Origin of the sequence: Myxococcus sp. XM-1-1-1, assembly GCF_020037095.1 — a bacterium.
GTDB classification, from domain to species: domain Bacteria; phylum Myxococcota; class Myxococcia; order Myxococcales; family Myxococcaceae; genus Myxococcus; species Myxococcus fulvus.
Map to the genome: position 1 here is coordinate 57,672 of NZ_JAIQDH010000024.1, position 55,786 is coordinate 113,457.

54 protein-coding genes and 1 pseudogene (2 of these 55 only partly in view) are annotated in these 55,786 nt (G+C 71.0%); 30 read left to right on the forward strand and 25 right to left on the reverse strand.

The genetic code is table 11. The features are described 5' to 3' along the window. Positions 1-182 carry the 5' end (the start) of an exopolysaccharide repeat unit polymerase gene (gene wzy / locus K8640_RS34420; protein WP_223750951.1) on the reverse strand. The gene continues 1,411 nt to the left of window position 1, outside the view, so 182 of the gene's 1,593 nt are visible here — the first part of the coding sequence; its start codon is at positions 180-182; its stop codon lies off the left edge, out of view. 54 nt (positions 183-236) lie between these two features. Between wzy and epsH the strand changes: the two genes are divergently transcribed. Beyond that, positions 237-1,544 carry an exopolysaccharide biosynthesis glycosyltransferase EpsH gene (gene epsH / locus K8640_RS34425; protein WP_223750952.1) on the forward strand — a complete coding sequence of 436 codons (1,308 nt, stop codon included), beginning with the start codon at positions 237-239 and terminating at the stop codon, positions 1,542-1,544. 48 nt (positions 1,545-1,592) lie between these two features. Here the strand turns inward: epsH and K8640_RS34430 are convergent, their stop codons facing one another. From K8640_RS34430 to glp, 14 genes and pseudogenes are all read right to left on the reverse strand, one after another. Continuing rightward, a complete protein-coding gene (locus K8640_RS34430) occupies positions 1,593-1,967 on the reverse strand; it encodes a carboxypeptidase-like regulatory domain-containing protein (RefSeq protein WP_223750953.1) in 375 nt (124 codons plus the stop codon). A gap of 168 nt (positions 1,968-2,135) precedes the next feature. Beyond that, a complete protein-coding gene (locus tag K8640_RS34435; protein ID WP_223750954.1) occupies positions 2,136-2,699 on the reverse strand; it encodes a hypothetical protein in 564 nt (187 codons plus the stop codon). Positions 2,700-2,869: 170 nt separating this feature from the next. After that, the gene (locus K8640_RS34440) at positions 2,870-4,966 is read right to left on the reverse strand and encodes a von Willebrand factor type A domain-containing protein (RefSeq protein ID WP_223750955.1); all 2,097 of its coding nucleotides are present in this window, start codon (positions 4,964-4,966) and stop codon (positions 2,870-2,872) included. A gap of 129 nt (positions 4,967-5,095) precedes the next feature. Continuing rightward, entirely contained in the window at positions 5,096-6,304 is a 1,209-nt protein-coding gene (epsU, locus tag K8640_RS34445; protein ID WP_223750956.1) for an exopolysaccharide biosynthesis GT2 family glycosyltransferase EpsU, read from the reverse strand. 24 nt (positions 6,305-6,328) lie between these two features. Next, the gene (gene epsV, locus K8640_RS34450; RefSeq protein ID WP_223750957.1) at positions 6,329-7,852 is read right to left on the reverse strand and encodes a PCP family exopolysaccharide biosynthesis protein EpsV; all 1,524 of its coding nucleotides are present in this window, start codon (positions 7,850-7,852) and stop codon (positions 6,329-6,331) included. Then, positions 7,849-8,253, reverse strand: a complete 405-nt coding sequence (gene epsW, locus K8640_RS34455) for an exopolysaccharide biosynthesis response regulator EpsW (RefSeq protein WP_141329058.1) — start codon at positions 8,251-8,253, stop codon at positions 7,849-7,851. Before epsW ends, epsV begins: the two co-directional genes overlap by 4 nt. A 30-nt stretch (positions 8,254-8,283) precedes the next feature. Beyond that, on the reverse strand, positions 8,284-8,460 hold the full coding sequence (locus tag K8640_RS34460) for a hypothetical protein (RefSeq protein WP_170300513.1): 177 nt from the start codon (positions 8,458-8,460) through the stop codon (positions 8,284-8,286). A 15-nt stretch (positions 8,461-8,475) separates the two neighbouring features. Then, entirely contained in the window at positions 8,476-9,708 is a 1,233-nt protein-coding gene (gene epsX, locus K8640_RS34465) for an exopolysaccharide export protein EpsX (protein ID WP_141329057.1), read from the reverse strand. A gap of 3 nt (positions 9,709-9,711) precedes the next feature. Next, positions 9,712-10,341 carry an exopolysaccharide export protein EpsY gene (gene epsY, locus K8640_RS34470; protein WP_223750958.1) on the reverse strand — a complete coding sequence of 210 codons (630 nt, stop codon included), beginning with the start codon at positions 10,339-10,341 and terminating at the stop codon, positions 9,712-9,714. 9 nt (positions 10,342-10,350) lie between these two features. After that, positions 10,351-11,901: an exopolysaccharide biosynthesis flippase gene (gene wzx / locus K8640_RS34475; RefSeq protein ID WP_223750959.1), complete on the reverse strand. Its 1,551-nt coding sequence runs from the start codon at positions 11,899-11,901 to the stop codon at positions 10,351-10,353. A 110-nt stretch (positions 11,902-12,011) separates the two neighbouring features. Further along, positions 12,012-13,505: an exopolysaccharide biosynthesis polyisoprenyl-phosphate hexose-1-phosphate transferase EpsZ gene (epsZ, locus tag K8640_RS34480; protein WP_141329052.1), complete on the reverse strand. Its 1,494-nt coding sequence runs from the start codon at positions 13,503-13,505 to the stop codon at positions 12,012-12,014. 339 nt (positions 13,506-13,844) lie between these two features. After that, complete coding sequence (locus K8640_RS43330; RefSeq protein ID WP_370640429.1) at positions 13,845-14,714, reverse strand: formate dehydrogenase accessory sulfurtransferase FdhD; 870 nt, start codon at positions 14,712-14,714, stop codon at positions 13,845-13,847. A 114-nt stretch (positions 14,715-14,828) separates the two neighbouring features. Further along, positions 14,829-15,227, reverse strand: a pseudogene (mobB, locus tag K8640_RS43335) (molybdopterin-guanine dinucleotide biosynthesis protein B); the annotation flags it as partial. 97 nt (positions 15,228-15,324) lie between these two features. Then, the gene (glp, locus tag K8640_RS34490) at positions 15,325-16,587 is read right to left on the reverse strand and encodes a gephyrin-like molybdotransferase Glp (protein ID WP_223750961.1); all 1,263 of its coding nucleotides are present in this window, start codon (positions 16,585-16,587) and stop codon (positions 15,325-15,327) included. Between the two features lie 631 nt (positions 16,588-17,218). On the opposite strand from glp, the gene K8640_RS34495 reads away from it, so the two are divergent. Then, positions 17,219-17,836 (forward strand): molybdenum cofactor guanylyltransferase, encoded by a 618-nt coding sequence (locus K8640_RS34495; RefSeq protein WP_223750962.1) that lies wholly within the window; start codon positions 17,219-17,221, stop codon positions 17,834-17,836. A gap of 8 nt (positions 17,837-17,844) precedes the next feature. Here K8640_RS34495 and K8640_RS34500 read toward each other — a convergent pair whose 3' ends face one another. Further along, the gene (locus tag K8640_RS34500; protein WP_223750963.1) at positions 17,845-19,008 is read right to left on the reverse strand and encodes a hypothetical protein; all 1,164 of its coding nucleotides are present in this window, start codon (positions 19,006-19,008) and stop codon (positions 17,845-17,847) included. After that, entirely contained in the window at positions 19,005-19,409 is a 405-nt protein-coding gene (locus K8640_RS34505) for a hypothetical protein (protein WP_223750964.1), read from the reverse strand. The genes K8640_RS34500 and K8640_RS34505 overlap by 4 nt, the downstream gene beginning before the upstream one ends. A gap of 194 nt (positions 19,410-19,603) precedes the next feature. Between K8640_RS34505 and K8640_RS34510 the strand changes: the two genes are divergently transcribed. Both K8640_RS34510 and K8640_RS34515 read left to right on the forward strand, forming a co-directional pair. Next, positions 19,604-19,933: a DUF3817 domain-containing protein gene (locus K8640_RS34510; protein WP_046717183.1), complete on the forward strand. Its 330-nt coding sequence runs from the start codon at positions 19,604-19,606 to the stop codon at positions 19,931-19,933. Between the two features lie 158 nt (positions 19,934-20,091). Further along, a complete protein-coding gene (locus K8640_RS34515) occupies positions 20,092-20,706 on the forward strand; it encodes a TIGR02265 family protein (RefSeq protein ID WP_223750965.1) in 615 nt (204 codons plus the stop codon). Position 20,707: 1 nt separating this feature from the next. Here K8640_RS34515 and amrB read toward each other — a convergent pair whose 3' ends face one another. Next, entirely contained in the window at positions 20,708-21,496 is a 789-nt protein-coding gene (amrB, locus tag K8640_RS34520; protein WP_223750966.1) for an AmmeMemoRadiSam system protein B, read from the reverse strand. Positions 21,497-22,086: 590 nt separating this feature from the next. Between amrB and K8640_RS34525 the strand changes: the two genes are divergently transcribed. Continuing rightward, on the forward strand, positions 22,087-22,650 hold the full coding sequence (locus K8640_RS34525) for a hypothetical protein (protein ID WP_223750967.1): 564 nt from the start codon (positions 22,087-22,089) through the stop codon (positions 22,648-22,650). Positions 22,651-22,725: 75 nt separating this feature from the next. On the opposite strand, the gene K8640_RS34530 is transcribed toward K8640_RS34525, so the two are convergent. From K8640_RS34530 to K8640_RS34545, 4 genes are all read right to left on the reverse strand, one after another. Next, positions 22,726-23,541, reverse strand: a complete 816-nt coding sequence (locus K8640_RS34530) for a hypothetical protein (protein WP_223750968.1) — start codon at positions 23,539-23,541, stop codon at positions 22,726-22,728. A gap of 172 nt (positions 23,542-23,713) precedes the next feature. Continuing rightward, positions 23,714-24,652 carry a proline dehydrogenase family protein gene (locus tag K8640_RS34535; RefSeq protein WP_223750969.1) on the reverse strand — a complete coding sequence of 313 codons (939 nt, stop codon included), beginning with the start codon at positions 24,650-24,652 and terminating at the stop codon, positions 23,714-23,716. Continuing rightward, entirely contained in the window at positions 24,649-25,548 is a 900-nt protein-coding gene (locus K8640_RS34540) for an alpha/beta fold hydrolase (RefSeq protein ID WP_223750970.1), read from the reverse strand. Before K8640_RS34540 ends, K8640_RS34535 begins: the two co-directional genes overlap by 4 nt. After that, positions 25,541-26,263, reverse strand: a complete 723-nt coding sequence (locus K8640_RS34545; RefSeq protein ID WP_223750971.1) for a lysophospholipid acyltransferase family protein — start codon at positions 26,261-26,263, stop codon at positions 25,541-25,543. Before K8640_RS34545 ends, K8640_RS34540 begins: the two co-directional genes overlap by 8 nt. A 322-nt stretch (positions 26,264-26,585) precedes the next feature. On the opposite strand from K8640_RS34545, the gene K8640_RS34550 reads away from it, so the two are divergent. From K8640_RS34550 to K8640_RS34605, 12 genes are all read left to right on the forward strand, one after another. Then, positions 26,586-27,083, forward strand: coding sequence for a hemerythrin domain-containing protein (locus K8640_RS34550; RefSeq protein ID WP_223750972.1), 498 nt, complete (start codon positions 26,586-26,588; stop codon positions 27,081-27,083). Between the two features lie 193 nt (positions 27,084-27,276). Next, on the forward strand, positions 27,277-27,807 hold the full coding sequence (locus K8640_RS34555; RefSeq protein WP_223750973.1) for a cell wall protein: 531 nt from the start codon (positions 27,277-27,279) through the stop codon (positions 27,805-27,807). Positions 27,808-27,940: 133 nt separating this feature from the next. Continuing rightward, the gene (locus K8640_RS34560) at positions 27,941-28,825 is read left to right on the forward strand and encodes a tryptophan 2,3-dioxygenase (RefSeq protein WP_223750974.1); all 885 of its coding nucleotides are present in this window, start codon (positions 27,941-27,943) and stop codon (positions 28,823-28,825) included. A 255-nt stretch (positions 28,826-29,080) separates the two neighbouring features. Continuing rightward, positions 29,081-30,202 carry a hypothetical protein gene (locus tag K8640_RS42975; RefSeq protein WP_267698582.1) on the forward strand — a complete coding sequence of 374 codons (1,122 nt, stop codon included), beginning with the start codon at positions 29,081-29,083 and terminating at the stop codon, positions 30,200-30,202. A gap of 145 nt (positions 30,203-30,347) precedes the next feature. Next, positions 30,348-33,179: a GAF domain-containing protein gene (locus K8640_RS34570; protein WP_223750975.1), complete on the forward strand. Its 2,832-nt coding sequence runs from the start codon at positions 30,348-30,350 to the stop codon at positions 33,177-33,179. Positions 33,180-33,329: 150 nt separating this feature from the next. Further along, positions 33,330-34,790: an adenylate/guanylate cyclase domain-containing protein gene (locus tag K8640_RS34575; RefSeq protein ID WP_267698580.1), complete on the forward strand. Its 1,461-nt coding sequence runs from the start codon at positions 33,330-33,332 to the stop codon at positions 34,788-34,790. A gap of 61 nt (positions 34,791-34,851) precedes the next feature. Then, the gene (locus tag K8640_RS34580) at positions 34,852-35,268 is read left to right on the forward strand and encodes a type II secretion system protein GspG (protein WP_223750976.1); all 417 of its coding nucleotides are present in this window, start codon (positions 34,852-34,854) and stop codon (positions 35,266-35,268) included. 154 nt (positions 35,269-35,422) lie between these two features. After that, on the forward strand, positions 35,423-36,769 hold the full coding sequence (locus K8640_RS34585) for a universal stress protein (protein WP_223750977.1): 1,347 nt from the start codon (positions 35,423-35,425) through the stop codon (positions 36,767-36,769). Positions 36,770-36,924: 155 nt separating this feature from the next. Next, positions 36,925-37,512: a Fis family transcriptional regulator gene (locus K8640_RS34590; RefSeq protein ID WP_141333031.1), complete on the forward strand. Its 588-nt coding sequence runs from the start codon at positions 36,925-36,927 to the stop codon at positions 37,510-37,512. A gap of 89 nt (positions 37,513-37,601) precedes the next feature. Further along, positions 37,602-38,138 (forward strand): O-acetyl-ADP-ribose deacetylase, encoded by a 537-nt coding sequence (locus K8640_RS34595; RefSeq protein ID WP_223750978.1) that lies wholly within the window; start codon positions 37,602-37,604, stop codon positions 38,136-38,138. A 55-nt stretch (positions 38,139-38,193) separates the two neighbouring features. After that, positions 38,194-38,673: a hypothetical protein gene (locus K8640_RS34600; RefSeq protein WP_141332586.1), complete on the forward strand. Its 480-nt coding sequence runs from the start codon at positions 38,194-38,196 to the stop codon at positions 38,671-38,673. A 143-nt stretch (positions 38,674-38,816) separates the two neighbouring features. Next, positions 38,817-39,272: a hypothetical protein gene (locus K8640_RS34605; protein WP_194869542.1), complete on the forward strand. Its 456-nt coding sequence runs from the start codon at positions 38,817-38,819 to the stop codon at positions 39,270-39,272. Between the two features lie 681 nt (positions 39,273-39,953). Here the strand turns inward: K8640_RS34605 and K8640_RS34610 are convergent. Beyond that, positions 39,954-40,613, reverse strand: a complete 660-nt coding sequence (locus tag K8640_RS34610) for an SCO family protein (protein WP_223750979.1) — start codon at positions 40,611-40,613, stop codon at positions 39,954-39,956. 492 nt (positions 40,614-41,105) lie between these two features. Between K8640_RS34610 and K8640_RS34615 the strand changes: the two genes are divergently transcribed. From K8640_RS34615 to K8640_RS34635, 5 genes are read left to right on the forward strand one after another with little or no spacing between them, the layout of a single operon-like run. Then, a complete protein-coding gene (locus tag K8640_RS34615) occupies positions 41,106-41,369 on the forward strand; it encodes a hypothetical protein (protein ID WP_223750980.1) in 264 nt (87 codons plus the stop codon). Continuing rightward, positions 41,366-42,169, forward strand: a complete 804-nt coding sequence (locus K8640_RS34620) for a cytochrome c oxidase subunit II (RefSeq protein ID WP_223750981.1) — start codon at positions 41,366-41,368, stop codon at positions 42,167-42,169. The genes K8640_RS34615 and K8640_RS34620 overlap by 4 nt, the downstream gene beginning before the upstream one ends. Continuing rightward, positions 42,166-43,887, forward strand: coding sequence for a cbb3-type cytochrome c oxidase subunit I (locus K8640_RS34625; RefSeq protein ID WP_223750982.1), 1,722 nt, complete (start codon positions 42,166-42,168; stop codon positions 43,885-43,887). Before K8640_RS34620 ends, K8640_RS34625 begins: the two co-directional genes overlap by 4 nt. Next, on the forward strand, positions 43,884-44,435 hold the full coding sequence (locus tag K8640_RS34630; RefSeq protein ID WP_223750983.1) for a cytochrome c oxidase subunit 3: 552 nt from the start codon (positions 43,884-43,886) through the stop codon (positions 44,433-44,435). Before K8640_RS34625 ends, K8640_RS34630 begins: the two co-directional genes overlap by 4 nt. After that, on the forward strand, positions 44,432-45,412 hold the full coding sequence (locus K8640_RS34635; protein ID WP_223750984.1) for a cytochrome c: 981 nt from the start codon (positions 44,432-44,434) through the stop codon (positions 45,410-45,412). Before K8640_RS34630 ends, K8640_RS34635 begins: the two co-directional genes overlap by 4 nt. A gap of 53 nt (positions 45,413-45,465) precedes the next feature. Here K8640_RS34635 and K8640_RS34640 read toward each other — a convergent pair whose 3' ends face one another. After that, a complete protein-coding gene (locus K8640_RS34640) occupies positions 45,466-45,861 on the reverse strand; it encodes a hypothetical protein (RefSeq protein WP_141332592.1) in 396 nt (131 codons plus the stop codon). A gap of 337 nt (positions 45,862-46,198) precedes the next feature. Between K8640_RS34640 and K8640_RS34645 the strand changes: the two genes are divergently transcribed. From K8640_RS34645 to K8640_RS34655, 3 genes are all read left to right on the forward strand, one after another. Further along, positions 46,199-47,827 carry an ATP-binding protein gene (locus K8640_RS34645; RefSeq protein ID WP_223750985.1) on the forward strand — a complete coding sequence of 543 codons (1,629 nt, stop codon included), beginning with the start codon at positions 46,199-46,201 and terminating at the stop codon, positions 47,825-47,827. Between the two features lie 157 nt (positions 47,828-47,984). Further along, positions 47,985-49,433: a hypothetical protein gene (locus K8640_RS34650; RefSeq protein WP_223750986.1), complete on the forward strand. Its 1,449-nt coding sequence runs from the start codon at positions 47,985-47,987 to the stop codon at positions 49,431-49,433. 136 nt (positions 49,434-49,569) lie between these two features. Next, on the forward strand, positions 49,570-49,995 hold the full coding sequence (locus tag K8640_RS34655) for a nuclear transport factor 2 family protein (protein ID WP_223750987.1): 426 nt from the start codon (positions 49,570-49,572) through the stop codon (positions 49,993-49,995). 13 nt (positions 49,996-50,008) lie between these two features. Here the strand turns inward: K8640_RS34655 and K8640_RS34660 are convergent, their stop codons facing one another. After that, positions 50,009-51,853 (reverse strand): GAF domain-containing protein, encoded by a 1,845-nt coding sequence (locus tag K8640_RS34660; RefSeq protein ID WP_223750988.1) that lies wholly within the window; start codon positions 51,851-51,853, stop codon positions 50,009-50,011. A 493-nt stretch (positions 51,854-52,346) separates the two neighbouring features. Here K8640_RS34660 and K8640_RS34665 point away from each other — a divergent pair, with 493 nt between their 5' ends. The 5 genes from K8640_RS34665 to K8640_RS34685 form a co-directional block, all read left to right on the forward strand. Beyond that, entirely contained in the window at positions 52,347-53,006 is a 660-nt protein-coding gene (locus tag K8640_RS34665) for a hypothetical protein (RefSeq protein WP_223750989.1), read from the forward strand. 62 nt (positions 53,007-53,068) lie between these two features. After that, positions 53,069-53,647, forward strand: a complete 579-nt coding sequence (locus K8640_RS34670; protein WP_223750990.1) for a YceI family protein — start codon at positions 53,069-53,071, stop codon at positions 53,645-53,647. Continuing rightward, positions 53,644-54,450 (forward strand): Rieske (2Fe-2S) protein, encoded by an 807-nt coding sequence (locus K8640_RS34675; RefSeq protein ID WP_223750991.1) that lies wholly within the window; start codon positions 53,644-53,646, stop codon positions 54,448-54,450. Before K8640_RS34670 ends, K8640_RS34675 begins: the two co-directional genes overlap by 4 nt. Before the next feature lie 179 nt (positions 54,451-54,629). After that, positions 54,630-55,487, forward strand: coding sequence for a hypothetical protein (locus K8640_RS34680; protein ID WP_223750992.1), 858 nt, complete (start codon positions 54,630-54,632; stop codon positions 55,485-55,487). Next, on the forward strand, positions 55,484-55,786 hold the 5' portion of the coding sequence (locus K8640_RS34685) for a kelch repeat-containing protein (RefSeq protein WP_223750993.1). Its footprint extends 1,026 nt past the window's final position; 303 of the gene's 1,329 nt are visible here — the first part of the coding sequence; it begins with the start codon at positions 55,484-55,486; the stop codon falls past the right edge of the window. Before K8640_RS34680 ends, K8640_RS34685 begins: the two co-directional genes overlap by 4 nt.

Here is a 55,786-nt window from a genome sequence, read left to right on the forward strand (position 1 = left end):
GTGACGATCATCACCGGGTAGCGGATGGGGACCTTGACCACCAGCCACAGCACGGCCACGAGCAGCACTGGGGCCAAAGCGACCACAGGGTGCAGGAGGGCCCCTCCCACGGTGGCGAGCACCAGGAAGCCAAGCAGCGCCACGAAGCGCAGGTAGGAGGGCCGGTCCGGGGCGTACGTCACGACGGAGGGGAGGCTACATCTGGCGGGCCGGTTGGGATAGATGAAGCCTCACGTATGCCTGCTCCCAGACCACGCGTCCTCCTGATTGCCGAGCTGTGCAACCCCGACTGGGTGAGTGTCCCGCTGGAAGGCTGGTCGCTCTACCGCGCGCTGACCGAGGTCGCCGACGTGCACCTGGTCACGCAGGTGCGCAACCGGGAGAACATCCTGAAGCAGGGGGTGCAGGAGGGCTCGCAGTTCACGGCGTTGGATTCGACGCCGGTGGAGAAGCCGCTCGACAAGGTGGGCGAGCTGTTGCGGGGCAAGGCGGGCGTGGGCTGGACGACGGCGACGGCGTTGAGCGTGCTGCCGTACTACTACTTCGAGGAGGTGCTGTGGCAGCGCTTCGGCGCGCGCATCAAGGCCCGGGAGTTCGACCTGGTGCATCGCTACACGCCCATCAGCCCGACGACGCCGAGCACGCTGGCGCGGCGCTGCAAGGCGGCGGGGGTGCCGTTCGTGATGGGGCCGCTCAATGGCGGGTTGCCGTGGCCCAAGGGGTTTGGTGGCGCGCGGCGGCGGGAGAAGGAGTGGCTGAGCTACGTGCGGGACGCGTACAAGCTGATGCCCTTCTACAAGTCCACGCGGGAGAACGCGTCGGCCATCATCACGGGCTCGCGGGCGACGCGGGGCCAGGTGGCGCCGGAGTGGCAGGGGAAGACGGTGTACGTGCCGGAGAACGCCATCGACACGCGGCGCTTCGGGACGGCGAAGTCGGAGGGGCCGGTGGAGCTGCCCTTGAGGGTGGCCTTCGTGGGGCGCTTCGTGCCGTACAAGGGCATGGCGATGTTGATGGAGGCGGCGGCGCCGCTCATCCGTGAGGGCAAGGTGGTGCTGGAGTACATCGGCGACGGGCAGGAGATGCCGAACCTCAAGGCGCAGGCGGCCAGGGAGGGCATCGAGTCCGGGGTGACGTTCGCCGGGTGGGTGAAGCACCAGGAGCTGCAGGGGCGGCTGGCGAAGAACCACGTGTTCGGGTTCCCGAGCGTGCGCGAGTTCGGCGGGGCGGTGGTGTGCGAGGCGATGGCGCTGGGGCTGGTGCCCATCGTCATGGACTACGGCGGTCCTGGGGAGATTGTGAGCCCGGCGACGGGGTTCGCGGTGCCCATCGGGACGCCGGAGGAGATTGTGGCGCGGGTGCGCGGGGTGCTGACGAAGCTGGTCGAGGACCCGTCGGTGATTCGACCCATGGGGGAGCGGGCGCGGGAGCGCATCTTCAAGCACTTCACGTGGAAGGCGAAGGCGGAGCAGGTGCTGGAGGTGTACCGCTGGGTGCTGGGCGAGCGTGGGCAGCCCGACTGGGGCATGCCGCTGGCGGACTGAGCCCGTGTCACTCAGGGCCTGGACGTCCATGTCCAGGCCGCGGGGGCTTCAATCCTGGGTGCCGCTCGGGCGCAGTGCCACCCGGGAGCGGATGGCGCGGTTGGCTCGCAGCAGGATGTCCGCGCGGGACGAGGGTGCGTAGTCCGGGTGCTCGAACCGCAGCGTGTACGTCCCCGCGGGGAGCAAGGGCAGCCGATAGCGTCCCGCCGGGTCCGTCCAGGTCACATGGGCCCCCGTGTGGCCCGATGCGCTGGCGCTGACCTTCACCCTCACGAGCGGCTCGCGACTGTCTCCGTCGATGACGATGCCCAGCAGCACTCCCGGCGGTGGCGCGTACTCGCGGCTCTCCGCTCGGGCCAGGACAGGCACCGTGACGATGAGCACCAACATGCACAGCAGGTAGGGCACGAAGTGCGTCAGCACGGAGGCGGCCTCGGTGTGGCTCGGGGAGAGGGGCCATTCTCCCGGCTCGGGCTGACGCGAACCGCATGCGCGGCTCCGCGCTCCATCACCGTTCCGGCATGGCGCTCTCCATCGTGGTGACGTGGGCCGCCGAGTGAGCTTCGTGGTCCTTCGAGTCGGGAGCTCGGCTCACCGACTCACGACGCGTGCCTCGGGCTCGTGGGTGTGGTGCCCTTCCGAGGCTTCGAGGACGACCTGCTCGGGAGTCCCCGGGGCCAGCTCCGCGAGGGACCGGAAGCGCCGCAAGCGGAGCTTGGGCTCCGCGGTGTCACGCCGCGCAGAGGCTCCGCTCAGCGCGTCTTCCAGGGCCGACGTCTCCCTCGTGGCTCCGGACGCCTCGTGCGACTCCATTGCCGCGGGGCGCACGGCGATGCGCTCCAGGAACTCCTGGTCCACCCGCACGCCCGGGGTCATCGAGCCCACGTCCACCGTCGGGCCGCCCGTCTCGAGGCGCAACGTCTCGACAGGCCAGGCGCTTCGCCCCGCGTCGAGCGTGACGACCGGCCGGCTGGGCTTGCGAATCACCTGCGACCGGGGCGGAGCCTCCTCCTCGACCGTGGCACACGGTGCCTCCATTGCCTGGGTCGAAGCCGGGGCCTGTGCCTCGACGCTCGGGCCGGCCTCCTGTGCCCCGGCGGCCGGAGAGAGCATCCACACGAGTCCACACAGCACACCGCGAAGGAAGGGCGTCACGTGCTCGACTCCAAGGCCTCGGGAGAACGAACCCCATCATCCGGGACCACGACGGCAGAATCTCCCACGCAGCTCCCTGGGTTCATCATGGCTCGGTCATGATGCGAGGCCGTGGGCATGATGGAGATACGACCCAAGGCGTCATTTCGGGTCGAACGGGAGGGGCCTCCTCAGGAACCCGTGGGCGGCCGGTCGAAGTCCATGGTCCTCAGGGGGGCGAAGGCCTCGAATGGATCCACTCTCCGGTCCAGGCCCCCGGCCCGGCGGATGAGGTCACCCAGCTCGCGGACGTCCTCGCGCGCCTTCAGCTCCGGGCCCACCTCGCTCCACAGCTCCAGGAGCGAGTCGTAGGTCAGCGGCCGCGTCCAGTACGAGCCCCGGAGCTTCTCGGCGAAGGCGGAGGCCACGTAGGCCAGTCGGGTGGACGCGCCAGCCTGGGCGTAGCTCGGGCGCAGGGTGGCTCGGGGCAACGGGGTCGCCAGCTCCTTCGATGTGCCGCCCTCGGGCGACTTGTAGCGGATGCGCAGCGTGCCCAGTGCCCGGGCGTTCTCGAGAGGCTTCACTTCGTAGAGCGCGGTGACGGAGTGGCCCGCGCCCACCTCACCCGCGTCCACGCGGTCATCGCGGAACTGCTCGGCCGTCAGCGCGCGGTTCTCGTACCCGAGCAGCCGGTAGAGGGAGACCGCCTTCGGGTCGAACTCCACCTGGAGTTTCACGTCCTTGGCCACCACCTGGAGCGTGCCAGTGAGGTTCTTCACGAAGACGCGGTGGGCTTCCTTCAGTTCGTCCACGTAGGCGTAGTTCCCCTCGCCGACGTGGGACAGCCGCTCCATCAGCACGTCGTTGTAGTTGCCCATGCCGAAGCCCACGGTGGACAGGGTGATGCCCCGGGCCGCGAGCGACTTCACCTTCTCCCAGATGCCATCCGCGTCGGAGATGCCCACGTTGGCCACGCCATCCGAGCAGAGGATGACGCGGTTGATGCCGCCCTCGAGCAGGTGTTCGACGGCGATGCGATAGCCCAGCTCCAGCCCCGCCTGGGCGTTGGTGGAGCCCTCGGTGTGGAGCCCGTCGATGGCGTCCATCAGTCGTGACGCGTGGAGCGCGCTCGTGGGCGGGAGCACCTGCCGGGCCCGTGAGCCGTACACGACGAGCGACACGAGGTCGCGCTCATCCAGTTCCGCTACCAGCATGCGCAGGGACTGCTTCACCAGCTCCAGCCGGTTCTCCATGGCCATGGACCCGGACACGTCGATGACGAAGACGAGGTGGCTGGGCTTGCGTTCGGCGCGGGAGACCTCGCGCGCCTTCACGCCGATGCGCAGCACCTGGTAGCCCTTGCGCACGGGCGAGGGGAAGCCCTGCACATGGACGGCGAAGGGCGCGCTCTTCGCGCTCGCGTAGCCGTAGTCGAAGCTGTTGACGAACTCCTCCACGCGCACGGCGCGCGCGTCCGGCATGGCGCCGCGCTTCAGGTAGCTGCGCGTGAGTGTGTACGAGGCCGTGTCCGTGTCGACGGAGAACGTGGAGAAGCGCTCCTCCTCCGTGTTGACGGTGGGGTTCACCCCGTACCCCTTGAAGTACATGTCGGAGTAGCGCGAGCGGGTCATCGGCTCGCCGTGGTGGGGCTGGGTGGGCGCCTGGTGCGAGGGAGCGGGGTGGAGTCGCAGCGTCATCGACATGCTGGGCATGGCGGGGGCGACGTCGTGCTGGGGTGGAGGGCTCGCGGCGGCGAGCTGTTCGTTGATGGAGACGCCGTACTGGTCGTTCTCGGGCCCAGGGGCCAGCTCCGCCAGTGCTTCGAAGGAGCGCGACGGTTCAGGAGGCCGAGCCTTGTCGATGCGCTTGATGAACTCCTGGTCGACGTTGACGCCCGTGGTGGTGGAGCCCGGGCCGAGGGTCGGCGGTGTACTGATGATGGGCACGATGAGCGCGTCATCGGCGAGCATCTCGACCTTGATGCGGAGGGTGCGGTCGAGCCTCAGTTGCACGTCCCCGCGTTCGTAGCGCTGGTAATGCTCCCGCTCGTACCGGACGGTGTAGACGCCCGGAGGGAGCTGAGGGATGCGGTACTCGCCCTTAACATCGGTGACGGCGGTCCGTTCACCCACGAGACTGGGCGACGTCGCGGTGATGACCACGTCGGGAATGGGCTGTCGGCTCTTCACGTCGATGACGGTGCCGATGATGTTGCTGTTCTGGGCGAGCGCCAGCGGGGCCAGCAGCACCAGCAGCCCGCCTAGCAGTCGTGAAAGGACAGCGTTCATGAGGTCCACCTCGGTGCATCGAGAGGTGGCCATCATCCAGAGGGAGCGGGCCTCGCATCGCACGCGAGGCTCCAGTCTCCATCATGGTTTCAGCACGGGCCTCGTGAGGCCCGGTCCTTCGTCAACGACTCAGCGCCGCTCGGCCTCGCGCTCGGTGCGCACCCACTCGCCGCGCTTCTCCGCGCCAGGGCCGCGCAACATCAACCCCACCTTCCACACCACGTACACAGGCGCCCAGGCCAGGTCCAACAGCCCGCGCGGCCCCACGCCGGACACCCACCATCCGCGCAGCACATACGCGCCCAGGCTCATCAGCGCGAACCCCGCCACCGCCGAGGCCCACACCGCCGTCCCACCCGACAGCCACACCAACACCGACGCCGCCACCGCGCTGCCCACCGCGGCCAGCACCAACTGACTCAGCGGCGGCACCAGCACGTCCATCGACAAGTCCAACAGCAACCCGCTGCGCTGCTTCAGCGCATCGCTCAAGAGCGGCCACCCGTGCAGCTTGCGCATCTGCGCGCGCCCACCCTCCCAGCGCTGACGCTGCGAGCGGCTCTGCTTCTCCGCCGAGACCATCTCGCCCTGCACCTCCGCCTCCCAGGCGTAGTGCACGCGGTGCCCCTTGCGGCCCAGCCGGATGCCGTACTCCAGGTCCTCCACCACGCTGAACGCGTCGTGCGGCACCTCGCGCAGCACCGCGTGCGTGAAGCACATCCCGTTGCCACGCAGGCCGCAGGACACCCCCAGCGCCTCGCGCCCCAGCGAGCGCACCTTGTGGAACATGCCCAGCGCAATCGTCATCAGCCGCGTGCGCCACGACGCCGTCGGGTTCATCACCCCGTAGTGCGCCTGCACCGCGTGCGCCCCGTCCTCCAACCTGCGCCCGTACGCATGCAGCAGGTTCGGCGACACCACCGTGTCCGCGTCCACCACGACGACGGCGTCCGCGAAGCCGTCCTGCTGGCTGAACTCGAACGCATGCGCCAGCGCGTACCCCTTGCCGCGCTTCTGCGTGTCATGCCGCTCCAGCACCGTCGCGCCCGCCTCGCGCGCCTTCTGCGCCGTCGCATCCGAGCAGTTGTCCGCGATGACCAGGATGCGCCGCAGCGACGCCGGGTAGTCCACCGCGGACAGGTTCGCCACCGTCCGCGCGATTCCCAGCTCCTCGTTGTGCGACGGAATCACCACGTCGAACTTGCGCGTGGGCGCGGGCGGCACCGGCGCCGCGCGTCGCCACGACAGCACCGTCAGGAGCAGCAGATAGCCGCACGCCACCGCCACCGGCAGCAGCGCCACGCACAGCGCCAGGTCCACCCAGGTCCACACCGTCACGACTGTCTCCCCCGAGCACGCGCCCTAGCGCCGCTCCAGCTCCGCCAGCACCGGGAGCTTCAGGATTCGCTCCACCTGCCACTTCTCCAGGATGCGCCGACGGATGATGTCCAGCGCCACCGCCGCGAAGATGCCCATCGCGATGCCACCCACCACACCCGCCGCCAGGATGAGCTGCACCTTCGGCTTCGACGGCTTCTCCGGGAACGTCGGCGGCGACAGCACGCTGAAGCGGTGCTTCATCGACGCGCGCGAAATCTCCAGCTCCGTCTTCGCCTGGTCCAGCCGCCGCATCTTCTCCTGGTGCCGCATCACCAGCATCCGCACCCGGTCCGCCGCCACCGACACCTCCGGGTTGTCCGCTGTCGCGGGCCCACCAAACGCCGCCGCGCCCAGCAGCGGCCCGCCCGTGGTCCCCTGCTCCAGCTCCCCCGGGTCCCCGCCGTTGCGGATGTACTCGTTGATGAGCTCGTTCAACTCCGAGCGCAGCGCCACCAGCTGCGGCGAGTCCTCCTGGAGCGCGACGATGCGCTGCTCCAGGTCCGTGATGAGCGGGTGCTGCGGCGAGTAGATGACGCGCTGCTCGGCCAGCTGGTTGCGCAGCTCCGTCAGCCGCCGCGCGCGGAACTCCTCCACGTCCGAGATGGCCCGACGCTTGGTCTGCACCATGAACCGCATCTGCGCGAGCAGGTGGTTCGTGTTGATGCCCAGCCCACCCGCCGCCTGCGCCGCCGCGCCGCCCCGGCCCTTGTTCTGCTTGGCCTCCTCGCGCTTGCGCTTGGCCTCCACGCGCTTCACCGTGGCGTCCAGCGACGCGATGGCCTGCTTGATGCCCTCGGCCTCGTCCACCACCTGCTTGTCCAGGATGGTGATGGCCTCCGCCACCGCGCCCATCTCCGCCTGCTGCCGCATCTCCAGGAAGTTCTTCTGCGCCGCCTCGACGATGTTGAGCGCCAGCTGCGGGTCGCTCCAGTCCACGCCGATGGTCACCGTGCCCGTGCCGCCCTCCACCATCACCAGCATGGACTGCTCCAGCATGGCGCTGAGCGCGTCCGCCTTGTCCTCGTCGGACATGGGCGGCGGCGGCTTGCGGAGCAGCTTCTCCTTCAGCTTGCTCATGGGCGAGCGCTGCAGCTCCCAGTACTCCACCAGCTTCGCGTCCCGCACCACGGCCTTCAGGTTGTCGGCCTTCATCACCATCTCCCACGCCGCGCGCGTGGGCTGGTCCGCGTCCACCGGAATGGAGCGGCCCGGGTTCGCCAGCGAGGCGATGATGAAGTTGCGCTGCGTGAGCATCCGCGTCTCGACGTGGTACTTGCGCGGCATGATCTTGGTCACGCCCGCCGCCAGGCCGGACACCGCGGCCATCACCACCAACGCCAGGAACCAATGCCTGAGCACCGCGTTCTTCAAATAGAAGACCGCGTCGATGGCGAAGCCCCAGTCGATGAGGTCCGACGGTGCGTTCGTCTCCACCCGCTCGGGCGTGTACGCCGGAGCAGCGGGGGCGGCCCGGGGGCCCCGAGGCCCGAGGGCCGGCGCCGTCACGAGGTCCTCCTCACGGGCGCGTTCTTGAGCAGGTGCTTCACCCGCTTGGAGAACTCCTCCTGCGTGAAGGGCTTGCCCAGGTAGCTGTTGGCGCCCGCCTCCTCGGCGTGGGCCTTGTCCTCGGGCAAATCCCGCGCGCTCACCACCAGCACCGGCACGTCCGTCATGCCCGGGTTCTTGCGGATGTGCTCACACAAGTCGTAGCCGGAGATGTCCGGCAGCGTCAGGTCCAGGCACACCAGGTCCGGACGCTCCGCGCTCGCCAGGTGCTTGAGCGCCGCCTGCCCGTTGGGCAGCTCCACCACCTGCTTGAATCCCATGGCACGCAGGTAATCGCCCAGCATCTTCCGGAAGAAGGGCGCGTCCTCCACCAGGAGGACCGTGTGCATTTGGGGCTCCATTGCGTCGTCAGCCTTTCTTCTCAGTCGCGCTCAGTGGAAGCCGAGCCGTGGCACCCAGACGATGACGCCGTAGGTGTATGCCGCGTTGAAGAGGATCACCCACAGGATGGCCTTCTTCAGTCCTCGCGACGGATTCGGGTCCCTCGCCGCCTTCGCGGGAAGGGCAATCGTGAGGATGAGGACGGACATCAGGATGAGCTTCGCCATGGCCTTCGCTTTGGCTCAGAGGATACCAGTTTGCCGCAGCGACAGGCCCAGCACCGCCGCCCATTGGAACCGGGCCGCCGGCAACTCGGGCGAGCGGCTCCACGTCCCCCGGGTATCCGCGTCCACCGACATCCAGGTGTTGAGAATCCAGGACGCCGTCACCCCGCCGGACACCAACCTGTCACCCGTGGCCCCGCCCACCGCGAAGGCCGTCCCCGCCGTGGTGCCCACGCGAACCCGGGGCCCCAGCGCCCACGTCCCCGTCGCGGTGAGGTCCGCGCGCGGATAGACGCGCGCCGTCAGCCGGTCCGTGAAGGGGGAGACGCGCACGCCCAGCCGCCCGTCGAAGTCCGCCGTGCGCGAGGGGATGCGGTGCCCCACCGCGAGCGTGAGGTTGGGCAGCACTTCCGTGCGAGGTGCCGGGTCCGGCTCGACTCCGCCGGCCGCTGTCACGGTGTGGACAATGCTCGCGCCCACGCCGGCCTCCAGGCCCGTGCGGCGAGTCATGCGGCCCGTCCAGCTCTCCGTCAGCGTCACCACGGTGTTGTTGGCCCCGGTGGAGAAGCGCGCGTAGGTGGCGGCGGCCGAGGTGGTGATGGCGCTGAGCGGGGACAGCGCGTGGCTCAGGGACACGTCCAGGCGCGGGCCGTACTGCAGGGGTACGGCTTCACGCGCGGGGCCGTCCAGGCCGCCGCTCACGGTGAAGCCCGTGGTGCCGGACAGCTGCCAGCGCCGCCCCAGCCAGCCCGTCTCGCCGGTGAGCGACGTGGCGGAGGAGAGGAAGTGGACGGTGTCCGCCTCGGGTAGGGGCTGCAGCGGACCTCCGCCCTGCGGCGGCCGGATGGGGCCGTCCGGGTCGATGGGGTCCGGGTCCAGCGAGGGCAGCGCGTCGAGCGTGAGCAGGTTCACGCTGCCCAGCACCAGCTCCTCGCTCAGCCGGAACGACAGGCCCCGCTCGGGGCGCCAGAGCGCGGCGAAGCGGCCGATGTGCTGAATCTCGGTGCGCGCCCTGGCCGTCACCTCGCGCAGGCTGATGCGCGGCGCGTAGTCCAACTGGAGCGACGTGTTCCCCTCGCGCCGCTCCAGGCCCAGAATCGGCGTGAAGTCCGTGTCAGCGGCGAGGGTGGGCGCGTCCTCGGCGGGGTCCTCGTTGGAGCGCACGCGCGAGTCCACCCGCACCGACGCGGTGTAGGAGACGGAGGCCCCACAGACCTCCAGCCACATCGCGGTGAGCGCCGCCCCCAGCACCGCTCACTCCACCACCACCACGTCACCGGGGCGCAGGCGGAACGACGGCGCGCGCCCCTCGGCGTGGATGAGGTCCTGGTAGCGGAAGCGGATGCGCACGGGCGCCTGCCCGTCGTCCTGGCGCATGACGAAGATGCGGTCCTTGTGCGCGTACTCGGTGAAGCCGCCCGCGCCGGCCAGGGCCTGCAGCAGGCTGGCCCCCACATCGATTTCCAGCGGACCGATGCGGTTGACCTCGCCCACCATGGTCACCTTGATGGGGCGCGGCATCTCCAGCGCCACCGTGACGACGGGGTGGTTGATGTAGTCCTTCAGCCGCGTCTGGATCTGCTGCGACAGCATGGCGGGGCTGTGGCCCGCGGCCTCCACGTCGTCCAGGAACAGCAGGCTGATGCGCCCGTCGTCGCGCACGCGCGCCTGCGTGGTGAGCGACTCCTGGTTCCACACGCGGATGTTGAGCAGATCGCCGGCGGCGATGCGGTAGCTGGCGTCCAGCGGGGGCGGCTTCTCCTGGTACTCGTCCACCCAGGTGTACTTGCCGAGCCCCGTGCAGCCGGAGGCCACGAGCACCAGCCCCGCGGTGGCGAGCACGCGCGAGGCCGGGCGGAGCAGGGAGCGGAGCGGGGAGGTCATGGGGCTCCTTCAGGGCGCGGGGGCGACGGCCACGACGGCCGGCTCCGGTTCGGGGTTGCCTCGGCGGCGCGCCAGCTTCACCACCGCGAGCACCTCGCCCGGCTTCACCGCGCCGAGCGCCAGCACCCCCACGACGTACAGCGAGGCCTCGACGATGAGCCGCGGCCAGTCGGACAGCGGCGCGAGCACCGTGCGGTCCAGCGCGACGATGGCCACGCACACCACCGCCGTCTTCGCCACGCGCACCAGCAGCCGCCGGTCCACCGCGGAGCGGCCCATGCGGCCGAGCATGATGATGGTGATGACCACCTCCATCAGCAGCAGCGAAATCGCCGTGCCCGCCGCGCCGCCGCCGTCGCCGTACTTCGCGTACAGCCAGGGCACGAGCAGCAGGTTGAGCAGCGGGTTGAGCAGCAGGCTGCCGAAGATGCTGGTGCCCGTCACCCACCACTCGCGGTTCGTCATGGTGAGCCACGCGCCGCACGTCATCGTCACGAACGCGAGCACGAACAGCGGCGACTGCAGGCGCAGCAGGTTGACCGCCAGCGAGTAGTCGCGGCCCAGGAGGCCAATCCACAAGGGCGCGCCCATCACGATGAGCATCATCATGGGCACCGTCACAGCGAGCGTCCCCTCGAGCGCGCGGCGGGCGATGATGCTGACCTCCTCCTCCGAGCGCGCGGCGGCGCGCGACATGAGCGGCAGGAGCACCCAGCCCATGACGGGGTTCAGCGCGAAGGTGACGTTGGAGATGCTCCACGCGGCGGAGTACCAGCCCACCTCCTCGTGGCTGCCGAGCATCCCCAGAATCATGATGTCCAGCCGTCCGTTGGTGGCGAGCGCCGCGGCGGTGAGGAAGTAGGGCAGGCCCGCCTTGCACACCTTCCACGTGGCGGGGAAGTCCACGCGGAACACCAGGCCCATGTGCACGCGCGCCAGGTACCAGCCGATGCCCAGCTTGATGGCCTCCGATGCGACGACGGGCACCGCGAGCCACGGCAAGGGCAGCCCCAGCACCCCCACCGCGAGCAGGCCGCCGCCCCACACCACCTTGGTGACGACGTTGGAGATGGACAGCCCCGCGACCTTGCCCTTGGCGTGCAGCAGCGCCGCCATGGACGCGTTGCACATGACGAGCAGCTGCGCGACGCCGAACACGTACACCAGCGCGCGCATCTCCGGCGGGTCCTCGCGCCACGCCATCACGAGCGACAGCGCGCCCATCAGCACGACGGTGAGGATGAGCCGCAGCAGCATGGAGGCGCCGAAGAAGTCGCTGGCGTGCTCCGGCCTGCGCGACACCTCCTTGCGGATGTACATCTCCAGGCCCAGGTTCGTGGCGATGAAGAAGATGGCGGAGAAGCTGTCCGCCCAGTTGAAGCGCCCGAAGGCCTCCGGCGACAGGTAGTGCGTCAGCAGCGGACGGATGCCGAAGGCGATGGCGTACGTCACCAGCAGCGAGCCGCCGAGCTGCAGGCCGTTGCGCACCGCGCCCATCGCCTCGTGGGAGCGCTCATGCTCCTGGGCGTTCTGCTGAGAGGATTCGCTGTGGGTAGTCACGGTGGGGAGTCGGGCGCTCCCGGCGTCGGCCGGACGGCCCGGGTGCATAGAAGACGAGCGGGGGCGGCACGTCAATGCCACCCCCGCGGGAAGTCAGGTCGCCTGGAGGCCTAGCTGGCCCCGCGACCCGTGATGACCACCGGCACCGTCTGCAGCAGCAGGCGCAGGTCGCTCGTCAGCGTCCAGTGGTCGATGTACTGCATGTCCAGGTACATCCACTCCTCGAAGGAAATCTGGTTGCGGCCGGAGACCTGCCAGATGCACGTCAGGCCCGGGCGCACCGACAGCCGGCGGCGCTGCCACGTCTCGTACTTGGCCACCTCGCTGGGCACCGGCGGCCGAGGGCCGACGATGCTCATCTCCCCGCGCAGCACGTTGATGAACTGGGGCAGCTCGTCGATGGAGAACTTGCGGATGAAGCGGCCGATGCCCGTGATTCGCGGGTCGTTCTTCATCTTGAAGACCGGGCCCGACTGCTCGTTGAGCGCGGCCAGCTTCTCCTTGAGCTCCTCCGCGTTCACCACCATGGAGCGGAACTTGAGCATGTAGAACGGCTTGCCGTTCTGCCCGACGCGGTACTGCTTGAAGAAGATGGGCCCCTTCGACGTGAGCTTCACCATCAGCGCCACGAAGCCCAGGAGCGGCAGCAGCATCCACAGCGCCACCGCGGACACGCAGATGTCGAACAGGCGCTTCATCGCCATCTGGTGCGGCTTGGGGCTCACCGCCGCGAAGTGCAGGAAGCCGTCCGCCACGGCGCGGCTGTCGACGGGGCGCGCGCGGTCCAGGCGGAAGGTGTGCGCCGGCAGCGCGAAGGGCACGCCGAAGCGCTCGGCCAGCTTGATGGCGGCCTGCATCGCCTCGCCCTGCTTGAGCGTGTTGCCCGCGATGTAGACCTCGTCCACCGCCGTGTTGCGCAGGATGTGCTCCAGGTCATCCACCGTGCCGAGCACCTTCGAGGGCAGCTCGCCGATGGAGCCCGTGTCGTCGTGGAAGCGCACGTAGCCCAGAATCTGCCGACGGCCGCGGCGCGTCAGGTCCTCGCCGGAGTAGCGGCCCATGGCCCCCGTGCCGACGATGAGCACCGCGTCCATGGGGCGCTCCTGCGCCGCCACCGGACGGAAGACGAACAGGCGCAGCAAGAGCGCCACGGGCCAGAACAGGATGAGCAGGGGCGCCAGGCCCGGGACCTTCAGGGTCTCCGGCAGGGCCAGGTTCGCCACCGCGAGCACCGTCACCACGGCGAGCGTCGTCACCGACACCAGCGCGACGTGGTCCAGCCGGCTGCGCTCGGCGAAGCGCGAGTCGTACAGGCACAGGGCCGTGCCGGTGATGATCCACACCACCAGCGACGCCAGCACGACGGCGGGCAAGAGCCACCCGGGCTCCGCCCGCAGCTGGCCGTCCATCCACGCGGAGGCCGTCAGGACCACCGTCATCAGGACCAGGTCCACCGTCAGGTTCAACTTCGCCGCGAAGCCAGGCGCCAGCTTCGGCCCCGGAACCTGCTCTTCCGCCGCGACGACCCCCACGTTGCCCTGAGCGGATGCCGACCCAGGAGCACCGACCGCCGCACCAGTACTTGCGCTGCTCATCGTGTCCACCCCCCTCTACCTGCTCGACCGAGTGTTCAGTCCAGATAGAGGCTGCCGTTGAGGCTGAAAATCTTCAAGTCGGAAAGAACTGCTTTTTGCCATGCTTGTGCGGTGCGTTGCAACCCCCCGCACCGTGAGTAAGACGTGACATGGTGTGAAATCTTTGGATCATCCGACTCTCGTCGCATCTCACGGGGTCCCAGCGAACACCGGGAGTGCTCCCTTCGCTTCCCCGCTGCGAAGGAGCCGTGCGGGATACTGCATCTACGGTGCCGGTCTGACGTGAAGGGGTACGGGCGTGGAGGGGGGGCTGGATGCATGCGAGACGTGCGCCGGGAATTCATGGGTTTATGCGCCCGCCAGGCGTTCCGCGTGGGAGTGGACGTTGAAGCGGCCGTCCCGCACGAACGTGGCCAGCGTCACGCCGGAACGCAGGGCCAGGTCCACGGCCAGGGTGGTGGCCGCGGAAACGCCCGCGACGACGGGGATTCGGGCGCGGACGGCCTTCTGGATGATTTCGAAGCTGACGCGTCCGCTCACGGCGAGGAGCGCGGGCTGACGCGTCAAATCGGCGGGGCGCGCGAGATTTGCGCGGAGTGTGCCCGCCAGGACGAGCGCGCCGACGACCTTGTCCACGGCGTTGTGTCGGCCCACGTCCTCGAAGGCGGCGAGCAGGCGCCCCTCGGTGTCGAGCGCGGCGGCGGCGTGGACGCCTCCGGTGCGGGCGAAGTTGCGTTGCACGTCGCGCAGGCGCTCGGTGGCGCGGGCCACGGCGAAGGGGGAGAGCACGGGGCCTGGCGGCAGGGGCGTGCAGCCGGTGAGCAGGTCCTCGACGCTGCGCCTCCCGCACACTCCACATGCTGAGGTGGTGAGAGTTCCGCGACGGGTGGCGCGCAGGGGCTCCGGGTCGAGGAAGACGCCTGGGGCGGGCGTGACTTCGAGCACGTTTCCCCAGCCTTCCTCTCCGGGCCGTCCGCAGTGGGCGAGGGTGCCCAGGTCCTCGGCGCCCCGGATGAGGCCCTCGGCGAGGAGGAAGCCCACGGCGAGCTCCCGGTCGTGTCCGGGGGTGCGCATGGTGGTGACGAGTGATTCGCCATTCACGCGAAGCTCGAGCGGCTCTTCGACGGCGAGGGCGTCGTTCTCGGTGGGCTGGAAGGTGGCGCCGCTCCAGCGACGCACGGGCTTGGAGGCGACGCCGCGCGCGTCGGCGGGAGCCAGGGGGGCGGGGCGGGGCGGGCGCAGGTGCTCGAGCACCGCGTCTGCGATGGCGCCGAGGTCCTCGGGGGAGAGGACTCGTGGGCTGGTGGGACTCGGGGGGGGCGAGTCGGTGATGAGCGCGAAGACCTCGGGCCGTGACGGAGCCAGGGGCGGGCCGAGTCCCTCGCGCCAGACCTCGAGCTTGGGCAGGGGGCCGTCCTTCCAGCCCTCGACGAGGGCGAGGTCCAGGCGTCCGACGAGGCGGGAGAGGAGCGTGGGCAGGCTGTCCGCGGGGGCCGGGTCGTGGGTGAGCTGGACGCCCTCGGGGGTGGCGAAGCCGGTGAGCACGGCGCCAGCCTGCTGGAAGCGCGCGGTGTCACTGCCGGGGCGGTGGAGCGGGTGCGCGTCGGAGGAGTGCTTCACGGCGGCGACGCGCAGGCCGCGCGAGGCGAGCTCCGGGAGCAGGCGCGCGAGGAGCGTCGTCTTCCCGGCGCCGGACCAGCCGATGATGCTCACCGCGGGGACTCGGCTCATGGGTGGAGCCCCGCAGCCGTGGCGTCGACCTGGGTGGGGCGGATGCGGCGCGCGAGGTCGTCCTCGGCGACGTGGATGCGCATGGTGGGGACGCGGCTCATGTGGGCTGTCCCCCGGTGGGGGCGTCGACGGCGACATGTGTCGGACGGTCGAACAGCTCCACCTCGACCACGTCTCCCTCGGCGAAGTCGGCCTGGCCTGGAGGCAGGACGGCCCAACCATCCGCCTGGACGTTCTGGAGAATCTGTCCGGCGCCCTGGGGGCGCAGCACCGCGCGGGCGCCCGTGTCGTCGTGTTCGAGCAGGGCGGTGATGAGGTACGTGAGGCCCGCCTGCTTGTGGCGCGGCTCGGACAGGCGCGCGCGGACACGGCGGCGCAGCTCGAGGACTCCCTGGTGCCGGAGCAGCAGGGGCCGCGCGAGCTGGTCGAACGCGACGCTCGCCGCGCCCGGGTTGCCCGGCAGCACGACGACGGCGGTGGTGCCCAACCTCGCCACGGCCACGGGCTTGCCCGGCTTGAGCGCCACGCCGTCCACGAGAAAGCGCGCGCCCAGGCGCGTGAGCACCCGCTTGACGTGGTCCTTGTCTCCCACCGAGGCCCCACCGGTGGTGATGAGCACATCGACCTGTGGCGCGAGGTGCTCGATGGACTCGCGCAGCGCCTGCTCGTCATCACGGGCGCGGGAGAGGTGGCGCACGTCCGCGCCGGCCTCGCGAGCGAGCGCCGCTATCAGAATCAAGTTGCTCTCGTATACCTGATGCGAGAGCGCGGGCTGGCCCGGGCGGATGAGTTCGTCCCCCGTCGCGAGCACCGCCACACGAGGCGCGGACCTCACGCGCACGTGGGTCTCCCCCTGGGATGCGAGGACCCCGAGCGCCGATGCGCTCAAGCGCTGACCCGCGCTGAACAGGAGCGTGCCCGCGAGCACCTCTTCGCCCGTGCGGCGGATGTCATGGCCCGGAGGGACGGTGATGAAGAGGTCCACGTGGCGACCGTCCTCCGTCGCGCGCGCGGCTTCTTGTCGGATGACGGCATCCGCGCCGGAGGGAATCGGCGCGCCGGTGAAGACGCGGGCCGCCTCTCCGGGCTGGAGCGCGCGCGAGGGCAGGGCGCCCGCGTAGACGGTGTCGACGACCCGGAGTCGAGCAGGGCGGTCCCGGTTGGCGCCGCGGGTCTCCTCGGCGCGCACGGCCCAGCCATCCATCGCGGAGTTGTCGCAGCCGGGGAGCGAGCGCACCGCGCGGACGTCCTCGGCGAGGAAGCGGCCGTGGGCGTCGAGCAGCAGCACGGACTCGGGAGCCGTCGGTGAGAGGGCTTCGAGCGCGGCCTGCCGGGCGGTGTGAAGGGACGTGAGCGGCATCGACGCGGCGCAGACTACGTCGAGGGAGCGGCGCCTTGTCCATCGTACCCCGTGACGGTTGCCCGCCTGCCGGACACGACGTGGGCCGGTGCGTCATCCGGAGGGCGTTGGCTGGTGGGTGACCGCCAGGGGACTGGCCGTGGCGTCCGGAGGGTGGTTCGGGCGATGCCTCGACGCGAGGCCAGGCGTGGAAGACCACGACACCGGCGGATGCGAAGTTCATCGGACGGAGTGCTGGGCAGGAAGAGACTCACCAGGCACCTGACTCAAAAGAAGTAGCGAGGGTCGCCCGGTGCGCTTGTCGGGAGGCCCTGCGGACCACGATGGATGGACACCTCGCCGGGCGCGGGGGCCAGCGGTCGGGTTGCGGATCCTGTCTGGCGGGTGGCTCCACGGGGTGTTGGGTGAGGGATTTCCGAGGGACGCGCCCGGTGCGCTTGTCGGGAGGCCTTGCAGGCCACGATGGTCGGCCTCCCGACGGCACGATGAGCAGCGCAGACGTGTCCCGGAGATGGCCTGCGTCATGGTCCGAAGGTGGAAGCGCGGGACCTGTCCGCGACAGGCCCCCGGCGTATGTCATGCTCCAGCCGCGCGGGCCCCACGGTCCTCCGCCGGACACGCGCCCTTCTTCATGGCCCCCCGCCCTGGCACCGAGTTCCCGGACGTGACGCTCGCCATCATCGCGGGCGGTCAGGGGCGTCGCTTGTCGGGCGTGCCCAAGGGACTGCTGGAGGTCGAGGGGCGCACCGTGCTGTCACGGCAGCTCGCGCTGTCCCCCCACTTCGGCGACGTGCTCCTGGTGGCGAACGCCCCCGCTCCCTACGCGGCATATGCCCTGCGCACGGTGGCGGACCCGATCCCGGACAAGGGCGCTCCAGGGGGTGTGCACGCGGCGCTGACGGCGTCGCGCACGCGCTGGGTCGTCACCGTGGCGTGCGACATGCCCTTCGTGTCGCTGGAGGCGCTGCGGGTGCTGCTCGCCGCGCGCGGCGAGGACGTGGACGCGGTGTGCTTCGAGGCCGAGGGACGGATGGAGCCGCTCCTCGCCGTGTATCGCGCCGAGCTGGCGCCCCACTGGAGGCCCCTGCTCCTGGAGGACCCGTCCTTGCGACGGCTGCTCTCGCGCTTCCGCTCCCGGGTCCTGCCCGAGAGCGCACTGCGCGCGGTGGACCCCACGCTGCGCTCCCTGGTGAACGTCAACACCCCCGAGGACCTCGCGCGGCACGGTGTCTCGCTGCCGCCACGGTGAGCCACGGTTCACCTCGGCGTCGGCACGGACTGGAGCAGCGTGGGCAGCTCCGCCAGGTCGAGCACGAGGCTGGGGCGAATCTGTCCGAGCGCATCGGACATGTCCTCGCCTTGCCCCTGCACGCCCAGGCCCACCGTGAAGTTGTCGCCCAGGCGCACCCGCGTGCTCGCCACCACGCTGGCCCGCCTCGACTCCGTGCCCCCCAGCTTCAGCAGGGACTGGGTCGCCTCCAGCTTGAGCTGGAAGCGCGGCGACGCGACGCCGAACGACAGGCCGACGTCCACCCACTTCTCCATCGACAGCTCCGGCCGCGCGCGCTCCTGCAGCACGCGGACCTGCAGGGCCACCTCCAGGTTCGCGTCCGCGTCGCTCAACAACTCCAACGTGGCCGCGCCGAACCCGCGCTGGATGGCGACCCCATCCCCGTCTTGCGACTCGAGCCCCGGCGTCACCCAGCGTCCCCCCGCCGAGAGGAACAGCGCGCTGGACGACGCGCGCGACTCCTTCGTGCACGCGGGGAGCCCCTGCCGGATTCGCGCGATGCCCGCCTGCCGCGTGGCCTCCATCGCGACCCGGTACTCGGCGTCCGCCTTCCTGAAGTCCTCCGCGCTGTCGTAGTCCCCGGGCAGGGGCTTGTCGGGGAACTCGTACAGGGTCGGGTCCGCCAGCACGTTGGCGATGCACTGGCTGTAGCGCGCGCCGTAGATGCTGCGCTCTCCGAGCACGTCCATGGACACACCCGCCATCACCGTGGCGAAGCGGCCCTTCTGGGGCGCCGCGTCCGGAAACGGCGTGTCCTGTCCGATGCCCAGCGTGATGGCCGTGTCCTGGAGCAGCCGCGTGACGAGCGACGAATTGCGGGAGGCGACGGCCTCCGAGTAGAGCCGCTCGAAGCCCTCGGTGAGCAGGTAGGGATTGAACTGCAGCGCGAACGAGGCCTGGGTTCCATTCAGCACCGCGCCCACGCCGCGCAGGCTCGCCACCAGGGCCGTGGGGTTCGCCGGGTGCACCAGCTCTCCCGCCGTGGCGACATCCAACCCCGCGGCCGCCTCCGAGCCGCCGCGCAGGATGCTCGGGAAGTCCAGCTCCACCGTGTTCGGCTTCGGCGGTGTGGCCTGGGCACTCGCGACCCCCGCGCAGAGCGCCGTGAGCAGCGCGAGCGCCGCCCTCATTCCACCACCGTCCAGGTCAGCGTGATGAAGTCCGCCACCGAGCCCTTCTCCAGGGAGAAGTCATCCCAGAGGGCCTCCTTGCCGCCCTTCTCGAAGACGAGCGAGGCGCGCTGGAGGAACCGCGCCCCCACGCCCGCGGGGTCGGCCACGGAGAACACCACGCGCACGAAGCCCTGCGCCGCGCTGGTCAGGAAGTCATCCGGCAGGGGCAGCGTGGTCTCTCCCGCGAAGGTCGCCGAGTGCAGCTGCCGCCGCTCCTGGCCCTGCATCTTCCCGCTCACCACCAGCCGCATGGCCACGGTGTTGAGCGTGCCGGAGGGGCGCTCCAGCACCAGCTTCGCCCCCTTCCGGTCCGCGCGAGGCACCTGGATGGTGGACTCCAGCTTGTCGTTTCCCGACATGATGTTCCCCCCTCGTGGGTCTGGGTGGACGCCGACGTCCTGCCCGCCGTCCATTCTAGCGCCCGGCATGACACGGCTCGAAGGCGGCGGGGTACGCGCCGGGCACACCTGGCGGGCGAGCGTGCCTCCGGGTGCGTCACACTGACGCATGGACGGACAGGCCTGGGGGTGGGAGAGAGGACGAGGAGACCCTCATGCTGAAGACCCCTCTTGGACGATTCCGCGCCGTGGCCCTGCTGGAGGGCCTGTCCTTCATCGCGCTGCTGTTCATCGCGATGCCCCTGAAGTACGCGGCGGGGATGCCCCTGGCGGTGCGCTTCGCGGGCATGGCCCACGGGCTGTTGTTCGTGCTGTACCTCTTCGCGCTGATGGAGGTGGCCATCGCCCTGCGCTGGTCCTTCTCGCGCGTGGTGTTCGCGTTCGGCGCGTCGCTGGTGCCGTTCGGCAACTTCCTGCTCGACGCGAAGCTCCGGAAAGAGGAAGCCTCCACCACCCCCCGTGCCGCCGGCCCCCTGGGTTCCTGAACCCAGAGCGCTGGAGGCTCCGCCGAGGGCGTCACCCGACCTCACACGTCGGCTCGTGCTCCACGCGGAGCGGGCGCGAGCCCTCCAAGGAGTTCGCGCGCGCGAGCAAGCTGTGCGAGCATTCCGCGCGGATTTTTTCACGGTGGAGGTCGGCTCACATGGAACGCGGCATCTGGAACACGCCTGAGGACGTCCAGCGCGAGCTGGATGCGCGGCTCGCGCTCGTGCAGCCCTCCGAGCACATCCGCGGCATGCACTTCGCCGCCGTGCTGGACACCGTGCGCTTCCTGGGCGGTGAGCAGGCGGTGAAGCGCATCGTCGACGCGGGCGACATGCCCGCGGACCTGGACCCCACCGAGCTGTACCCGGTGCCGCCCTTCATGCGGCTGTTCTTCGCTGCGGCCCACCTGCTCGCGCCCCAGCTGGGCGGCTTCGAGGAGGCCATGCGCCAGATTGGCGTCCAGGGCACGCTCGCCTTCGTGCACTCCATGTTCGGCTCGGAGGTGCGCCAGCAGGTGGGCGGCGACCCGAAGCAACTGGTCAACATGCTGCCGGAGGCCTACCGCATGGCCATCGACTTCGGTGAGCTGGTGGTGGAGTGGACCAGCGCCCGCGCGGGCCGCATCCACATGCGCCGCATCTTCACCCCCGTCGCCTACAACGAGGGCATGCTCGAGGGCGCGCTCCAGGCCGTGGGCGCCCAGGACATCCAGGTGCGGGGCCGCCAGACGTCGCTGCTCGACAGCGAGTACACCCTCTCCTGGGACGACTGACTCACGGCGCGTCGAACACGAAGGCCCCGTAGCCCACCACGCCTTCGTGCGCGCCGAACGCATCCCCGGAGCTGCGCAGCGCCACCATCCGGGGCCGCAGCGCCCGCCGCTTCGCCACGCGCAAGAGCCCGTTGATGGCCTCCGCGCCACACGCGCTCCCCGCGTCCAGCGGCTCCTCCAACGACAGCACCCGCGCCGCCGTCACCCGGTCCGCCCGCGCGGCCTGCTCGTAGGGCAGGTGATGCGACAGGTCCGACGTGATGACGGGCAGCACGTCCTCGTCCCACAGCGCCTCCAGCACCTGCGCCGCCTGGTCCGACGCGCCCCGGCCCACCACCAGCGGCAGCACCGTGAAGTGCTCCAGCACCCGCTGCAGGAACGGGAGCTGTACCTCCAAGCCGTGCTCCGCCTCGTGCGCTCCCGTCGACGCCGTCACCTGGGGCAGCCGCATGGCCCGCTCGCGCAGCCCTTCGTCCAGCCGCACGTCCCCCAGGGGCGTGCACAGCAGGTCCACCTCCGGATACGCCACGCCCCGCAGGGGGACGAAGTGGCTGGGGCCCAGCAGCAACACCCGCGTGCGCGCGGCGCGGCGCGGCCACAGCGTGGCGTAGGCCGCCGCCGCCACCCCGCCGGAATAGACATACGCGGCATGGGGGACGATGAGCGCCGCGGGCGACGCGTCCCCCGGCACACGCGCCTGCTCCAGCCACGTGTCCAGCTGGGTGGACAGCGTGGAGGGCTGGGCCGGATAGAAGGAGCCCGCGACCGCGGGCGTGCGCACTCGAGGCATGGTCCCCTCCCACCGCGAACGGGGCACCTGCTGGAATCCTAAAGAAGCACGGCAACGTCAGTCATGCCAATCATTGCAAGACTGTTCGCTTCTGGGATGAGCGGGTCCCACCTCCGCGCGTCCGCCGAGGGCCCCGGGGTGACAAGGGATTGATTTCGCCCGGGCACGCGGGTGGCTCGGTGATTGCTATCCAACGCTTCGTGCCGCGCACTCCTCCCGGGCGGTCAGGGCCGCCTGGTGCGCGGGACTTCGCGAATGGGGAGGCCGGCCGGGAACCATGACTCCTCCGCCCGGCCGTGCCTTCTCGTCCGCGGGCTCGCGGCGTGACGCGTGTGCTCCGCGCCGTGTCTCAGCGATGTCTCACGCCGGGCCCCACCGCGCGCGCCCACCGCGGGAGGCCTCCGCCAACTCCCCGTTCTCCGGGGCCATGGGCCCCTGGTCGTACGCTCCTGCGCGAATTCTCAAGGAGTGGTGATGCGATAGCCGACACATGAAGAACGAAAAAAGGATGCACGCTTTCGCCCATTGACTAGAAGGGGCCGCCGAGCGCCCGGGAATGACCGCGGGCTAACGCAACGGAGGGACGCTTCATGAAGGCAAATCAGTGGCAGGCGATGGCCGTGGCGGCAGGGTTGATGGTGGCGTCGACGGCGAGCGCGCAGGAGACGGGTGGCGGTTCGGGCAGCTTCGGGAACGCCGGGCAGATTGTCGTCAGCTCGGATGCGTTCGGTAACCTGGGCTACACGACGGAGGGTGCGGGGTACGGCTACTTCCACATCGCGCCGAGCGCCGATTACTTCCTCAAGGAGAACCTCTCCGTCGGAGCCAACGTGCAGCTGCGCGTGCTCTTCGGTGAGGGAGACACGGTGGCCGCCTTCGGTATCGGCGGGCGCGTGGGCTACAACATCGCGCTGGCGGAGAAGATCTCCGTGTGGCCGAAGGCCGGCGTGACGCTGTTCGTCGGTGACGACATCATCGCCACGCAGGACGGGACGGGGGCTGCGTCCACCGTCATCCTGGATGGCTACGCGCCGTTCCTGTACCACGTCACCAGCCACTTCTTCATCGGCGCCGGCCCCCGTCTGGCCATCGGCCTGGGTGACGACGTGGACGTGACGTTCGGCGTGGCGACCACGCTCGGCGGCTACTTCTAGTCGGCAGTCGTCGGCAGGACCCACGGGCCCCGCGCACGGTTGGACGTCTCCACCGCGCGTCGGGGCTCGTGTCGTTCAAGGGGCCGCCACCTCCACCCAGCCCGCCGCCGCCGCCGCGCCCGGCTCGTGCACCAGACGCAGCCCCAGCTGCAGCGAGCGCTCCCCCGTCGCCGGCGCATGGAGCAGCAGCACGGAGGCCGTCTCCTCCAGCACCCTTCGGGACACCGGTCGCGTCGCGTCGTCCCGGCCACCCCGCAGCTCGCGCCAGTCCTTCAGCCCCCAGCCCACCACGCGGCCGTCCCGCAGGCGCACCGTCACGTCCGCCCACGCGCTGCCTCCCGCCGGCACTCGCACCGGCGCGAGCAGCTTCTTCAGGCCCTCCACCACGGCGCCGGGCTCGGGCGTTCCGGCCTCGCGTCGGCCCGGGGCGCGGCGGGCTCCCAGGGGACGCTCGGCCGGGAGCAGGAGGGGCGGCTCCACCCGCCACGAGGAGGCCCCGCGCTCCAGCGTCAGCACCACCTCCCCCGGCGGCTGTTGCGTGGTGGACAGGAGCCGCGTGGCCACCTGCCGCTGGAGCTCCGCGGCGTCCACGGGACGGCCCGCGCGTCCGCCGCGCTCCTGGGCCTGGTAGCCCACCAGCGTCAGCGCGCCCTGCTCCGACCAGAACGTGAGCTCCAGCCTGGCGCCGACCTCGCGCACGGTGCCGGCCAGCGCCGCCACGCGCACGGCGACCTGCCGCGCCTCGTGGAGTCGGGCCGCGTCCTGCTCGACGAACACGTCGGGTCGACCCGAGCCGCCCGTGCCGCCTCCCGCGCACGCGAGCCCGAGGGCGAAGAGGAGCGCGCCGCACGCGCGAGCACGGCTCCGGAATCGGAGATGGATGATGGCCATGTGCTTCCCCCTGCCGGGTGCGGCGCACCCGGGTGTCCTGGCACGGCGTCGTGGTGGCGGGACGACAGGAATTCCCGTGGGAGGAGGACGCACGCGGCCCGCGAATCCTGAGCGCTCACGACTCGCGGACGGGACGTCTGTTCAATCGGCCACGAGGGGGGCGGTGTCCGCTTCAACCTCGCGCGAGGTTCTTCAGCACGAAGGCCAGGTTCGCCGGGCGCTCGGCCATGCGGCGCATGAGATAGGGATACCAGTGGCGGCCGTACGGGACATACACGCGCACCGGATGCCCCTGGTCCGCGAGCTGTCGTTGCAGGTCCGCGCGGATGCCGTGGAGCATCTGGAATTCGAACGCACCGCGAGGCAGCCCGCGCCGCGCGGCGTGCTCCAGCGTCGCGTCAATCATCCGCTCATCGTGCGTGGCGATGCCGTGATACACGCCGCTGTCGAGCAGCACCCTCATGCACCGCACGAAGCTCGCGTCCACGTCCGCCTTGTCTGGATAGGCGATGGCCTCGCTCTCCAGATAGGCGCCCTTGCACAGACGGATGCGCACCCGCTCATCGCACAGCGCGCGGGTGTCCGCCTCCGTGCGCCGCAGGCAGCTCTGCAGCACCGCGCCCACGTGTGGCTCTCCGAACTCCGCGTGGAGCTTTCGCACGATGTCCAGCGTGACCTGCGTCACCGCGCCGTGCTCCATGTCGATGCGCACGAACGAGCCGCGTGACGTGGCGTCCGCCACCACCTGTCGCGCGTTCTCCAGCGCCAGCGCTTCATCGAGCAGCAGCCCGCACTGCGTCAGCTTCAGCGACACGTTGGCCCGCACCCCCGTCTGGTCGATGCGCGCGAGCAGCCGGCGGTACTCGCGCACCTCCTCGCGGGTCTCCGCCGCGTCCTTCACCGCCTCGTTGAGGTGGTCGAAGGACGCCGACAGCCCTTGCGCGGTGAGCGCCTTCACCGCGTCCATCGCCTCGTCGAGCGTCTCGCCCGCGACGAAGCGCCGCGACAGCTTCTTCAGCGGAGGCAGCCGCGTGGCCCAGTCCTTCAGGCCCGTCCGCCGCGACAGGAACATCAGCGCTCCGCGAGACCACTGTTCGGCGATGGCGCTCATCCACGCAGCTCCCGGGGGGCGACCCCATACTCCTCGAGGAAGGCCCCCACGAGGGCGTTGAACGCCTCCGGGTGGCTCATGTACGGCAGGTGGCTCGCGTCGCGCAGCAGCTCCAGCCGCGCTCCGGGGATGTGCCGGGCCACGTCCACCGCGGCCTCGGGCGGCACCAGCAAATCCCGGCCGCCCTGGATGACGAGCGTGGGCACGCGCAGCTCGTGCAGCCGGGGATGGAAGTCCGCGGCCAGCACGTCCCTCAGTCGACGCAAGAGCTCCAGGGGCGTCAGCCTCCGCGCCTCGCGCACGATTTCCGCGCGCCCCTCGGGCGGCAGCCGCGCGCCCCCCAGCACCCGCGCCACCATGGGCGCCACCAGGTACGCCAGCGGCCGAGGCGCGCGCACCAGCGTCGACAGCGACACCGCCAGCCGCCTCACCCGACGCACGCTGGCCACGGGAGACACGAGCACCAGCGCCCGCACCCGCTCCGGATGCGCCAGCGCGAAGGCGATGGACAGCAGGCTCCCGTAGGACGAGCCCACCAACGCGAAGCGCTCCGGCAGCCGCGCCTCGACATGGTCCAGCACGGCCAGGTTCCACGCGAGCGGCGAGTGCGTGGCCGGCGTGTGCAGGGGCGGCGTCCACAACAGCAGACGGAACAGGCGGGACAAGGGCTCCATCGGCGCGAAGGAGCGGCCACTGGCGCCCAGGCCCGGCAGACACACCACGGTGCGCGATGGGTCCGTGTCGCCGTCGGGAAAGGTGAACAGCCGCACCGACGTCCCCTTCACCGGGCGCTCCTCGCATACCAGTCGCTCGTAGCCGGAGGGGATGTCCTCCACGTCCGGGACGAGCGGTGCCGCGCGACGGCGCTGCAGGGAAGAGGAGGGCGGCTCAAGCATGGCGGGCCTTCACCATCAACCGGTGCACGCTCGTGGCCACGCGGTCGCGAAACGCACGCAGGCGGGACTCGGAGGCTCCGGCCGGCGGCGGCATGTGCGGGCTTCCCAGCGCGAAGGTCAGCCGCACCGGAAAGGGCAGCGGCCCCAACCCCACGAGCAGGGGCACGCGGTACTTCTCCTCGTCGGTGAGCCGCACGCCCAGCTTCGCCTCGCCCGGGGGAAACAGGAACGTGTCATCCACCCCGAAGCCCGCGAAGGGCACCACCGGCACCCCCGCGCGCGCCGCCACGTGCGCGAAGCCCAGGGCCTGCTCCCACCGGAGCTGATAGCGGCCCGGAGGACGCTTGAAGACCTCGCGCGCGCCGCCGGGGTAGCACACCACCAGCGCCCCCTCCTTCAGCGCCGCCAGCGCGTTGTCCTTCGTCCCCTCCACCCCGCCCAGCCACGGCAACACCGTGCGGATGACGGGGATGCGGAAGAAGCCGCGCTCGGCCAGCCCCAGCGCCCGGCGTCCCGTCGCCCGGTGCAGCAGGTGGAAGAAGGCCGGTGTCTCGTAACCCCAGACGCCATGGTTTCCCACCAACAGCACGGGGCCCCGGGTCGGCACGTGCTCGGCCCCCACCAGTCGCGCGCGATGGTAGAGCGCCGACAGCGCCGCCCCCCGCTCGGCGAGGCGGAACACGGCCCTGCGCACGGTGGCGAGCGAGGCTTCCACGGGGACACATCATGGAGACGCCCGGGCGCCACGTCAGCCGGACCGGCCGGGCAGTCGGGCCCCTGGACTCCATGTCCCCAGACGCCCCAAACCCACGCACCGTCCCCGGGGGGATGCTCCCGGCCCACCCCCCAGGTTGCTTTGAGTAGGCAACGCTTGGCGTCGACCCCCATGGGCTTTCAGCCCCCGGATACGGCACGATTCCATGTGGTTGTTTCACCCCTGTCGAACGTTCGATCCACCCATCGTTTGAGTTTCGATAATGTGAGGATGAAGCCCGCCTTTGGTTGTCTGCCTGCCCCGTCGTGCAGATGGTTCAGGGATGGGAGGCCCTTTCGACATCCTCGTCGAGCAGCACCGGGAGCTCGAGGAGCGCTTCGAGGCCCTGGGCGCGGGGGACGATGAGTCTGGGTCATCCGGTGTCGTGCGGGAGCTGGTGGCGCTGTTGCGACACCACCTCTGGCTGGAGGAGCGCTGTCTTCAGCCCTGGGTGACCCGGGTGGAGGGGCGTGCCCGGGGTCGGCAGCAGGCCGGGGATCGGCAGGCCATGCATGAGCTGTTGGATGAGCTGGAGGAGCATCCCCTCCAGAGCGCGGAATGGCAGGCCCGCTTCCTCACGCTCGAGGACCTGTGGGTCGCGCATCTCCAAGAAGTGGAGTCCTCATTGCTGCCCCGGCTCACCGCGGTGATGGCTCCACGCGAGCAACAGGCGCTCGCCCAGGAGCTGTCCCGGTGCCGGCGGGACACGCGCTCCTCGGGCTCCGAGGCCGGTTTCTCGGGCTCCGGACCCTTCCTGGATGACCTGCGCTGGGAGGGTTGAGCGCCGTTCCCGCCTCACTGGAATGGGACCCGACCTGGGACGGCGGGGGGGGTGATACGTCCTTCAGTCACACCTTTTATCGCTTCCTTTAGACAAATCCTAAATTGGAAGGTATGGGTATGGACGGCTTCACAAATCAACTCCCCCTTCCAGACCTTCAACACCCAGACTAGCCAAGACGAGGATTGAACGAATGTCCGTGGATAAAGCGTTTCGGGACATGATCCGTAACGAAATCGAGGTCCAGCTCAAGCCGCTGCGCGACGTGGTCTCCCGCCTGGAGTCCGGGACGGCGGATCTGGATGCGCTGCGCAACGTGGCGGAGCGGCTGGCTCCCCTGGCCGAGGTGGTGGGTCCCCTGTTCGGCGCCCAGCTGCCCGCGGCGAAGCCCGGTCGCAAGGCCGTGGGTCGTCCGGCGGCGGCGGCGCGTGGCGCGGTGAGCGCGGCGGCCCCCGTGGGCGGCAAGCGCCGGGGTCGCAAGCCCGCGGCGGCGGCGGCGGATGGCTCGCGCGCGTGCGCCATCGTCGGCTGCGGCAAGCCCAGCCGGACCAAGGGCTACTGCGCGGCGCACTACCAGAAGCTGCGCATGCTGGAGAAGACCAACCGCCGGCCCTCCGCGTGGGTGGATTACGCCCCCGCTGACAGCGTCGAGGACATCAAGCTTCCGCGTGGCCGCGCCGCGTCGAAGGCCCTGGCAGCAGCAGCGCAAGCCGCGAACGGTTAAACAGCGGCACGCTGCCCCGGCCCGGGCAGAGAGTGACCGCGCACCTTCGTCAACCCAGGCTCCGTCGTCGGGAGAGGGTTCGAGGGACGCCCGTACGGGAAGTCTTGCCCGCGGGGGCTCGCAGGGGGCATGAATGCCCGGGCCCATGAACAAACGAGATCTGGAGCCTGGCATCATCACCGACCTGGCCGGACGGACCACGTACGGTGAATACCTACAGCTCGACCGGGTGTTGTCGGCGCAGGTTCCGCGCTCGCAGCCACCGCACCACGACGAGCTGCTCTTCATCATCCAGCACCAGACGAGCGAGCTGTGGATGAAGTTGCTCATCCACGAGCTGAGCGCGTGTATCCGCTATGTCCAGGCGGACCGGCTGGAGCCTTCCTTCAAGATCTTCGCGCGGGTGGGGAACATCCAGCGGATGCTCTTCGAGCAGTGGAGCGTGCTGGAGACGCTCACGCCGAATGAGTACCTGGAGTTCCGTGACGCGCTGGGGCCCGCGTCGGGCTTCCAGAGCTGGCAGTACCGCGCGGTGGAGTTCCTGCTGGGCAACAAGGACGCCAACGCGCTGGGACCCTTCCGCCACCAGCCGGACGTGCACGGGGAGCTGGAGCGGCTGCTCGAGTCCCCCAGCCTCTACGACGAGTTCCTGCGCTACCTGGCTCGCAAGGGCCACGCGATTCCCGAGGACCACGCGAAGCGCGACTGGAAGAAGCCGTACGAGAAGAGCCCCGCGGTGGTGGAGGTGTTCCGTCGCATCTACGAGGACACCGAAGCGCACTGGGACGCGTACGAGATGTGCGAGAAGCTGGTGGACACCGAGGAGCGCTTCCAGCTCTGGCGCTACCGTCACATGATGACGGTGATGCGAATCATCGGGTTCAAGCAGGGCACCGGTGGCTCGACGGGCGTGTCCTTCCTGCGCAAGGCGTTGGACCTGCGCTTCTTCCCGGAGCTGTGGGACGTGCGCACGGAGCTCTTGCCGCCCGGCGCCCGGCCCCCGTCTCCCACGCGGTGAGCCTTCCCCGGTCATGGCAGGCGTTGCGCGCCTGTCCTGACATCCAAGAGGGTGAGAGGAATGAGGCGAAGCCGGGGGTGACAGGCTTCGGCCGCTGAAACATCGACAATGTGACGTGGGAGGACGGGTGGGGTGGTCCCCCGGGGGCCCCGCGTGAAGTGGCCGTGGATGGAATGACGCCTCCCGGACATGCGGGCGAGGAAGGGCACCTGGCGCGCGGAAGGGTGGGAGGCAGCGGCTAGGCTTCAGCGCACCATGGCCGCCGAGTCTCCCCTGCTCTTCGAGAAGGCGCACATCCTGTGCTACCGGACCTTCGATATCGCGGAGGAGATCAACCTCGAGCGGGCGCGCAGGGCCGTCTCGGAGGACACCCGCCGGCTGAAGCTGTCGCGCGAGAATGGCCAGTACCTGCAGCTGCCCAATCCGCCGCTGGCGTATGAGTTGGGGCGCCGGGCGCTGGCGCTTCGTGACGGTCCTGTCACGGTGGATGCCACCGCGCGGCTGTTCGACCATGGCGCGGCGTCCATCATCCTGCGGGTGCCGGTGGTGCCGGGCACGTCGCTGGAGCAGCTGACGCGGGTGGCGGACGAGCTCTACGACAGCCAGGCGCTGGAGGACCTGGCGCTGGATTGGGTGGAGGGCGTGCGGCGCACGATTGCGCCGGCGGTGCAGGGCGCGCACCTGTGGGACCAGAACGAGAGCTACACGGTCATCTTCGCGGAGAGCATCCGGGGCAACCCCACGGCGGAGGAGCTCCTGGAGAAGGCGGACCTGGCGCGGCTGTTGTTGGGGGAGAACGGGGAGACGCCGCTGTCGCGCCGGGAGAGCGAGGCCGTCACCCAGGTGCGCTTCAGCTACACGGTGAAGGACCTGGTCGTCATCGACTGGAACAGCGCGTTCGTCTACGAGCCGTCGGGCTCCGGGGACATCCCGGACCTGCTCGAAATCGCCAACGCGCAGCTGTTGGAGTTCCGCTACTTCGACGAGAAGCTGGACGAGCACATCGCGCGCATCCACGACGAGGTGCAGGCCAAGCGCCACGGGTGGACGCGGCTGTTCCGCAGTCCGTACCGCACGCTGACGCGGCAGACCTTGGGCACGCTGGTGGACCTGAACGAGTTCATCGAGCGGGTGGACAACAGCCTGAAAATCATCGGCGACTTCTACCTGGCCAAGGTCTACGAGGCCGCGGTGCGCCGCATGCGCATCCCCGCGTGGCAGGGCTCGGTGACGCGCAAGCAGCAGCTGCTCGCCCAGACGTACGGCCTGCTCAAGGGCGACGTGGACATCGACCGCTCGCACACCCTGGAGGCGGTCATCGTGCTGCTCATCGTCCTGGAGATCTTCTTCGCCTTCTTCAACGTGTTCGCCCACTGAGGGCCGAGTGTTCGTCCACTGAACGCCCGGACGACTTGTTCCCGGGTACAAGGCGCGCGCGGGTTTCGCGAGCACAGCGGACATGGGACACTGGGGATTCGCGGTGGGGCCCGCCGGTGGGCCTTGGCTGGGGGGACGTGTGGGCATGAAGGTGCCCGAGAGCAACCGGGGAGCCGCCGAGGACCGCGTGACGCGGACGTTGGAGCGGCTGTCCCTCGCGCCGTCCGTGGAGGCGGTGCTGGAGGCGCTGCTGCGTGAGGCCGCGTCCGCCCTCGCCGTGTCCGACGTCTTCATGTGTTGGCGAGAGGACGGAAGCGAAGCGCACGTGCTCGTCACGCCGGGGCTGTCCGTCGACGCCGCGCGCGCGCGGGGCGAGCGGCTGCTGGATGGGCTGCGGGACATCGACGGGGGCCTGTTGCCGTACGTGGCGCTGGACGCGGAGCGGGAGGTGCTGGTGGCGCTGCCGCTGCTCGCGGGGGTGGAGCCGGGCAGCGGCGTGGGGGTGCTGTGCGCGGTGCTGCCCGAGGGCCGGGGGCCGACGGACGAGGAGCTGGCGCGGCTGGGATTGCAGGCGCGACTGGCGGGGCTGGCGCTGGAGCGCGAGTGGGCGGTGGTCGGCACGCGCGAGGCGGTGGCGCGGGCGCGCGCGGAGGTGGAGCAGGCGGAGGTGCTGCGGCTCAGCCGTCTCCAGGCGGTGACGGAGGCGTTCGGTCAGACGCTCACGCGCGAGGAGGTGGCCCATGTCGTGCTGGATTTGGGGCTGCCCGCGGTGGAGGCGACGGCGGGCATCGTGCACCTGACGGCGGAAGGGCGCGCGGCCTCGGAGCTCGTCGCGGCGGTGGGCGTTCCGGACGCGCTGGTGGAGCCCCTGCGCGAGCTGCCCCGAGGGGGCGAGGAGCTGCTGGCGCAGACGGCGAAGCGCGCGGAGGCGCCGGTGTGGTTGGAGACGGTGGCGGCGATACGCGAGCGCTACCCGACGCTGGCGGGGCCGTTGGGGGAGGGGCCGCCCCGCGCGTTGGCGCTGCTGCCGTTGTTCGTGGAGGGGCGGGTGTTCGGGACGCTGGCCTTCGGCTTCGAGCGGGAGAAGGCGTTCTCCGCGCTGGAGCGCGCGTCGCTCGTGGGGTTGTCGCGGCAGTGCGGGCAGGCGCTGGAGCGCGCGCGGCTGTACGAGCGCGAGCACACCGCGCGACTGGAGGCGGAGGCGCTGGGGGCTCGGTTGAGCCTGCTGGCGGACGCGAGCGCGTTGGTGTCCGGCTCGTTGAGCTGGGAGGAGACGGTGGCGGGGGTGGCGCGGCTGGCGTTGGGGCACTTCGCGGACGGGTGCGCGGTGGACTCGTACGAGGACGGCGTGGTGCGCCGGCTGGCGGTGCTGCACGCGGACCCGGAGAAGGCGGAGCGGGTGTTGGAGCTGACCAGCTTCCCGCTGGACGCGGGGCAGCCGTCGCTCCTGTCGCGGGTGCTGACGAGCGGGCAGTCCCGGCTGGAGACCCGCGGGACGCGAGCGCCCGGGGACGCGAAGCCCGGCGCGTCCTGGCGCGCGAGCACGGTCATCCTCACGCCGCTGGTGGCGCGGCAGCGCACGCTGGGGGCGCTGACCTTCGTGCGGGACTCGGAGCGGGCGCCCTTCGACGTGACGGACGTGTCGCTGGCGGAGGAGCTGGCGCGGCGCGCGGCGCTGGCGATGGACAACGCGCGGCTGTTCCGGGACGCGCGCGCGGCGGAGGAGGAGAGCCGCCGGGGCGCGGCGCGGCTGCACGTGCTGGTGCAGGTCAGCCAGCTCATCGCCGAGGCGGGGTTGGACCTGCCCACGGTGCTGGACGTGCTGGCGAGCAAGGTGTCGGAGGCGCTGGGGGGTGGGTGCGTGCTGCAACTGCTCGGGGAGGACCGGGAGCAGCTGGAGGTGGTGGCGGCGCACCATCCGGATCCGCGGGCGCGTGGCGTGCTGGAGGAGGCGTTGCGGAGGGACCCGGCGCGGGTGGGGGAGGGGCTGTCGGGCCGGGTGGTGGCGACGGGCAAGACGCTCTTCGTGCCGCGGCTGAGCGCGGAGGAGCTGCGGGGGGACCGCTCGCCGGAGGGGGTGGGATTCCTGGAGCGGTACGGGCCGCAGAGCCTCATCGTGGTGCCGCTGGGCGCGCGGGGGCGGGTGCTGGGGACGCTGGGGGTCATCCGCGAGGCGCGGGGGCGCGAGTACACGGCGGAGGAGCGGGCGCTGTTGGAGAGCCTGGCGGCGCGGGCGGCGCTGGCCATCGAGGACGCGCGGCTGTACGGCGCGGCGACGCAGGCGGTGAAGGCGCGTGACGAGCTGTTGTCGGTGGCGGGGCACGAGCTGAAGTCGCCGCTCAACGCGCTGCAGCTGCAGATCCACCTGCTGGCGCGGATGGCGAAGGACGCGATGGCGGCGAGCGGGCTGGCGGAGCGGGCGGAGAAGGCGGCGCGGGCGGGGCAGCGGCTGGGGTTGCTCATCGACGACCTGTTGGATGTGTCGCGCATCAGCGCGGGGCGGCTGAGCCTCAACCGCGAGGAGCTGGACCTGGCGGCGCTGACGCGCGAGCTGGTGTCGCGGATGTCCGAGGAGCTGGCGCGCGCGGGCAGCGAGGTGCGGCTGGTGGCGGACGTGGAGGTGCTGGGGCACTGGGACAAGCTGCGGTTGGAGCAGGTGTTGGTGAACCTGTTGTCGAACGCGGCCAAGTACGGCGCGGGGCGGCCGGTGACGGTGCAGGTGGAGGCGCGGGGGCTGGTGGCGGCGCTCGCGGTGCGCGACGAGGGCATCGGCGTGGCGCAGGAGGACCAGGAGCGCATCTTCGAGCGCTTCGAGCGCACCGAGTCCGCGCAGCACTTCAAGGGCCTGGGGCTGGGGCTCTGGATTACCAAGCGCATCGTCGAGGCCCACGGCGGCGGCATCCGCGTGGAGAGCCAGCCCGGCCGGGGCTCCACCTTCACCGTGGAGCTGCCGTTGCCGGACGTGGCCCCGCGCTGAGCGTCGACGCGGGCGGGTCCTGGATGCCTCGCCCGCTCCGGACGTGAGGGTCCTGGTCACGGTGGTGGGAGTCCTCCCGGACTGGGGGCAGGTCGGATACGCTGCGGTCCTTGCGTCCCTGGCTTCCTGGACGCGGAAGGCCGCCCCCACATGAGCGCATCCAGCCCCCTCTTCGGTGACCTGTTGCTCAAGCTGGGCATCGTCACGCCCGTGCAGGTGCAGGAGGCCCTGGCCCTCCAGGCCCTCACCGGTCAGCGCGTGGGCGAGGCCCTCATCTCCCTCGGCTACGTCACCCGGGAGCAGATTCAGGACGCGCTCGGCGAGGCCCTGGGCCTGCACCACGACAAGGGCCCCTCCCAGCCCGCGCTGGGCGAGCTGCTCGTGGGCCTCAAGTACGTGACGCTCGCTCAACTCGAGGAGGCGCTCGCCCGCCAGCGCCGCGACGGCCGCAAGCTGGGCGAAATCCTCGTGGAGCTGGGCCACTGCACCTACAAGCAGATCTACGAGGCCCTGGGCCTGCAGAACCGCATCGCCGGACGCCAGGAGAACCCCCGCCCCTTCATCGACGGGCGCCGCCGCGTCGTCGTCGTCGATGACAGCCCGCTCGCCTGCGCCTTCGTGCAGGAGGGCCTCGTCGCCCTGGGCTACGAGGTGCTCTGCTTCCAGGACCCGTTCGAGGCCCTCGAAGGCATGAGCCGCCTGCAGCCCGCCATCGTCCTGAGTGATTTGGAGATGCCCGGCCTGGACGGCGTGGAGCTGTGCCGCCGCCTCAAGGAGGGCCCCACCCGCGGGCTGCCCGTCATCATCCTCACCGCGAACGACCGCGAGGCGGAGAAGGTGCGCGGCCTGCGCGCCGGCGCGGACGACTACGTCAACAAGTCCGCGTCCATGGACGAGCTCGCCGCGCGCATCGAGAGCGTCGTGCGCCGCACCGGCGAGACGGAGCGCATGCGCAAGCTGTTCGCGCGCTACACCTCCGCGGCCGTGGTGGATGAAATCCTCAAGAGCGCCGACGGCGTGGTGCTCACCGGCGAGAAGCGCGAAGTCACCCTGCTGTTCGCGGACATCCGCAACTTCACGGGCCTGGCGGAGAGCCTGCCTCCCGAGCAGGTCGTCGGGGTCCTCAACCAGGTCCTGGGCCGGCTGTCCGACGCGGTGCTGACGTGCGGCGGCACGCTGGACAAGTTCCTCGGCGACGGGCTGATGGCCGTGTTCGGCGCCCCGGTGGCGCGCACGGACGACGCGCTGCGTGCCCTCCAGTGCTCGAAGATGATGATGGACGCGATGACGGACCTGCGCGTGGAGGCGGAGGCCGAGTGGGCCGCCAACGGGCGCGAGGGCCATCCGCTGGTGCTCGAGCTGGGCGTGGGCATCAACTCCGGCGTCGTCGTCGCGGGCAACATCGGCAGCACCGTGCGCTCGGAGTACACCTGCATCGGCGACGCGGTGAATGTCGCCGCGCGCCTGTGTGCCCTGGCCGGCCCCGGGGAAATCCTGGTGGGCGAGCGCACCCGGGACCTGGTGGACGCCCGGGAGACGGCCTTCGAGGACCTGCCTCCCGTGCGCCTGAAGGGCAAGCAGCAGCCCGTGCCGCTCTACCGCGCGCTCTAGCCGCCGGGCCCCACGCGAAGTCTTTCGCGCCCCGGGGCGTCTCAACGGGTAGGGTGGGGGCATGACAGCACCCGCCTCCGATGCCCACCCTCCGCCCTCTCGCCGCTCCCCCGTCCTCTGGGTGGGGCTGGTGTTCGCCGTCGCGCTCGTCGGGGCGGTGCTGGTGGGGGCGCTGACGCGCTCGAAGGCGGTGCACGCGGAGCGCATCCATCAGGACCTCGCGGTGCTGGAGGACGCCCTGAACCGCTACCACGCGGACGGCAACGTGCTGCCGGAGGAGGCGGACCTGGAGCCGCTGCTCGTCCCCAAGTACCTGCCCGCGCTGCCCCTGGACCCGTGGGGCCGGCACTACCGCTACACCAGCAACGGCAGCCAGGTGTTCCTCGCCACGTTCGGCAAGAGCGATGACCGGGGCGGCAACGGCGAGGAGCAGGACCACACCAACCACGACGGCCACCCTCGGCCGGAGGTGAAGTAGCCGTCCGGACAGGCGTCCGCGCGGTGTGAGGGGAGCAGGCGTGCGGTGGTCCCCGCGCTCCTCCCCGTCCGCCGAGGGGGCCCCGTCCGCGCGCGGCGTGCGCATCTGTCCTCCAGGGGTGGAGTCTCGGCCATCCCTTCCGAGGAGGGCGGCCATGGCCATCGTCTGTGCGAGCCCGCTGATGGCGCGGGAGTCCCGCGAAGTGGAGGTCGCCGCGGCGCTGGCGGCGCGGCTGGGGGAGCCGCTGTTGCTCGTGGGCGTGATGGACGGCGAGCCCCTCACCGACGCCGTGCGCCGGGAGGCCCAGCGTGACCTGGAGGCCCAGGCGGAGCGGCTGCACCTGCCTCCGGGCCGGGTGAGCTGCCGGGTGCGCTCGGATACCGAGGCGGTGCTCGCCGACGAGGAGTGCAGGCACTCGCGCTGGGTGGTGGCCGCGGCGGAGGGCTGGCGCACGTCGGCGTGGCGGCGCGCCTCGCTGCCCGAGCGGCTGGCCCGACACGGCTGCGGACCGGTGCTGTCGGTGCGCCGCGCGGACGCGCTGGTGGACTGGATGCGCGGACGCAGGCGGCTGCTCGTCGTGGTGGGCGTGGATCCGCTGTCCCCCACGGCCGACGCGGCGGTGGGCTTCCTGCGCGAGCTGCGCCGGGTGGGGCCGTGCGACGTGCTGGCCACGTACGTGTGCTCGCCCCTGGAGGCGCGCGAGCGGCTGGGCATCCACACGCCGGTGCACGTGGAGGTGCTGGAGCCCGGCCTGCGGGACATGGAGGCGCTGGACCCCGCCGTGCAGACGGTGCTGCTGCGCGAGGTGCGCGAGCAGGTGGGCGACCTGCTCGGCGAGGGGAGCGTGGAGGTGGTGTTGGAGCCGGGCTTCGGGCGGTCGGCGGACCACCTGCTGCATGTGGCGCTCTCGCGCGGCGCGGACCTGGTCGTCGTGGGCATGCGCGCGCAGGGGCCGGTGAAGCGCTGGTGGCACGGCTCGGTGTCCGCGGGCGTGCTGCGCAACGCGGAGCAGGCGGTGGTGTGCGTGCCGGACACGCTGCGCGAGCCCCGTCGCGCGCAGCCTCCCAAGAGCGTGCTGGTGCCGGTGGACTTCTCCGACGCGTGTCTGCGCGCCATCACCCAGGCGCGCTCGATGGTGGGGCCGGGAGGCCGGGTGCACCTGCTGCACGTGCACCGTCGACGCTTCGGCGAGACGGGCTTCATGGACCACTCCGGCGTGCTGCCCGAGCCCCCGCGCGAGCACGAGGCGACGCTCCAGCGGCTGTGGGACCTGGTGCCCCGGGACGAGGGCGCGCGGGCGCTGCGCTGGAGCGTGGAGGGCGTGTCCGGGGAGGACATCGCGCTGGCCATCTGCCAGGCCACGGAGCGCGAGGGCGTGGACCTGGTGTGCCTGGGCACGTCGGGCGTGCCCTCCCAGGCCCCGGACGCGCTGCCCGTGGTGGTGGCCCGGGAGCTGGTGGCGCGCTGCCGTCGCCCCGTCATGGTGGTCCCTGCTTCGTGACAGCCCCGAGACAGCTGTCACCCAGGTACACATGAAAGGGCTTTCAGGTGGGTCGCTCCGAGCCCCACCTGCCAGGATACCCGGGGCGTTGAATGGAGGACCCGGGGGGGCGTTAGAATCCGGCCTCCACGCTTCAGGCAGCAGGGGGTTTGCCGGTGACGCTCAGCGGTTACCGAGAAGAAGAGCTCGTCTGCAATCGTGCCTCGCTCATCATCCACGGAGGCACGGAGGAGGAGCGACGCAGCTGGGCCCAGGAGGCCGCGCGCAGCTTCGACGTGGAGCTGGTGGAGGTGCGGCAGGCCGCGGACCTGGCCAACGCGCTCCGCCAGCGCAACGGCGTGGTGTTCATCCCGGACGCGGTGAAGCTGGGGCGCGAGGCGCAGGGGCTCATCCTGCGCTGCCTGCAGATGCAGGAGGAGCGGCCCAAGGTGGTGGTGGGCGTGTCGGGCGCGGCGGACGCGGCGCTCGCGCGCGGCACCCTGCGCGAGGACCTGCACTACCGGCTGCATCAGGCGCAGGTGGACCTCCAGAAGGAGGGCCTGCGGGATTTGCTGCGTCGGCGCTGGGCGCTCCAGGCCGAGCAGCTCGCGGTGAAGGCCGCCGCCGCCCGCGCCGCCGAGGAGAAGGCCCGCGCCGCCGCCGAGGCCCGCCGCCCCGGCACGGTGACGCGCACCTTCCCCAAGGCGCGCAAGCCCGTGTCGAGCACGCGCAAGTCGGCGCCTCGCAACGCCTCGCCGCGCTGAGGACCCGTGCTCCCGGCCCGCCGCGCCTCGAGTCAGGCGCGGTCGCCGGAGGCGTCGTCCGTGGCCCACCCGTGGCAAGAGGAGAGGCCATGACCCTGGAGCTCATCCGAGGTGACATCACCCGCGTCGACGCGGACGCCATCGTCAACGCGGCGAACAGCGCGCTCTTGGGCGGAGGCGGCGTGGACGGCGCCATCCACCGCGCGGCCGGGCCGGAGCTGTTGGCCGAGTGCCGCCTGCTGCATGGCTGCCCCACGGGCCAGGCGAAGCTGACGAAGGGCTACCGGTTGCCCGCCCGCCACGTCATCCACACGGTGGGGCCCGTCTGGGGCGGGGGGGCTCGGGGCGAGGAGGCCACGCTCGCGCGGTGCTACAAGAGCGTCTTCGCCCTGGTGGAGCAGCACGGCCTGCGCTCGGTGGCGTTCCCGTCCATCTCCACGGGCGTGTATCGCTTCCCCATCGAGCGGGCGTCGCTCATCGCGCTCCGGGAAATCCGGGCGGCGCTCGGGCGGCTGCCCCAGCTGGAGAAGGTGACGGTGGTGCTCTTCTCCCAGGCGGACCTGGAGACCTACCAGCGAGCCCTCACGGCGCTGTCGTCAGAGGGAGGCGGGGGCGAGAATGTGTGAACGAGAAAAACTGGGCTAGAGTTTCGCCCACGTCCTTTCTTCGTCGGAGCATCACATGTCTCAGGATAACGCCCCCGCCAAGCCCAAGCGCGGGCTCAAGCGGCCCATCGAGGTCGTTCGCGCCGAGCTGCTGAACGACGCGGACACCAAGAAGATCGCCAAGGCTGTCGGCATGAAGCTGGAGGACTACGTCGAGCTGGTCCTCAAGTACGCGCAGGACAAGGACCTGGAGCCGGAGCTCAACATCGTCCCCGACGAGGAGCTCAAGAAGAACGGCATCACCCCGGTGACCTCCGATGAGGCCGCGGATCTGCTCATCCGGGGCATGAAGGGCGAGCTGCCCGGGTCGGCGCCGGACTTCGACAACTCCAAGTTCGAGAAGTCCACCCCGGGCACCGCGGGCAAGCCCTCCCTGAACGCGGACGCGCCTCCGTCGACGACGACCCAGGCTCCCTCCACGGGGGGGAACCAGGACGCCGCGGCCCGGCAGGCGATGTTGGATCAGATCAAGCGGGGCGGTGGTGGCAGGGCCTGAGGTCCTGCCCCGGGGGGCGGAAGTCCGGAGAAATTCTCACGGAAATTCTGGCGGAAACTATTCAGCCGCTCTGTCGAGAATCACTTCGAGTCTTCCTTCTCCCAAAAAACTTCCGCGTCCCCCGCGAACTTTGAGGTGTCACCATGGGCCTGTTCGACAAGCTGAACCCCGCGAAGCTGTTCCAGAACGTCATCAAGACCGTTGGCACCGCGGCGGAGAAGGTCGGCGGCATCGCCGGTGGCATCGCGAAGTTCGGTGAGAAGCTCCTGGGCTTCCTGAAGAAGCCGGCCTCGGAGATCATCGAGCCCATCACCAACAAGATCAGCGAGCAGATCAACAAGATCCCCTACGTGGGCAAGTTCCTGGCCCCGGTGGTGGACGGCCTGCTGAAGCAGGGCGTGACGTCGCTGGTCGGCGAGGGCCCCATCGGCGGCATCGGCGCGCTGGCGAAGGCCACCTCGAAGATCGAGGACGTGACCAAGGTCGCCGAGCAGGTTCGCGCTGGCGCCGAGAAGGTGGGCGCGTGGACGGACAACGTCCTCGGCCAGCAGAACGTGCAGAACATCATCGCGCAGCGCCACGCCGCCTTCATCGAGTAAGGCACCTCGCGCCCCTGGCGCGATGAGGTGGCAAGCCAGAGGGCCGGTCCTCCGCCAACGCGGGGCCGGCCCTTCGGCTTTGCGGGGCGGATGCGAGGGCCGGTCCTCCGAGAGAGGACTGGCCCTTCGGTTGGTGGGCATGTGACGAGGGCCGGTCCTCCGAGAGAGGTGCCGGCCCTTCGGTTCGTGGGCATGCGACGAGTGCCGCACCTTCGAGAGGGAGGCGCCGGACCTTCGGCTTTGCTGTGCTTGCGAGAGGCTGGACCTCCGAGCGAGAGGCGCCGCCCTTCGGTTCGTGGGCATGCGACGAGGGCCGCACCTTCGAGAGGGAGGCGCCGGACCTTCGGCTTCACGGGGTGGAGGCGGGAGCGGGTCCCGCGCAGGAGACGGGGCCCGTCCTGGGTCCATGCGGAGCGCGGCCTGCGCTTCGGACGGGCCGATACCCGCGAGGGTCGAGCTGTCGCTCGGGCTCGGCTCACGCGACAGGGCAGGCCGGATGATCCTCATTCCTCGAGAATCGGGAGCCCAGAGTCATACTGTGAGTGATTGAGTCCACCCGGCTCGCGAGGCCAGGTGATTCGTGGCGTGGCCGGAGGGGAGCGGCGAACTCGCGGCCTCACACGCGCGATGGGAGCGCCGCTCCGCGGATCAACAATCCCGGGTCCACGGGCCCCGCCCGCCTCACGCCTCTTCGCGCATCAGCCGCTTCACGTCGACGAGGAGCCGGTCCGTCGAGTCGCTGTCGGCGCTGTCGTAGTACCCGCGAATCTCCCCCTTCGAGTCCACGAGGACGAAGTGGGAGCCGTGGAAGATGGAGGTCAGGTCGTCCTCGGGGGCGCCGGCCTCGCGGCCCATGCTGACCTTGAAGCCCTGGACGATGACGTCCTGGAGGACGGCGTAGTCGCCAGTGAGGAAGCTCCAGCGGGCGAAGTTGGCGCCGTGCGTCTGGCCGTACTCGGCGAGGCGCTCGGGGGTGTCGTACTTCGGGTCGACGGAGAAGGAGACGAGCTGGAGGCCCGTGCCGTGGGCGTCGGTGCTCTTCTGCACGTGCGCCATCTTCCGGGTGAACGCGGGGCAGATGGTGGGGCAGCGGGTGAAGATGAAGTTGGCGATGTAGGGGTGCCCGCGGAGCTGGGCGTTGCCGAAGGGCTGTCCGTCCTGCCGGGTGAACGAGAAGTCCGGGAGGGTGCCGAGTCGGGGCAGCGGCTCGCTGCTGCCGCGCACCAGGGACAGGCCCAGGGCCGCGGTGAGTCCCAGGGCGATGACGGCCAGGCCGGCCCAGAAGGCGGGGCGCTGGGTGAGACGGGCCTGGGGGAGCGCGAGGGGCGATTCGGCGGACATGGGCCTGGGACTAACCAAAGGCCTGGGAGCGCACAAGCGCCGAGGTGTCGCAGGGGCCAACCCGCCTACTCGCGAGGTGTAGCCGGTGACAGGCCACCCCGGTGGGCAGCCGAGCCGAGGAGGGCCTCGGCTTGAGGCGGCCACTCCCGCGTGCTAGCCGGGAGGGCGGTGATGAACGGTGAGCGCTCCAACCAGGGTCGACGAGCCGCATCCCGCCCCCCAGGAGCGGGCAGAGGCGTCTTCGTCCGGTCCGAGCCTCGACCGTCGTGCTGCCCCGGCTCGACACCCAAGGGCGGCCGAGGCTGCGAGCCTCATCGAGGCGCCTCTGCGCGCCCGTCGCTCGCCCCAACCTGGGAGGACTGCCGGGACGACGAGTCCTTCCGAGGTGCCACCGCGCCTCTGGCTTCCCACCCGACGCTCGAGGAAGGCCGAGGCGGCGAGTCCCCTCGAGGCGGCTGGCGCCGGTGGACCGCCCGGTCTTCGATGTCGGGCGTGAAGCCCTCACGGAGCACCACGTCTCGTCGATGTGTCGCGAGCCAGGCGCACGCCGCCGCGGCCCTCGCGCTGGCACTCCTGGCCCTGCTGCCCGTGGAGGCCTGGGCCTGCGCGACGTGCTCGCTCAGGGAGCCGGAGTCCGCGGTGCGCTCGGTGCTGCTCGTGGTGGGCTTGATGCTCACGCCCTTCGTGGTCCTGGGCGTGGGCGTGTGGGCCGTGCGTCGCGCCAGCCGTGAGGACAGCCGGAAGGACCCGACATGAGCACCCCCGTCGAAGGGTCCTCCCCTGTCTCGACGGACACGGAAGCGCCCTCCGGGCTGAAGACCCTCGCGTTGCCCGAGAACGCGAGCACCCACGGCCCTCGCATCGACGCGCTGCTCGGGTGGAGTCACCGCTTCGAGGCGGGCCTCGCGGCGATTGCGCTCGGGTGGATGCTCATCGCGGTGTGGCGCTTCCGGGGCGCGAAGCGCGCGGCCTCGGACGGAGGCACCAAGCGCTCCATCGCCTTCGTCCTCGGCCTGGCGCTGACCACGTTCCTCATCGTGGACGGGACGTTGCTGGTGGGCTCGGAGGGCTACCTGCGGGACGTGCTGTGGAACCTCCAGGTCCCCGCCGAGGACCCGCGCACGGTGCGCATCGAAATCAACGCGCACCAGTGGTCCTGGGAGGCGCGCTACGCGGGCGAGGACGGCCGCTTCAACACGCCCGATGACGTGGTGACGTGGAACGACCTGCGGGTCCCCGCCGGCGTCCCCGTCTGGGTGCAGCTCGTCTCCACGGACGTGGTGCACGGCTTCTCGTTGCCGCACTTCCGCGTGAAGGTGGACGCGATTCCAGGCCGCGTGAACCAGACCTGGTTCCAGGCCGAGCGCGAGGGCACGTGGGAGGTGGCCTGCTACCAGCACTGCGGCACCAGCCACTACCGGATGCGCGGTGAGCTGCGCGCCCTGTCCTCGGAGGCGTACGCCGCGTGGCTGCGCGAAGCGGGGCGACAGGCGCTCCAGGCGTACGACGCGGACGACGTCGCGGCCCACTGGGGCTGGGACTGGAGGACGCCGTGAGCGTCGACCACAAGCAGGTGGCCCGGCGCTACCTGTGGAGCGGGCTGGGCTTCCTCCTCCTGGGCGGACTGCTGGCGCTGCTCATCCGCTGGCAGTGGGCGTGGCCGGGGCAGCCCGTGCCTGGGCTCGCGTGGGCGCTGCCCGAGTCCCGAGGCGCGCTGACGCCGCCCACGTACACCTCCGTCTTCACCATGCACGGCCTGGTGATGATCTTCTTCGCGGTGACGCCGCTGCTCTTCGGCGCGCTGGGGCATTTCGTGTTGCCCCTGGCCATCGGCGCGCGGAGGCTCGCGTTCCCCCGGCTGTCGACGCTGGGCTTCTGGGTCTACGCGCTGGGCGGAGCCCTCGTGCTCCTCTCGTTCGCGGTGCGGCTGGGGCCCGCGAGCGCGGGGTGGACGGCCTACCCTCCGCTGTCGACCACCGCGTTCACCCCGGGCCTGGGCCAGACGCTGGTGACGGTGGCGGTGTTGTGCGCGGGTGTCTCGGCCTTCACGTACGGGCTGAACTTCGTCGTCACGGTGGCGCGATGCCGAGCGCCCGGGATGACCTGGGGCCGACTGCCGCTCACCGTGTGGGGCCTGTTCTTCGCGTCGGTGTTGAACGTGCTCTTCGTGCCGGTGCTGGCGGCCGCCACCGTGTTGCTGTTGATGGACCGGTTGCTGGGGACACAGTTCTTCATCGCGGGCGCGGCGGCGGTGGGCGGCGGCGGGGACCCGGTGGTGTACCAGCACCTGTTCTGGCTGTTCGGCCACCCGGAGGTCTACATCCTCATCCTGCCCGCGTGGGGCATGGTGGGGGACCTGGTGTCCTTCTTCAGCCGCAAGCCCGCGCACGGCTATCGCCTGACGGCGGGGGCCATGGGCGGGGTGTCCGCGCTGAGCGGGCTGGTCTACGCGCACCACCTCTTCACCAGCGGGATGTCGCCCTTGTTGGGGCGCACGTTCATGGTGTTGACGCTGCTCATCTCGCTGCCGGCGGAGGTGATGTTCCTCAACTGGCTGATGACGCTGTGGCGCGGCAGCGTGCGGCTGACCTCGCCGATGCTCGCGGCGCTCTCGACGATGGGGGTGTTCGGACTGGGCGGAATCACCGGGCTCGCGCTGGGAGCGGTGGCCACGGACGTGCCCCTGCACGGGACGCTGTGGGTGGTGGGGCACTTCCACCTGACCATGGGCGCGGCCAGCTTCCTGGGCGTCTTCGCGGGGCTGTACTTCTGGTTCCCCAAGATGTTCGGGCGACAGCTTCACGAAGGGCTCGCGAAGGCGCACGTGGTGTCGAGCGCGGTGCTGTTCCTCGGGGTCTTCGGCGGACAGCTCGCGGCGGGCTACGCGGGACAGCTGCGCCGGCTCTATGACCCGTACCAGTACACGTACCTGAAGCACCTGCTGCCGCTGAACCAGTGGACCACGGCGTGCGCGTTCCTGCTCGGGGCCGCGCAGGTGTTGTTCGTCGTGAACCTGGTGTGGACGCTCTGGCGCGGGCGCGTGGCGGACGCGAACCCGTGGCAGGTGGGCACGCTCGAGTGGACGTGCGCGGCCAGCCCTCCGAGCGACGAGAACTTCGAGCAGCTCCCCGTCGTGCTGCGCGGGCCACATGCCCTGTCCCAGCCGGAGGTGCTGGAGCAGCTGGGCCGCGACTGGGTGGGACAGGCGGAGGTGCTGCCCGCGGAGTCTCCAGCCATCAGCAGCCCGCTGCCCCTCCTGGAGCGCACGTCATGAGCCCGCGGCCCGAAGCGGACACCCGGGCCGAGGCCACACAGTGGCTCGGCACGGTGCTGGGCCTGTCCGCGTGGGCGATGTTCTTCGCGGCGCTCGTGTTCGCGGTGGGCTGGTACCGGATGCGCGAGGCGTGGCCGTCGCCGCGGGTGCCCACGTGGGGTCTGGGCCTCACGGGGCTCCTGCTCGTCGCGGGGAGCGCGGCCCTGCACCTGGGCTCACGCCGCGAGGGCCCTCGTCCCATGTGGGCAACTTGGGGAGTGTGGGCCGCGGGGCTCGGGTTCCTCGTGCTCCAGGCGATGTGGATGCACCGGGCCTGGTGGACCGAGCACCTGCGCATCCCCGAGAGCGGCGTGTCCGCGTCGGCCTTCCATGGCCTCACCGCGCTGCACGCGCTGCACGTGCTCGCGGTGGAGGTCGGGCTCTTCGCCTGCTGCTGGCGTCATCTGCGCGGAGCGGACGTGCGAGCCTCGTGGCGGACCTGGGCCCTGGGCTGGCACTTCGTGACGGTGACGTGGGTGTTCCTCTTCATCGCGGTGTACCTCCCATGACCTCTCGTGTGCTGTCGGCCCTGCTGCTCCTGGTGTCGCTCGCGGGGTGTCGCTCGAAGAGCTCGCCCACGTTCGAGCCCCTGAAGCTCGCCGACGGCCGCGTCCTCTCCGCGGAGACGCTGGTGCGTGGGCACTCGGTGTACGCGTACTACTGCGCCTCCTGTCACGGAGCGCAGGGCGACGGACAAGGCCCGGCGGGACGGGGCATGCGGCCCGTGCCTCGCAGCTTCCGTCAGGGACTGTTCAAGTTCGGCGGTGTCTCCGTGGGAGAGCTGCCCACGGACGAGGCGCTGAAGCGCACGCTGCGACGAGGGCTCCATGGCACGCCGATGTTCGCGTGGGATGTGCCCGACGCGGACCTCGACGCGGTGGTGCAATACCTCAAGACCTTCAGCCCTCGCTGGAAGGAAGAGGTCCCCGGTAAGCCGCTGGAGATGTCACCCGACCCGTGGCGAGGCCGTGAAGCGGAGGCCATCGAGCGGGGCCGCGTCGCCTATCACGTGTCGGGCGCGGGCAACGCGGGCTGCTCCAGTTGTCATGTCGCGTACCTTCCCCGCGCGGAGCTGGCGGCGTTGATGAAGAAGACCACGGGGCGCGACGTGGACCTGTCCAAGGTGGACCCCTACACCGCACAGGTCCGCGAGTCGGACCACCCGGTGGAGGTGGACGCGAACGGCGAGCCCACGCGCACGCAGAAAGTGCTCCCGCCAGACTTCCTCTTCCAGCCCCTGCGCACTATCTGGCCCGTGGGAGAAACCATCGAAGGCGCGCCGTACACTCCCGAGCGTCAGCGCGAGGACCTCTACCGGGTCATCGCGGCGGGCGTGGGCGGCGCGGCCATGCCGACGTGGAAGGGAGCCATTCCCGAGGAGAACCTGTGGGCGCTCGCGTACTACGTGCAGACGCTGGTGGTGCTGCGCGACACGGACGAGGCCGCTGTGCTGAGGGCGCGGCTGCGCGGCTCCACGATGAACTGAAGAGGAGGCCACGCCCGCTCGGGCCCACGCGCGTGCTCCGCGCGCGGGAGGCTTCAGGTCCCCGCCACGTCGTCACCCCGCGCCAGGGCATGGCTGCCGCCGCCCTCGTTGGTCCAGACATCCTGGTCCAGCAGGTGGTTCCTCCAGGTGGAGGGCGCGGTGGCGGGGACACCCCGCGTCGTGCCCCCGAAATCCAGCAACCGCAAGAGGTTCTCCTGAGGGGTGATGCGATAGGAGAACCAGAGCCCGCCGAGCTCCACGAGGTGCTCGCCCGCGTCCAGGCCGGCGATGTCACTGCGGCTCGGCCCCCCGTCCACGGCGGAGTATCTCCGGGGCGCCAGCTCCGCCATCGCCAGCAGATGCAGCGCGACGGCCATGCGCATCTCATTGGGCAGTTGCCAGTATGCGTGGTGGAGATGGAGCGGGATGTCGACCGTGTACGAAGGCATGGCGGACCTCGGGCGGCCCGCCGCGCGACTCGCGAGAAGGACAGCTTGAAAGGGGAAGGTTGAGCTTCTTGAGGATGGACACGGAGGCGGCCGCGGACATGGAGCGGCGGGCCACTCGCCCGCCGAGGGGGCTCGGGGATGGGTCCTCGGTCCTCGGGGCGGGATGCCCTCCCCCACTCGGGCACCCGTCGCGACCTCCCCGGGGCGTGTATGCCAGCGAACGGTGGTCCGCGGGCCCGGCGCTCTCCCCGCTCACCTCCGGGAGGCCCAGGCCTTATCCCCTCTCCAGGAATGCACGGGATGGCGTCTCCGTGCGGCAGAACGATGGGGCCACACGATGAACCGCATCGCTGACATCATCCACCGGCACTACGACGCCATCGTCCGGCTGTGGACCGAGGAGGCGACCCGGGCCGCCTCCGCCCGAGGCCTGGACGCCCCCGAGCTCAAGAACATCATGCCGACCTATCTGGCCTCGCTCGCGGAGGACGCGAAGGCGCCGGCCACCACCTTCGCTGAGCGGCGCAAGTACGTGGAGGGCCATGTGGCCGCGCGACTCCGCCAGGGGTTCCACGTCGCGGAGGTCGTCGAGGAGTTCGCGCTCCTGGGCAGGTGCATCTCCAGGATGTGGGCCGAGGCCCCGCCCCAGGCGCGGCCCGACGTCGAGGACGTCGAGCGGCTGCTCGGTGAGCTGCATGCGGCCTCGGCGAGCGTCATCGCGCTGTTCAGCGAGCACATGCGGGAGGATGAGCAGGCGGAGAAGCGCTACCTGCGGCTCATCCAGAAGGTGGCCAACGAGGCCCTGGAGGTGGACGCCGCCTCCCTCCAGGAGCGATTGAGGGAGGTCCTCGAGCTCATCATGGAGGCGCTGGGGGGACAGGGCGCGGCCCTGCTCTTGAAGGAGACCCCGCTCCCCGGTCTTGGCACGGTGGTCTCCACGGGCGTGGCGATGGAGGCCCTCGCGCGATACGCGACCACTCGAGGCGTCGTGGACGAGGACCCCGGCTCGGGCGAGGAGGCGGAGGCCACGCCGATGGCGGTGAGCGAGGACCTGCGGCGCGAGGGGCTCTCCTCGTTGCTGGGAATCCGGCTGGCCACGCACTACGCCCTGAGGGGCGTGCTGTACGTCGGCGCCGCCGCGTCGCGCGACTTCACGGCCCGGGAGCGGAGGCGGCTCGAGTCCCTGGGCGAGCGGCTCACCATCCACCTGGACAACGCGAAGCTGTACGCGGACCTGCAGACGAAGGTCGACACCCTGCAGGAGGAGCGGGTGCTCCGGGAGCGCTTCGTCTCCGTCCTGGCCCATGACCTGCGGGGGCCGCTGTCGGCGGCGAAGGTGGCGGCGCAGTTGCTCCTGCGCCGGCCGGAGATGATGGAGGAGCGGCGGGACCTGGCCCGGCGCATCGACCAGAACATCGAGCGCACGGACCGCATGGTGCGGGACCTGCTCGACGCCAACCGCCTGCGCGCCGGGGAGCAGCTCTCGCTCCAGTTCGCGCCGTGCGACCTGCGGGCCATCGCCCGGGAGGTCATCGAGGAGCTGAGCACCATCCACGGCGAGCGCTTCCTCCTCGTGGCCGAGGCGCCCGTCGAGGGCTTCTGGAGCGAGGACGAGCTGCGCCGGGCACTCTGGAACCTGACCAGCAACGCGGTGAAGTACGGCGCGAGCGACTCCCCCGTCACCCTCACCGTCGCGCGGACGGCTTCAGGCGCGAGGGTCTCCGTCCACAACGAGGGCCGGGTCCTCTCCCAGTCCGACCAGGACCTGCTCTTCAAGCCGTTCTCGAGGACGCGCTCCGCGCGCGAGGGGCCCTCGAAGGGCTGGGGCCTGGGGCTGACCCTGGTCTGGGGCTGTGCCCAGGCCCATGGTGGACGGGTGAGCATCGAGAGCGGGGATCGCACCGGGACGACCTTCACGCTGGAGCTGCCGCTCGACTCCCGGGCCGTCGCCGCCGTGGTCGCCTGACTCGCGCCGACCTCGCGCGCGAGGACGTCCGTGCCGGGAGATTTCACGTCCGGAACTGGCGATGGCGTGAGGCGCCGAGGGCCCGCGCGCCGCTCGGAGTGGACCCTGGTGTGCCCGGTGCAGTGCGGCCGGAGGTCCCCTTTGCGGAAGCGAGCGCATGTCCCGAATCGACACAGCAGGCAGCAACGCCCTGGCTCTCGACCTGGTCCCTGACGAGGTGCCCACGCCGGCGCGGCCCCCTCCTCATCCCCCCACCCCGGCCGCCCGTGAGCGCAACGCGGTGCAGCCGTTCAAGGAACCCACCTCGAAGTCCCCGTCCCCTCCGCAGCCAGGGAGCACGTCCCGGGACACCGGCCCCACCGTGTCGGCCGGAGAGCTGACGGCGCTGGGCGGCAGGCTCCGGGCCCGGAGCGCGGAGGTCCCCGCGGACGTCTACCCGGACCTCCAGGCGAGGCTGACGCGCAGCCTCGGCGACTGGACGGTCAGCGACGCGGACGTGCGCACGGTGCACACGCTCTTGGGACAGCTCCCGCCGGAGGGCTACCGCGCCACCCTGGAGCGGATGGAGCGCGAGGGCCTCTTGAAGACCCTCCTGGCCGAGCAGACCCCCGAGGCGCGTGCGTCCTTCCTGGAGCAGGCCCACGCCAAGGGCACGCTCCAGCGGGTCGCGGGAGAGCCCGCGTCCGGGCCGCTGGGCTACCCCGGCAGGCCCGCCTTCTTCCGTCACGACGTGGCCCTGCCAGACTCGCTGCGGCAGGCCGTGAGCGAACACGCCGTCACCGCGGGCAGGACGTACCTGGCCGACCACGCCGCCTACCTCGGCCGCTACGTCCAGGCCGTCGAGCAGGCCCAGGGCCTCCCCGAGCTGCGCAAGCTGGGCCCGCCCCGGGAGGCGCGGCTGTCGGACTCGATGCTGGGGCTGTCGCGCGAGGACCCCCGGCGGGAGGCGCTCGCGAAGGAGTGGCGCCTGGCGGTGGGCACCGCGGGGTCCACGGGCTGGGTCTACCAGGCCATCAATGCCCGTCAGCGCGAGCTGCTCGGCGAGCGCCCCGGCGGCACCTTCTCCCTGAATGGCAAGGCGGAGCTGCAGCACGACCACTTCCTCGTGGGCGGCGAGGCACGGCTCGACTCGCGGGGCCGCGTGGACCTGAAGTCCTCGGGCGGCGTGGCGCTCAAGGGCGGACCCGTGGGGCTGGAGGTGACGCGCGACTCGAAGGGCCAGCTCCAGTCGGAGGTGAAGGTGGACCTGGGCCTGTTCTCGGTGAGCCACTCCTCGGACGGCGACCTCAAGCTGTCCGTCGGCGTGGGCAAGCACGCGGGCAGCTACAGCAAGCTGAACCTGAGGGAGGCGGAGTTCGGCGGGGGCGTCTTCGTCGACGTGAAGGGACAGGGCAACAAGGCCGAGCTGCGGCTGGGCTACGAGATGAAGGGCCTCACGGCGAAGCGCGCGACGCAGGCCGTGGACCGCCAGCACGTGGGCCTCTTCGACACGCCGCCGGAGCTGGCGCGGGGAGTGGCCTGGGAGGCGCTCCCCGAGTCGAAGCGTGAACGCTACCTGCGCAACGGCTGGAACCGCGAGGAGTGGTCCCGGGCCCGGGGCACCTGAGTGCCTGGACAGCGTGCTGACCGGGGCTCCCCCGTCGTACCGGAGGGCAGGCGGGAGGGGGAGGCACCCGGGATGGCGCATGCGCAGTCTCCTTCCATCGGCCCCCTTCCACCCAGGGGCGAGCGAGGACACGCGCATGGCGACGGAGCGAGCGCAGCGGTTCGTGGAGGCACTGTCGAGCCTGGAGGAGGACGGCGACCTGGAGGCGCTCGTCGCGCTCTTCAGCGACGATGCCCAGGTGAGCAACCTGGCCTCTTCCCGGGTGTTCAAGGGGAAGCAGGGCGCGCGTCAGTTCTGGCGCGAGTACAAGGCCACGCTGCGCCAGGTGAAGTCGTCCTTCCGGAACATGATTGAGGCGGGGGACCGGGTGGCGCTCGAGTGGGAGTCCCATGGCACCGCGCAGAACGGCGCGGCCGTGGCCTACGAGGGCGTCTCCATCCTGGAATGGGATGGCGAGCACATCCGCCGCTTCTACGCGTACTTCGACCCGCACGCGCTGGGGGAGGAGCTGGCGCACGGCACCGCGCAGCGCTCCCAGGTCCCCTCCACCGCTCCGGCGTGAGCGGGCCTGGGGCTCACGCCGTCTCCGGCGTCCTGGGCAGCTCCACGGTGACGGTGGTGCCCAGCCCCGGTGAGCTCTCCAGGTGGATGTGCCCGCCGTGGGCCTCCACCACCTGACGGGAGAACCACAGCCCCAGGCCGAAGCCGCCGTAGTGCCTCAGCGGCACCGCGCGGCCGAAGCGCTGGAACAGGTGGGCGAGCTGCTCGGCGGGGATGCCGATGCCGCGGTCCCTCACCACCAGTCGCGCCAGGTCTCCGGGGATGCAGGCCACCTCCACCTCCACCGGGCGGCCCAGGCCGTACTTGAGCGCGTTGGACAGCAGGTGCGTCACCATGCCGTCCACGCGCGAGGCGTCCCAGCGCCCGGACACGGCGCCGTCGGCGCGCAGGAAGATGGTGGCGCCCGCGCGCTCCTTCTCCTCGGTGAAGCGCGTGAGCACCTCCCGGCACACGTCCACCAGGTCCACGGGCTCGGGCGTCAGGTGCAGCCGGCCCTCGGACAGGTGGGCCACCTCCAGCAGCTCGTGCACCAGCCGGCCCAGCCGGTCCACCTGCTGCACGGCGGACGTGGTGCGCGCCCGCACCTCCCCGTCCGAGGACATGCGCCGCAGCCGGGACAGCTGGAGCTTCAGCGCCGTCAGCGGCGTGTTCAGCTCGTGGCTCGCGATGGCGAGGAACTCGTCGCGCAGCTGGAGCGCCTGCTGCGTCTGGTGGAACAGGTGGGCGTTCTGCACGGCGGCGCTGGCGCGGCGGGCCAGCTCCATGGCCAGCTCCAGGTCCTCGGCCGTGTGGTGCCGGCCGGAAAGGCAGTGGCCCAGCGTGAGCGCGCCGAGCACGCCCTCGGGCGTGTCCAGCGGGACGGACAGCCAGGACGTGGGGGCCAGGGTGCGCAGCAGGGCGAGCGTCTCCGGCCCGCACGCGGTGGACTCCACCCAGGCCGCGTCGACCTGGGGGGCGAAGACGGGCTGGCCGCTGGCGAGCGCGCAGATGGGCGTGCCGGGGCGCTCCGGGGGGCGCCAGTGGCTGGCGGCGAGCAGGCCGGCGCACTCGGGGGTGGCGGCGTGGAAGGTGCGGCGCACCTCGTGGTCCGGCCCCATCACGTCGATGATGCAGAAGTCGCCCAGGGTGGGGACCAGGCCCAGCGCGACGCCGCGCAGGGTGTGGCCCAGGTCCAGCGACGTGGCGAGCATGGCGGTGGCGTGCTGGAGCAGGCCCACGCGCTCCACCTGGCTGCGCTCGGCGGCGAGCAGCCGGGCCCGCTCCAGGGCCATGGTGGCCTGCTGGGCCAGCATGTCGATGAAGGCCCGCTCCTCCTCGTCGAAGTCGTGCGCGCGGCCCCAGATGAAGGCCAGGCAGCCCACCGTCCTGTCGCGGGCGATGAGGGGCAGGCACGCGATGGACAGGTCTCCGTGCTCGGGGCGGGCGGGGTCGGCCGCGATGGGGAAGCGCTCGGCCAGGGTGGCGAAGTCGGACAGCCATAGGGGCGCGCGGGTGCGCACGGCCTCGGCCACGGGGACGTTGGCGCCCAGGGGGACGTGGGTGAAGGCGGCCTCGATGGCCGGGGGGCAGCGCACGGTGTGGACCAGCTCCAGGGTGGAGCCCCGGGCCTCCAGCAGGTAGAGGCCGCCGGTCTGGGCCTCCAGGGTGCGCACGGCCTCCACGACGACGGCGCGGGCGACGTCCTCGGAGGTGAGGGCGCCGGAGAGGGCGAGCGTGAGCGACTGCAGACTTCGCATGCGCGCGCTGGCGAGCTCGGCGCTGGCGCGAGCGCGGCGGCTCTCCGCCAGCAGCTCCACGCTGGGACCCGGGCCCTCGTCGGGAGGAGGCAAGCGGAGGCTGACGGACGAATGCTTCTCCATGCGCGGCTGCCCGATGGCGCAGGTGACACCCCGGGCTGCCTCCACTGAAACGCATCCGGAGCCGGATTTCCGGCCCCGGGCGGATGATTGTCGGGCGCCCGTCAGTCCCCTGCGCGGGCAGTGAACACACCGGCCGGGGTCTTCCGACCCCGAGCCCGGAGGAAGGTGGCTGTCGGACAGAGTCCGCCGCCCGTCATGCGGCTTCCGCAACGCGGAGTGTGGCGCTACCGTCGCCCCTGGGCCTCGGAGTCATGCTTCCGGGGTCACCACCTGGTTGGGAGGTTTCGTTCGGGTCCCCTCATGCAGGCCGTCTCCGGCCGCCTCTCGTCTTCCACATCGCGTCCACGAAACCCCTGGCCGGTCCCCGTTGCGGCGACTTTGCAATCGGTTCCGGGTTCTTCGTGAGTCACGTCGGCATGATGGAAGCAGGCCCCCGGCACCCCTGCCGCACCTGTCCGCCCCTCCGCCACGAGCCCCTCACGGATACCCACTGATGAACCGCCTCGCCGCCGTCCTCGTCATCCTGTCGCTGCTGTCCACCACCACCGCCCAGGCCCAACAGAAGAAGTCGCCGCCCGCCAAGGACGCGCCCACGAAGCAGGCCCCCGCCGAGGAGCAGGCCGCTCCGGCGGAGGACCCCTCGCTGGACTTCGACCTGCTGGAGCCCGCCGAGGACGTCGCCGCCGCCCAGGTGGACCCGGAGCTGCAGAAGCGCCTGGACCGGCGCCGCACCATGCTCAAGCTGCACCAGGGCCTGGGCTTCGCGCTGGCCGCGGGCCTGGTCACCACCACGGTGATTGGCCAGCTCCAGTTCAACGACTCGTTCCGCGGCGGCGGCGATGACCGCAACCTGCTGGGGCTCCACCGCGGCTTCGCCGTGGGGACCTCCGTGGTCTTCGCCTCGGTGGGCCTCTTGGGCCTGCTCGCCCCGGAGCCCTTCGAGAAGCAGAACGCCGAGTGGGACACCATCTCCTTCCACAAGCTCTTCATGTCCCTGGCCACCGCGGGGATGATCGCGCAGATCATCCTCGGCATCATGGCCACGGACCGCTTCGGCCGGCTGTCGGAGACGGACCTGGCCACCGCGCACCAGGTGGTCGGCTACACCACGCTCGGGGCCGTCACGGCCGGCATCTTCACCCTCTTCTTCTGAATCTTTTCCCCCGGGCGCCGTTGGCCTCGGAGGGACGACCTCTGCATCTCCTGGAGACGGACATGACCGTTCGACGACTCGCGCTGCTCACCACCCTGCTGCTCTCCGTGCCCGCCCTGGCCCAGGGGGGGGCCAAGACGTACGCGCTCAAGAAGGACGCCAGCACGCTCACCTACAAGCTGCACCACCCCGCGCACGAGGTGGTCGGCACCGCGAAGCCCAGCGACGGCAAGGCCCTGCTGAAGGCGGACGGCACGCTGCAGGTGGCCGTGCGCGCCAACATCAAGGACTTCGACTCCGGCAACGCCAACCGCGACCAGCACATGTGGGAGGTGACGGAGGTGGCCAAGCACCCCATCGTCGACTTCAAGGGCGTGGCGACGGGGGTGAAGCTGCCCGCGACCTTCCCCTCGAAGGTGCAGGTGACGCTCAAGGGCCAGCTGCTCTTCCACGGGGAGAAGCAGGGCGTGGAGGTGCCGGTGACGGTGCTGTTCAAGTCCGCCACGGAGGTGACGACGGAGGGCTCGTTCACCGTCAGCCTGGAGCAGTTCAAGATCGAGCGCCCGTCGCTGCTCATGGTGAAGGTGGACGACAAGCTGGTGCTGGAGCCCAAGCTGGTCTTCGTGGTGGAGGGGACGTGAGCACGTCGCGACGTGGCTTCCTGAAGGGCATCCTCGGAACGAGCGCGGCGGGCGCGGCCGCGACGGCGCTGCCGGGCTGCGCGCCGGACATCGACCCGGCGCCGGTGACGGACGTGACGGCCAGTGCCGAGGGCGTGGTGACGCTGCAGGTCTCGCGCTATCCGGACCTGGAGCGCGTGGGCGGCGCGATTACGCTGCGCGTGGCGGGCGAGGAGACGGACCTGCTGGTGACGCACTCCGGGCAGGACACCTTCTCCGTGCTGTCCAACCTGTGCACCCACGCCGCGTGCCCGCTCGGCTTCGACGGGCGCGAGGTGGTGTGCCCGTGCCACCTGTCCAAGTTCAACCCCATCGACGGCGCGGTGACGCAGCGGCCGGCCACGGTGGGCCTGCGCAAGTTCGCCTCCACGTACAACCCGGGCAACCGCGAGCTGACCATCGAGCTGCGCGCGGGTCAGGGCGGCTTCCCCTCGGCGGTGAACGGCGAGGTGCGGCTGCCCTTCTCGCAGTTCCCCACGCTCAAGGACAACGGCAGCTTCGTGGAGGGCGTCCCTGGCGGCTACGGGAAGAAGATCTTCATCGCCCGCGCCTCGGATGGCTCGCTGTCCGCGGTGGACGCGCTGTGCACGCACCAGGCCTGCGAGGTGTCCGCGCGTCAGGCCGAGCAGGACTACATCTGCTTCTGCCACAACTCGACCTTCACGCTGCAGGGTGCGGTGACGAGAGGGCCCGCGACGTTGCCCCTGAAGAAGTTCACCGTGACGGAGACGACGGACGCGGTGGTGGTGACGGGCGTGCGGTGACGTCCGGCGCGCGGGGACACGCGCGCGGGTGACGGCTTCGACGCGAGGGCCTCGCGGGTCTCCACTCGGTGGAGACTCTCGGGGCCCTTGACGTTTTCCCGGGGCGTGAGAGCCCATGGGGCCTCTTGTACCCCTCGGGGAAATCGAGCATGGATGTCCTGGAAATGGAATCCATCTCAATGAACAGGCTTTGCGTGGGTTGGGCTCGCAGGGTGGGGGTCGGGGTCCTGTTGCTGGGGTTGTGTCTGCTGCCGTTCGGGTCGAGGGCGGAGGTGTCCCCGGACGTGAAGCGCTACCTGCTGTCCATCCATCGGCTGGTGGAGGACCTGGAGCACGAGCGGGCGCTGGAGCAGATCTCCCGGGCGAAGAAGGTGTCGAAGGGGCCCGAGGACGACGTGGCGGTGTCGCTCTACGAGGGCGTGGTGCTGGCGGAGCTGAGCCGCGGGAAGGAGGAGGCGGACGCGGCGTTCCAGGCGGCGCTCTTCCTGGACCCGGAGGCGAAGCTGCCGCTGGCGGTGTCGCCGAAGCTGAGGACGCGCTTCGAGGCGGTGCGCCAGAAGGTGCTCGCGGAGCTGGCGGCGCGGGGTGAGCGGCCCGAGCCGTTGAGGAAGGAGGACGGGGAGGGCGTGGGTGCGCGCATGGACGACGAGTCCGCGACGGGGAACCCGGACCGGGTGCTGCCTGGCGGTGACGGCGCGCTGTCCGGGCGGGCCGTCTCCCTGCGCGAGCGGGCGTGGATTCCGGCGGCCGTGGGCGGGGCGCTGGCGGCGGGGGGCGGGGTGATGTGGTGGTTGGCGTCGCGGGAGGAGTCGAAGCTGGATGAGCCCTCACCGGACCTCCGCTCCCGGGACGATGCGCGGAAGGTGGCGTCGCGTGCGCGGTCGCTCCAGTCGGTGAGCGTGGGGTTGCTGGTGGGCGGCGTGGTGGGGCTGGGGGTGGGGACGGGGATGTACCTGTTGGGGGCGCCGCGGGCACCGTTGGCGCTGACGGTGGGGACGGATGGCACGTCCGCCTTCGTGTCCGGGAGGTGGCCGTGAGGACGGGGATGCGGTTCGTGGTGGCGGTGGCGTGTGTGCTCGGCCTCCAGGCCGTCGTCTCGTGCGTCGACGTGGAGGAGCGGACCTCGCGCTTCTGCCGGGAGCACCCGGAGATTTGTGACGCGGATGCGGGCGCCCACGATGCAGGAGACGCCGGGGACGCGGGGCCCGACGGAGGCGTCGACGCGGGTGATGCGGGCCCTGACGGAGGCCCCGACGCGGGTGACGCGGGCCCCGACGGAGGTCCCGACGCGGGGCGTCCCCGATGGGACGCGGCGGGGACGCCGAACACGGCGCGG

What these genes read in the sequence shown, in the direction of transcription:
- K8640_RS34495 (WP_223750962.1), top strand. Translation starts at nt 17,219, where the DNA reads ATGGCCCCCCGCCCTGGCACCGAGTTCCCGGACGTGACGCTCGCCATC.
- K8640_RS34550 (WP_223750972.1), top strand. Translation starts at nt 26,586, where the DNA reads ATGGGAGGCCCTTTCGACATCCTCGTCGAGCAGCACCGGGAGCTCGAG.
- amrB (WP_223750966.1), bottom strand. Translation starts at nt 21,496, where the DNA reads ATGCCTCGAGTGCGCACGCCCGCGGTCGCGGGCTCCTTCTATCCGGCC.
- K8640_RS42975 (WP_267698582.1), top strand. Translation starts at nt 29,081, where the DNA reads ATGGCCGCCGAGTCTCCCCTGCTCTTCGAGAAGGCGCACATCCTGTGC.
- K8640_RS34645 (WP_223750985.1), top strand. Translation starts at nt 46,199, where the DNA reads ATGAACCGCATCGCTGACATCATCCACCGGCACTACGACGCCATCGTC.
- K8640_RS34670 (WP_223750990.1), top strand. Translation starts at nt 53,069, where the DNA reads ATGACCGTTCGACGACTCGCGCTGCTCACCACCCTGCTGCTCTCCGTG.
- K8640_RS34585 (WP_223750977.1), top strand. Translation starts at nt 35,423, where the DNA reads ATGGCCATCGTCTGTGCGAGCCCGCTGATGGCGCGGGAGTCCCGCGAA.
- K8640_RS34515 (WP_223750965.1), top strand. Translation starts at nt 20,092, where the DNA reads ATGGAACGCGGCATCTGGAACACGCCTGAGGACGTCCAGCGCGAGCTG.
- K8640_RS34535 (WP_223750969.1), bottom strand. Translation starts at nt 24,652, where the DNA reads ATGAGCGCCATCGCCGAACAGTGGTCTCGCGGAGCGCTGATGTTCCTG.
- K8640_RS34510 (WP_046717183.1), top strand. Translation starts at nt 19,604, where the DNA reads ATGCTGAAGACCCCTCTTGGACGATTCCGCGCCGTGGCCCTGCTGGAG.
- K8640_RS34525 (WP_223750967.1), top strand. Translation starts at nt 22,087, where the DNA reads ATGAAGGCAAATCAGTGGCAGGCGATGGCCGTGGCGGCAGGGTTGATG.
- K8640_RS34440 (WP_223750955.1), bottom strand. Translation starts at nt 4,966, where the DNA reads ATGAACGCTGTCCTTTCACGACTGCTAGGCGGGCTGCTGGTGCTGCTG.
- K8640_RS34595 (WP_223750978.1), top strand. Translation starts at nt 37,602, where the DNA reads ATGACCCTGGAGCTCATCCGAGGTGACATCACCCGCGTCGACGCGGAC.
- K8640_RS34665 (WP_223750989.1), top strand. Translation starts at nt 52,347, where the DNA reads ATGAACCGCCTCGCCGCCGTCCTCGTCATCCTGTCGCTGCTGTCCACC.
- K8640_RS34630 (WP_223750983.1), top strand. Translation starts at nt 43,884, where the DNA reads ATGAGCCCGCGGCCCGAAGCGGACACCCGGGCCGAGGCCACACAGTGG.
- K8640_RS34580 (WP_223750976.1), top strand. Translation starts at nt 34,852, where the DNA reads ATGACAGCACCCGCCTCCGATGCCCACCCTCCGCCCTCTCGCCGCTCC.
- K8640_RS34620 (WP_223750981.1), top strand. Translation starts at nt 41,366, where the DNA reads ATGAGCACCCCCGTCGAAGGGTCCTCCCCTGTCTCGACGGACACGGAA.
- K8640_RS34610 (WP_223750979.1), bottom strand. Translation starts at nt 40,613, where the DNA reads ATGTCCGCCGAATCGCCCCTCGCGCTCCCCCAGGCCCGTCTCACCCAG.
- epsH (WP_223750952.1), top strand. Translation starts at nt 237, where the DNA reads ATGCCTGCTCCCAGACCACGCGTCCTCCTGATTGCCGAGCTGTGCAAC.
- K8640_RS34635 (WP_223750984.1), top strand. Translation starts at nt 44,432, where the DNA reads ATGACCTCTCGTGTGCTGTCGGCCCTGCTGCTCCTGGTGTCGCTCGCG.
- K8640_RS34680 (WP_223750992.1), top strand. Translation starts at nt 54,630, where the DNA reads ATGAACAGGCTTTGCGTGGGTTGGGCTCGCAGGGTGGGGGTCGGGGTC.
- K8640_RS34640 (WP_141332592.1), bottom strand. Translation starts at nt 45,861, where the DNA reads ATGCCTTCGTACACGGTCGACATCCCGCTCCATCTCCACCACGCATAC.
- K8640_RS34605 (WP_194869542.1), top strand. Translation starts at nt 38,817, where the DNA reads ATGGGCCTGTTCGACAAGCTGAACCCCGCGAAGCTGTTCCAGAACGTC.
- K8640_RS34570 (WP_223750975.1), top strand. Translation starts at nt 30,348, where the DNA reads ATGAAGGTGCCCGAGAGCAACCGGGGAGCCGCCGAGGACCGCGTGACG.
- K8640_RS34650 (WP_223750986.1), top strand. Translation starts at nt 47,985, where the DNA reads ATGTCCCGAATCGACACAGCAGGCAGCAACGCCCTGGCTCTCGACCTG.
- K8640_RS34600 (WP_141332586.1), top strand. Translation starts at nt 38,194, where the DNA reads ATGTCTCAGGATAACGCCCCCGCCAAGCCCAAGCGCGGGCTCAAGCGG.
- K8640_RS34500 (WP_223750963.1), bottom strand. Translation starts at nt 19,008, where the DNA reads ATGAGGGCGGCGCTCGCGCTGCTCACGGCGCTCTGCGCGGGGGTCGCG.
- epsY (WP_223750958.1), bottom strand. Translation starts at nt 10,341, where the DNA reads ATGACCTCCCCGCTCCGCTCCCTGCTCCGCCCGGCCTCGCGCGTGCTC.
- K8640_RS34560 (WP_223750974.1), top strand. Translation starts at nt 27,941, where the DNA reads ATGCCCGGGCCCATGAACAAACGAGATCTGGAGCCTGGCATCATCACC.
- epsW (WP_141329058.1), bottom strand. Translation starts at nt 8,253, where the DNA reads ATGGAGCCCCAAATGCACACGGTCCTCCTGGTGGAGGACGCGCCCTTC.
- K8640_RS34660 (WP_223750988.1), bottom strand. Translation starts at nt 51,853, where the DNA reads ATGGAGAAGCATTCGTCCGTCAGCCTCCGCTTGCCTCCTCCCGACGAG.
- K8640_RS34575 (WP_267698580.1), top strand. Translation starts at nt 33,330, where the DNA reads ATGAGCGCATCCAGCCCCCTCTTCGGTGACCTGTTGCTCAAGCTGGGC.
- K8640_RS34555 (WP_223750973.1), top strand. Translation starts at nt 27,277, where the DNA reads ATGTCCGTGGATAAAGCGTTTCGGGACATGATCCGTAACGAAATCGAG.
- K8640_RS34540 (WP_223750970.1), bottom strand. Translation starts at nt 25,548, where the DNA reads ATGCTTGAGCCGCCCTCCTCTTCCCTGCAGCGCCGTCGCGCGGCACCG.
- K8640_RS34460 (WP_170300513.1), bottom strand. Translation starts at nt 8,460, where the DNA reads ATGGCGAAGCTCATCCTGATGTCCGTCCTCATCCTCACGATTGCCCTT.
- K8640_RS34505 (WP_223750964.1), bottom strand. Translation starts at nt 19,409, where the DNA reads ATGTCGGGAAACGACAAGCTGGAGTCCACCATCCAGGTGCCTCGCGCG.
- K8640_RS34530 (WP_223750968.1), bottom strand. Translation starts at nt 23,541, where the DNA reads ATGGCCATCATCCATCTCCGATTCCGGAGCCGTGCTCGCGCGTGCGGC.
- glp (WP_223750961.1), bottom strand. Translation starts at nt 16,587, where the DNA reads ATGCCGCTCACGTCCCTTCACACCGCCCGGCAGGCCGCGCTCGAAGCC.
- K8640_RS34655 (WP_223750987.1), top strand. Translation starts at nt 49,570, where the DNA reads ATGGCGACGGAGCGAGCGCAGCGGTTCGTGGAGGCACTGTCGAGCCTG.